The organism is Candidatus Margulisiibacteriota bacterium, assembly GCA_003242895.1.
Taxonomy (GTDB): Bacteria; Margulisbacteria; Riflemargulisbacteria; order GWF2-39-127; family GWF2-39-127; genus GWF2-39-127.
This window is the reverse complement of the sequence record QKMY01000003.1, coordinates 1-44,692: the sequence shown is the minus strand read 5'-3', so window position 1 is coordinate 44,692 and position 44,692 is coordinate 1. Positions and strand designations below refer to the sequence as shown.

Annotated in this window: 38 protein-coding genes, 1 tRNA gene and 1 pseudogene; 6 read left to right on the top strand and 34 right to left on the bottom strand. The window is 38.1% G+C overall.

The window, feature by feature from the left end:
- Positions 1-788 precede the first annotated feature (788 nt).
- The 3 genes from cas6 to DKM50_00270 form a co-directional block, all read right to left on the bottom strand.
- Positions 789-1,553, bottom strand: a complete 765-nt coding sequence (gene cas6 / locus DKM50_00280; GenBank protein ID PZM84971.1) for a CRISPR-associated endoribonuclease Cas6 — start codon at positions 1,551-1,553, stop codon at positions 789-791.
- A gap of 204 nt (positions 1,554-1,757) precedes the next feature.
- Positions 1,758-2,681 carry a thioredoxin-disulfide reductase gene (locus tag DKM50_00275; protein PZM84970.1) on the bottom strand — a complete coding sequence of 308 codons (924 nt, stop codon included), beginning with the start codon at positions 2,679-2,681 and terminating at the stop codon, positions 1,758-1,760.
- The gene (locus DKM50_00270) at positions 2,674-2,913 is read right to left on the bottom strand and encodes an NrdH-redoxin (GenBank protein ID PZM84969.1); all 240 of its coding nucleotides are present in this window, start codon (positions 2,911-2,913) and stop codon (positions 2,674-2,676) included. Before DKM50_00270 ends, DKM50_00275 begins: the two co-directional genes overlap by 8 nt.
- Before the next feature lie 322 nt (positions 2,914-3,235).
- Between DKM50_00270 and DKM50_00265 the strand changes: the two genes are divergently transcribed.
- Complete coding sequence (locus tag DKM50_00265) at positions 3,236-3,811, top strand: rubrerythrin family protein (protein ID PZM84968.1); 576 nt, start codon at positions 3,236-3,238, stop codon at positions 3,809-3,811.
- A 29-nt stretch (positions 3,812-3,840) separates the two neighbouring features.
- Positions 3,841-3,978, top strand: coding sequence for a rubredoxin (locus DKM50_00260; protein PZM84967.1), 138 nt, complete (start codon positions 3,841-3,843; stop codon positions 3,976-3,978).
- Between the two features lie 41 nt (positions 3,979-4,019).
- On the opposite strand, the gene DKM50_00255 is transcribed toward DKM50_00260, so the two are convergent.
- The 3 genes from DKM50_00255 to DKM50_00245 form a co-directional block, all read right to left on the bottom strand.
- On the bottom strand, positions 4,020-4,946 hold the full coding sequence (locus DKM50_00255) for an inorganic phosphate transporter (protein PZM84966.1): 927 nt from the start codon (positions 4,944-4,946) through the stop codon (positions 4,020-4,022).
- Positions 4,947-5,594, bottom strand: a complete 648-nt coding sequence (locus tag DKM50_00250; GenBank protein ID PZM84965.1) for a hypothetical protein — start codon at positions 5,592-5,594, stop codon at positions 4,947-4,949.
- A gap of 201 nt (positions 5,595-5,795) precedes the next feature.
- Positions 5,796-7,397 (bottom strand): glucose-6-phosphate isomerase, encoded by a 1,602-nt coding sequence (locus tag DKM50_00245; protein PZM84964.1) that lies wholly within the window; start codon positions 7,395-7,397, stop codon positions 5,796-5,798.
- A gap of 272 nt (positions 7,398-7,669) precedes the next feature.
- Here DKM50_00245 and DKM50_00240 point away from each other — a divergent pair, with 272 nt between their 5' ends.
- A complete protein-coding gene (locus DKM50_00240) occupies positions 7,670-8,524 on the top strand; it encodes a hypothetical protein (GenBank protein ID PZM84963.1) in 855 nt (284 codons plus the stop codon).
- Positions 8,525-8,697: 173 nt separating this feature from the next.
- On the opposite strand, the gene DKM50_00235 is transcribed toward DKM50_00240, so the two are convergent.
- From DKM50_00235 to DKM50_00225, 3 genes are all read right to left on the bottom strand, one after another.
- On the bottom strand, positions 8,698-10,185 hold the full coding sequence (locus tag DKM50_00235; protein ID PZM84962.1) for a hypothetical protein: 1,488 nt from the start codon (positions 10,183-10,185) through the stop codon (positions 8,698-8,700).
- A gap of 165 nt (positions 10,186-10,350) precedes the next feature.
- A complete protein-coding gene (locus tag DKM50_00230) occupies positions 10,351-11,856 on the bottom strand; it encodes a hypothetical protein (GenBank protein ID PZM84961.1) in 1,506 nt (501 codons plus the stop codon).
- Between the two features lie 108 nt (positions 11,857-11,964).
- Entirely contained in the window at positions 11,965-13,416 is a 1,452-nt protein-coding gene (locus tag DKM50_00225) for a hypothetical protein (protein PZM84960.1), read from the bottom strand.
- Between the two features lie 590 nt (positions 13,417-14,006).
- Here DKM50_00225 and DKM50_00220 point away from each other — a divergent pair.
- Positions 14,007-14,678 (top strand): hypothetical protein, encoded by a 672-nt coding sequence (locus tag DKM50_00220; GenBank protein PZM84959.1) that lies wholly within the window; start codon positions 14,007-14,009, stop codon positions 14,676-14,678.
- Positions 14,679-14,746: 68 nt separating this feature from the next.
- On the opposite strand, the gene DKM50_00215 is transcribed toward DKM50_00220, so the two are convergent.
- Both DKM50_00215 and DKM50_00210 read right to left on the bottom strand, forming a co-directional pair.
- Positions 14,747-17,902 (bottom strand): hypothetical protein, encoded by a 3,156-nt coding sequence (locus tag DKM50_00215; GenBank protein ID PZM84958.1) that lies wholly within the window; start codon positions 17,900-17,902, stop codon positions 14,747-14,749.
- A complete protein-coding gene (locus DKM50_00210; protein PZM84957.1) occupies positions 17,863-20,985 on the bottom strand; it encodes a hypothetical protein in 3,123 nt (1,040 codons plus the stop codon). The genes DKM50_00215 and DKM50_00210 overlap by 40 nt, the downstream gene beginning before the upstream one ends.
- A gap of 167 nt (positions 20,986-21,152) precedes the next feature.
- On the opposite strand from DKM50_00210, the pseudogene DKM50_00205 reads away from it, so the two are divergent.
- Positions 21,153-22,480: pseudogene (locus DKM50_00205) on the top strand (hypothetical protein).
- Positions 22,481-22,576: 96 nt separating this feature from the next.
- Here DKM50_00205 and DKM50_00200 read toward each other — a convergent pair.
- Positions 22,577-23,329, bottom strand: a complete 753-nt coding sequence (locus DKM50_00200; protein PZM84956.1) for a hypothetical protein — start codon at positions 23,327-23,329, stop codon at positions 22,577-22,579.
- A 163-nt stretch (positions 23,330-23,492) separates the two neighbouring features.
- Between DKM50_00200 and DKM50_00195 the strand changes: the two genes are divergently transcribed.
- The gene (locus DKM50_00195; protein ID PZM84955.1) at positions 23,493-25,109 is read left to right on the top strand and encodes a hypothetical protein; all 1,617 of its coding nucleotides are present in this window, start codon (positions 23,493-23,495) and stop codon (positions 25,107-25,109) included.
- Here DKM50_00195 and DKM50_00190 read toward each other — a convergent pair.
- From DKM50_00190 to DKM50_00085, 22 genes are all read right to left on the bottom strand, one after another.
- Positions 25,099-25,821: a 2,3-diphosphoglycerate-dependent phosphoglycerate mutase gene (locus DKM50_00190; protein PZM84954.1), complete on the bottom strand. Its 723-nt coding sequence runs from the start codon at positions 25,819-25,821 to the stop codon at positions 25,099-25,101. The two genes, DKM50_00195 and DKM50_00190, sit on opposite strands and share 11 nt — an antisense overlap.
- Positions 25,822-25,866: 45 nt before the next feature.
- The gene (locus tag DKM50_00185; GenBank protein ID PZM84953.1) at positions 25,867-26,535 is read right to left on the bottom strand and encodes an HAD family phosphatase; all 669 of its coding nucleotides are present in this window, start codon (positions 26,533-26,535) and stop codon (positions 25,867-25,869) included.
- The gene (locus tag DKM50_00180) at positions 26,532-27,305 is read right to left on the bottom strand and encodes a hypothetical protein (protein PZM84952.1); all 774 of its coding nucleotides are present in this window, start codon (positions 27,303-27,305) and stop codon (positions 26,532-26,534) included. The genes DKM50_00185 and DKM50_00180 overlap by 4 nt, the downstream gene beginning before the upstream one ends.
- Before the next feature lie 112 nt (positions 27,306-27,417).
- Positions 27,418-27,882, bottom strand: a complete 465-nt coding sequence (locus DKM50_00175) for a YbhB/YbcL family Raf kinase inhibitor-like protein (GenBank protein PZM84951.1) — start codon at positions 27,880-27,882, stop codon at positions 27,418-27,420.
- A 166-nt stretch (positions 27,883-28,048) separates the two neighbouring features.
- Positions 28,049-28,789 carry a hypothetical protein gene (locus tag DKM50_00170; GenBank protein ID PZM84950.1) on the bottom strand — a complete coding sequence of 247 codons (741 nt, stop codon included), beginning with the start codon at positions 28,787-28,789 and terminating at the stop codon, positions 28,049-28,051.
- The gene (locus tag DKM50_00165) at positions 28,789-29,262 is read right to left on the bottom strand and encodes a hypothetical protein (protein PZM84949.1); all 474 of its coding nucleotides are present in this window, start codon (positions 29,260-29,262) and stop codon (positions 28,789-28,791) included. Before DKM50_00165 ends, DKM50_00170 begins: the two co-directional genes overlap by 1 nt.
- 243 nt (positions 29,263-29,505) lie before the next feature.
- Positions 29,506-29,904, bottom strand: coding sequence for a hypothetical protein (locus tag DKM50_00160; protein ID PZM84948.1), 399 nt, complete (start codon positions 29,902-29,904; stop codon positions 29,506-29,508).
- An 18-nt stretch (positions 29,905-29,922) separates the two neighbouring features.
- The gene (locus DKM50_00155; protein PZM84947.1) at positions 29,923-30,342 is read right to left on the bottom strand and encodes an Hsp20/alpha crystallin family protein; all 420 of its coding nucleotides are present in this window, start codon (positions 30,340-30,342) and stop codon (positions 29,923-29,925) included.
- A 76-nt stretch (positions 30,343-30,418) separates the two neighbouring features.
- Positions 30,419-30,877, bottom strand: a complete 459-nt coding sequence (locus DKM50_00150; protein PZM84946.1) for a hypothetical protein — start codon at positions 30,875-30,877, stop codon at positions 30,419-30,421.
- Positions 30,878-31,086: 209 nt separating this feature from the next.
- A complete protein-coding gene (locus DKM50_00145) occupies positions 31,087-31,611 on the bottom strand; it encodes an NUDIX hydrolase (GenBank protein ID PZM84972.1) in 525 nt (174 codons plus the stop codon).
- Between the two features lie 54 nt (positions 31,612-31,665).
- Positions 31,666-32,169, bottom strand: coding sequence for a hypothetical protein (locus DKM50_00140; protein ID PZM84945.1), 504 nt, complete (start codon positions 32,167-32,169; stop codon positions 31,666-31,668).
- Between the two features lie 30 nt (positions 32,170-32,199).
- The gene (locus tag DKM50_00135) at positions 32,200-32,736 is read right to left on the bottom strand and encodes a hypothetical protein (GenBank protein PZM84944.1); all 537 of its coding nucleotides are present in this window, start codon (positions 32,734-32,736) and stop codon (positions 32,200-32,202) included.
- Positions 32,737-32,819: 83 nt separating this feature from the next.
- Complete coding sequence (locus DKM50_00130) at positions 32,820-33,437, bottom strand: hypothetical protein (protein ID PZM84943.1); 618 nt, start codon at positions 33,435-33,437, stop codon at positions 32,820-32,822.
- 15 nt (positions 33,438-33,452) lie between these two features.
- Complete coding sequence (locus tag DKM50_00125) at positions 33,453-35,192, bottom strand: YgiQ family radical SAM protein (GenBank protein ID PZM84942.1); 1,740 nt, start codon at positions 35,190-35,192, stop codon at positions 33,453-33,455.
- Between the two features lie 101 nt (positions 35,193-35,293).
- Positions 35,294-37,771, bottom strand: coding sequence for a pyridine nucleotide-disulfide oxidoreductase (locus DKM50_00120; GenBank protein ID PZM84941.1), 2,478 nt, complete (start codon positions 37,769-37,771; stop codon positions 35,294-35,296).
- A gap of 2 nt (positions 37,772-37,773) precedes the next feature.
- Positions 37,774-38,121, bottom strand: a complete 348-nt coding sequence (locus DKM50_00115; protein ID PZM84940.1) for a MarR family transcriptional regulator — start codon at positions 38,119-38,121, stop codon at positions 37,774-37,776.
- A gap of 193 nt (positions 38,122-38,314) precedes the next feature.
- Positions 38,315-39,736: a hypothetical protein gene (locus DKM50_00110; protein ID PZM84939.1), complete on the bottom strand. Its 1,422-nt coding sequence runs from the start codon at positions 39,734-39,736 to the stop codon at positions 38,315-38,317.
- An 18-nt stretch (positions 39,737-39,754) separates the two neighbouring features.
- The gene (locus DKM50_00105) at positions 39,755-40,576 is read right to left on the bottom strand and encodes a hypothetical protein (GenBank protein PZM84938.1); all 822 of its coding nucleotides are present in this window, start codon (positions 40,574-40,576) and stop codon (positions 39,755-39,757) included.
- A gap of 292 nt (positions 40,577-40,868) precedes the next feature.
- Positions 40,869-42,524 (bottom strand): hypothetical protein, encoded by a 1,656-nt coding sequence (locus DKM50_00100; GenBank protein PZM84937.1) that lies wholly within the window; start codon positions 42,522-42,524, stop codon positions 40,869-40,871.
- A 308-nt stretch (positions 42,525-42,832) separates the two neighbouring features.
- A complete protein-coding gene (locus tag DKM50_00095) occupies positions 42,833-43,699 on the bottom strand; it encodes a radical SAM protein (GenBank protein PZM84936.1) in 867 nt (288 codons plus the stop codon).
- Positions 43,700-43,852: 153 nt separating this feature from the next.
- Positions 43,853-44,275, bottom strand: a complete 423-nt coding sequence (locus DKM50_00090) for a pyridoxamine 5'-phosphate oxidase family protein (GenBank protein PZM84935.1) — start codon at positions 44,273-44,275, stop codon at positions 43,853-43,855.
- A gap of 95 nt (positions 44,276-44,370) precedes the next feature.
- Positions 44,371-44,448 (bottom strand) — tRNA-Met (locus DKM50_00085).
- Positions 44,449-44,692: the final 244 nt, after the last annotated feature.

Sequence of the window (44,692 nt, the reverse complement as noted above, 5' to 3'; positions counted from 1 at the left end):
CAGAAGTACATTAATTCTTGTTGAACCGCCGTATACGGAACCGTACGTACGGTGGTGTGAGAGGTCGGTAGGTGAATTAATCACCTACCTCCTACTCGATTATAACTTAAACCTGGATAACTCTTTTCAAATTTTTCATTAAAAAAGTTAGTTTTAAGGCTAGTGATTGGTTTAGAATAAGGGCTTACTAATTGAAAACAATTTCAATATCAATATCAAATAAATCTCCTGCCATCTTAGCAACTAATTTCAGCGTAAAAGAAGGAACTTTTTCAATGCCGGTATAATTTCCTTTTTCAATAGCATTGAGAGCATATACAAGAGATTTATCATATATTGGCATCATTACTATTCATCCCTTCGATTTAATTTTTCTATCTCTTTTCTTGCCATTTCATCTCATTGATTGTATCAGCATGCCCCTTAACCCATATCCAGTTATAGTGTGTTTCTGATTGAGTACATCAAGCTGTTCCAATAGTTCTTTGTTTTACTGCTTCCCTGTACTTTAATATTGCACACCACCCGCCGGAACAAGCGTCATCAGTATATATTTAAACTTTTTTAGATCAGGCATCATGATATTTTCATTAATTATTAATTTAATAATATCATTATTGAGAAAGATAATAAACACAGACAATTCTTTTCAAATTTTCACTGAGAATATTTTTATGACTATTACTACATTTTTTTTTGGACAGAAAGTTTAAGAACTAGCAGGGACAGTTCGCGAACTGCTCCTGCTTATCGCCAAAATAATAACTCATTAAAAAATTCAAAAGAATTTATGAATTAAAATTTGATACTATATCGACAATTCCCAGACCATATTGGGTCATGTCTCCGAAGCCAGTGTAATATCCTAATCGAATAAGGTCTAAATGACCTTCAATCTCGAATGGAGCAAATATGCCTTTTACCTTTCTGGCGAATCCATCACTTTCAACAACACTCAAGAGCTTCATCACTCTTCCATTTCGCTTATTGATGTAGTTATGATCAAATTTAATTTTCAAGTCGGACTTAGGCGGATCTTGAAAAAACACCTTTCGGTATTTATTTTCAAGAGAATTCTTTATGATTGGAGAAACATTTTCATTGTAATCATAGTAAACATAATTTTTTCGGGCATTAATTATTTTCTTAACTATTGAAATAGGAGATAAACAAATAAATTTCATTTTATCTTCAAATACAGGTTCATTAATTTTAAGTATTCCTGTTACATTTAGCTTATTTCCACATATCTCGATTTTCTTGTCCATGAATAAGTTCTTGGCACAACAGTGTACATGCTCAGCGACAGGCGAAGACAAAATCCAATACATCCTCTTCGAAAGCAATTTAATTCTATTATTGTCACCATCTATTATTTTTTCTTTTACGAGAAATGGAGAATAAGAGAATAAGTCCATTAATAGTGTTTTATCATATTTACTGCTGCTGAAATAGGGTTCGGAATATTTCTCAATTATACTATTTAGAATATAAGGATAGTCTATAGGAAAGATATTTTCTTGTTCATTTTCTAATACTAATTTATATCTCACGTATGTTTTCTCCTACATACAAGACCAAGGATATGAAACAACACATTTGATTTTTCTTATTTATCTTATTCTGATTTATTAATTTAACAAATTTTATTATTAATATTTACAATTGTCAATCAAGTTTTTGATTTATTATATATCTTATTCATATTTAGTAAAATATTTAATTACACTTTCAATATTATTATAAATATAGAATGTCTAATTAAACTTATTATTATTCTCTAAAATATACCTATAAGCAGTCAGACTAGCTATACAGCCATGCCCAGCAGCTACAATAATCTGTTTTTCCGGAATATTCGTGACATCGCCAGCAGCAAATACTCCTTCGACATTTGTCTCACAAAGATTATTTATAATTATTTCTTTTTTTTCATTTAGTGCTAACCCAAGTCCTCCAAGAAATGACACGGCAGGAATAGAACCTATTTCTACAAAAATACCGTTTACAGGAAATACTTGTTCATCTTTATTATTAACACTGACCATTATTCCTTCTACAAAATCATGACCAAGAATCATTTTTACTGAAGAATTATTATATACAAAAACCTTATCCGAACTTGTTACCCGTTTGACAAGCAGATCGTCTGCAGTAAACTGCTCCGCAACATTTATAACATAGATTTTCGCTGCAATTGATATTAGCTGATAAACCGCGTCAAGTGCAGCATTGCCTCCTCCGACGACAGCGACGGTTTTCCCTTTAAACAATGGTGCGTCGCATGTTGAACAATACGATATTCCTTTGTTTTTGAAATCTATTTCACCGGGAACTCCCAGCAATCGAGGATTCCTTCCTGAGGTAATAATTATGCATCGGCACTTATAACTCTTTTCATCAGTAAAAACTTCAAAGTAATTATCCTTTTTTTTAACCGACAATACTTCATCGAACTCATCCATCTCTAGATTAAACCGACGAAGATGCTCTTCGAATTTTATAGACAGATCAGCTCCGCTTATTAATTGGTATCCCGGATAATTCTCTATCCCAGCAGCCCAAGCTGCTTGCCCGCCGACATCTCGAGTGATTAGAATGACGTTCATATTTTTCCTGGCTGCATAAATTGCTGCCGTTACTCCTGCTGGTCCCGCGCCGATTATAATAAGATCATGCACTCTTTAACTCCTCATCAATTGTTTCACGGTCAAAACCTACGATCACTTTACCTCCGATATCAATCTGCGGTACTCCAAGTTGCCCCGATTTTTTTACCATCTCGATGAGGGCTTGCTGGTCTTTAGAAACATCGAACTCAGTATAGTCCACCTGCTGCTCGTCTAAATATTTCTTTAACCTTCGGCACCAGGGACAAGTGGGCGTACTATACATTTTTATAATTTTTGACATATATTCACCCTCCCTAACTTGAGGTCTGATAGCTATTAATTAACATATTTCTTACCATTCCCGATATAGTATGTACAGCTATTATATTATCAGCCAGTATCAATATTTAGATATAAGCCAGCACCATTTGATCCAAAAACTAAACACAAAAAGTTTAATTATTAATTAAAAAAGTTTTTAACCAAACCTCTATAAATAATTATTTCGATATTTCCATGACAATATTGACTTTTGAATTTATGTAATCTAATATAAATCTAATTAAATAGCGTTCGGCACGTTGTTGTTCTTGTCAGGAAAAGATTATGAAGGAGAAAAAGAAATGAAGAGCGTAAAAGGAACACAAACAGAAAAAAATCTTCTAGCAGCTTTTGCCGGCGAATCGCAAGCTAGAAACAGGTATACTTATTACGCAAGTATAGCAAAGAAAGAAGGCTATGAGCAGATATCTTCGCTATTTCTTGAAACTGCAGACAATGAAAAAGAACACGCAAAGAGATTCTTCCAGCTTCTTGAGGGAGGTATGGTCGAAATTACGAACACATATCCTGCTGGCATTATTACATCTACTATAGATAACTTAAAAGCGGCTGCGACCGGCGAACACGAAGAATGGACACACCTCTATGTAGCAGCAGCAAAGACAGCCAAAGAAGAAGGGTTCCCGGAAATTGCACTGCAATTCGAGCATATCGCACTAGTAGAGAAAGAACACGAAAAACGTTATCTCAAATTAGTGAATAATATCGAATCAGGTACCATATTCTCAAAAGTTATATCTATCGAGTGGAAATGTCGAAATTGTGGATATCACGCAATAGGAAATTCAGCACCTGTTCTTTGTCCAGGCTGCGCGCATCCACAATCATACTTTGAAGCATTTTCTGAAAACTATTAGTACAAAAAAACAAGAGGAGGACAAAAATTATGGATAAATATGAATGTCTCGTTTGTGGGTATGTATATGATCCGGCAGAAAATGATAACGTTCCTTTCGAATCACTTTCTGATGACTGGGTATGCCCGGTATGTGGAGTTACGAAAGATCAATTTCAAAAACTTTAAAATTAATCATGACCACCTATTTCTGTAAGTTACTTAGTAACTTACAGAAATAGGTAATTTATTATATAAGATATGGTTGCTGCTAATAATGGCGTTATTAGCCAAGCTAACACAATGTTCATAAGCAACGTCCATTTAAGGGTAGCCATTTTTTTTATCATGCCCATTCCGAGCACAGCTCCAATGATGGCTTGAGAAGAAGAAACAGGAACCCCAATAATAGCATAAAAATGCACGGTTAAGGCACAGGTTAAAACTGCTACTAAAGAGGTTATCGAATTCATTTCAACCAAGTTTTTTCCTACGGTTAACATTACCGGCTTTGAAAAAGTAAGGATACCAAGCGCTATACTTATCCCCCCGATAAGTGCCAGGCTATAATCATTCAATTGCGGTATCAAGCCTTTGTATATGCCGACAGCATTTGCCACATTGTTAGCACCTAAGGCATAAGAACCATAACACCCGATAATAATAAATCCAAAACGGATCCAGCCGTCAAGATAAATAAAATTGTAGTTATACTTCTCAACAAAGTATCTAATTATATAATATAAAGCTATCGCTAAAAAAAATGCACCAATCGGAGTACCAATCCACCCCAAAACCACTTTGGTAAGTACCTGGGTATTGAGATCGCCAGTTATTAACGAATGCCCAATAATAGCCCCGACAACAGATTGAGAAGTAGAAATAGGCATTTTAATAATGCTCATTAAGGTCACGGTTATTGCAGCCGAGATACTAACCAGCGCAGCAGTTTTAATTGTCTGGGAGGATAGAGAAGAAAGCGTTTCAATTCCATTATCTCCTCTCAAAACAGCACCAAGGATAACAAAAACAGCCGCTAAGATTGTTGCCCGTCGAAAGGTTAACATCCGTGAAGACACGGCGTTACCAAAAACATTAGCAGCATCGTTTGTACCCATAGCCCACCCTAAAAATAGTGCGCTTATTAACCAATACATTTACATAATCCTCTTAACTGCAGCAATTGACAATCTATTGCCAACATTTTCAGCCTGATCGGAAATATCTGCAATTAGCTCTACAATTCGGGATAATCGTTCTTTGCTGAGATCATCTATATCCATATCGAATATCTTTTTTAATAGATGGTGTTCCAACCTATCGCATTTACTTTCTAAGGTATCAACAGTTCTAACATGTTCAGGAACAACTTTCGGTTTTGTGAACATCTGTTCGGTCCCTTTAATGATCTCTCTCGATGTTGCCAATGCTGTTTCCAGTAACAACAAAATATTCACTTTGATCTCTTGAGGTATTATCAACTTTCTGATTAAAAGGTATTCTATAGTTTTTTCGTAAATTCCAGGAATCCTGTCTAATTCTTCGATTATAACAAAGATATCACTTCTCGAATCTGGAAGAAGCGAATGTTGGTACATATCTTTTTCTATGAGATAGCGAATATCGTCGGCTTTTGATTCGGATTTATGCACTAGTTTTGCTTGATCATGAAATTCATCAGTGAAGCCGTTATCAACATAGGACCCCATTAATGTGGCAAAAAGATCTGTACTATTCAGAACTTCTGCTAAATATTTCAATATATTGTCATGCAAGTTTTTTTGTTTTGTAAAAAAAGGAAACAACTATGAACACCTCTCCTATTTCATATAAAGAGCCGTTCGAGAACTGCCCTACAAATTATAAAAATTAATTCTCGACCAAATCAATAGAATTATCTGGAATTATATCATAAATGACATTGAAAAACCTAACATCACTAGCAACGGCGCGGGTTTAAAAAAAACCCGCGCAACTAAAATTAATTTAAATAATAACGAGAAATGCTAGAGTCCCATCATCTGAGCGAAACACGCAAGAGCAGGATCCAAATCGCTGCCACCTCTAAGAACCTGACCTGTTAACACTTTTCCTAATTGCACGCCTTCCTGGTCAAATGAGTTAACATTCCAAATAAACCCTTGAAACATAACTTTGTTTTCAAAGTGGGCCAAGATAGCTCCAAGAACTTCAGGCGTCAACTTATCAGCAAATAACAAGCTTGAAGGACGATTTCCACTAAATGTTTTATTCGGATCACTGGCTGATTTGCCTTTTGCAAATGCAACGATTTGAGCCACCATATTTGCATTTAGTTTCATTTGGCTGGTAGAGTTGTCGAACTCAAAATCAGCACTGATTTGAGGGTGCTTAAAACCGATAAACTGTAAAGGGATGACATCAGTCCCCTGATGAAGTAATTGATAAAAGGAATGCTGACCATTAGTCCCAGGCTCGCCAAATATTATTGGGCCGGTCTTATAATCTATCGGTTTTGCATTCCTATTTACGGATTTACCATTGCTCTCCATATCGAGTTGCTGAAGATGTGCCGGGAACCTGCTTAAGGCCTGGCTATAAGGAAGGATTGCCGTTGTCTGATAATCAAGAATATTCCGTTCACAAACACCTATTAATGCATCAAGTAGTGAGGCATTCTTAAGGATATCGGGATTAAGGGCATTTTTATCAGAGGCATGAGCTCCCTTTAACAGTCGGCCAAAAATATCCTGGCCGAAGGCTAAGGTCAATATAGCCCCTCCCACGGCACTTGTACTTGAAAACCTTCCCCCGATGAAATCATTGATAAAAAATGACGTCAGAAAATCGGAAGATTTTGCCAGAGGACTTGTCTCACTTGTTATTGCTACAAAATGCTTACGAACATCCATTCCAGGAATGTTTGCTTTTGTAACTTTTTCCCGAACAAGGACTTCATTTGTTAATGTCTCCTGGGTTGTCCCGCTTTTGGAAACAAGAATGAATAAGGTCGTTTCAAAATTAAGTACACGTAATACTTCATTAGCGTCATCCGGATCGACATTGGAAACAAAATAAGATTTCATTGGCTGTTTCCCTTTTGTATCCTCGACGTAATTTTTTAATGCCATGTAAAGGGCTCGAGGTCCAAGATCCGATCCGCCGATTCCAATCTGCACTACCGTGTCAAAAGGTTTTCCAGTCGAGCCTTTGATCTCTCCTGAATGTACCTTGCGAGCAAACTCATAAATCTTATTCTGTTGCTCAACGTAGAAGTCCCTCAAATTTGCAGCACCTTCAAAAACATCGTTACCAAGCTGCCCCCTGGTCAATTGGTGCAATACTTTTCTTTTTTCTCCGGTGTTAATAACTTCACCGTTCAATAATACTTTATACTTGTCGATAACCTGCTGCTCATCCGCTAGCTTCTGCATTGCACTAAGTATCTTAGTATTTACTGCCTTCGCTGCATAATTATACGTCATTAAATCCCCGATATTAACAACACTTTTCGATATCTTTTCTGCAGTCAATTCATCTTTTAATTCAATCCTTGCAGATAACACAACGTCTTTAAGCCTTCCAAAGGATTCTGCCTCATTTAAATTATTATATTTAATGTCTGTCATTAATTGCCTCCTCATTTAATGTTTCAGCTATAATTGCTTCATTATTTATCATGGAATTATACCGTTAAATGTTAATTAAAAAAAGATTAAATTACTTACGGTTCCAGACATTAAAGAAGGATGAAATATTCTTTGAAAATGGAGAGGATATTAATTCCAGCCCAGGAAAAACGGCTGAAGCAACGATCACAGACCTTAAGTTTTTAAAATACAAAGAGTCATAATTCCTGCTTTGTTAGACTTTTCTTTAAATTTTTTATAGAATAAATGTTATGGCAACAGAACTTGATAAAGTAAAAGAGTATTTATACAACGAAAACTCACTTGCTTTCCTTGTTGCCTACATTTCTCTTAACGATAGCGGATATAATGTTCCGATACCTTCGTCTTTAGACCTAAACGGTATTAAGCAGGGCTGGGAACAAATAATATCACAATCTTTTAACCTAGCATGTGATCCTGATTTTCTTGAAGAATTATGCGCAATCTGGTTCGATGCTATCAAGAAACAAGGAGGAAAAGTTACCGAACATTTCTCCTCTGATATGATAAATATTTTAACCAACAAACCTGTACTCACCACACAGGCAAGCATTTCGAGGAATCAACCTCCTCAGCCTAAAAAGCCGATTACACCGATTAATGATGGTGAAGGTCAATATGTGCAGAACCATACGGTAAGCAGTGTCATCAGCGACGACTACCGAACAGTCCAGGCAATATCAAACAGCTCAATAATACCAAAAAATGAACTACTAAAAAAGATAGCCTCAGCACTGAAAAGCCACAATGAATTTGAGTTCCTGCTTTATTATCTAAGCTTCGTTAAACACGGCGGACAACCGGAAATACCATTAGAGCTGAATCATTCATCAATACAATCTAAATGGGAAAGAATCATCCATAGCTTATATAATACCAGTTGTCCTCCCCTTTTCTACCGAAGATTAACTGACTTATGGCTTAATCTTATACACTCTACCGGTCCGATCATCTCTCAAGAAGCACTTTTCAAAATCCTTGAAAAGCTACAAATCCAGGCAACCCAGAAAAGTGGAGCTGTAAAAAATAGTAGTCAAAAAACAAAACCATCGTTCTGGAATAACCTAAAAAAAATCTTCAAATAAAAGATTCGCTAATGATTATCAGGAGGTAGTAACCCTTTATTTGCATTCTTGTAGTCTTTTTGAAATTTAATGTACCTCCGCACCAAGCGTGGTCCAGTATCACTGCATCACGCTGCCAGCTCCCCGGTGAGGGAAGCTGGCATGCCGACACAGCTACAGTAGCAAACTACTAGCTATTTGATACATAAATACCAGGTTTCAGTTCCAAGATTGGGTTGTTTTATAATCCATAATTTGTTATCAAATATAATTGAAAACAGATGTCCCGGTGTATCCCAGTCATGTGAAGCTGAATATAACACCCATGTCTTGCCGTCGGTTGAATAGTACAACTTCTCATCCTGATCAATAATCCATAATTTATTGTTGTAGACTAATAAATCCCCGGCAGGGAATTTTGGAGCTTGATTCCAGTTTATCCCATTCAATGAGAACCAGGCATTCCCAGCACTATCTGTAACCCAAAGCTTGTTGTCAAAGACAACGCAGTTAACCAAATCTGTCCAAGGTGCCGAACTAGTTTCTCTCGTCCAATGTATCCCGTCAGTAGAACTCAAAGCAGCCCCCTTATCAAAAACCCATAATTTATTATTAAATGCAGTAAATTGGGCCTGGGGTGTTACATTAAGTGTTGGAGTAAACGTTTTGCTCCAGTTCAGTCCGTCGCAGGAATATCTAATATGAAAATAGTATTCGGGATCTGTGGGATCATCTGAAAGGGTGCTTCCAATATTTACAAGCCACAACTTGTTATTTAATTCCGCAGTCCGTATTTTTTCCTGATAGTCTCCCCCATTATCTAGCTGAGGTCCTGAATTCCATACCTTGCCATCGTTTGAATATTGAAAGGCAAGGTCAAATCCTTCAATATCGTCAACAAGCCAAACTTTATTCTTGAATACAAACCCAAAACTATGCTCGAAGGTCAAATTCGCGAATGGCCAGGCTTTTTCTGCCTTAGTCCATTTAACAGCGCACTCAGGTTTCTTCTCCTTCACCAGTTTCAATAATATCGTCCCTTTATACTGTTGTTTGAGGGCATGGGTGAAATCGCCTTTGAGCTTGAGAGTGAGCACTTTGTTGATGCCTTGCGTGAACGGAGCATTCCAGTTTTTGAGCTCGGCACAATTAGTGTTCAGGTCTTGATATGGTTTCTCATCCACAACTTTGACTTCCAGTGGAATTATACTCTGAGGTTCTTTCTGTCCGATGAGCCCATTAGCATCAACCATACAAGCTTTGACTTTTATTGATTCGATATCCTTATAGAGCAGATCATTGTAGATAACTTTGAGCTTGATCGAGCCATCGGCTTCTATCTTGCCAAGCTGCGTGACATTAAAATAAATATCGCTGCAGGCCTGGAAGGTTAAGAAGCTTGGTACATCAGCTACAATATTGACGGACTGGGAAGCTATCAGGCACTTGGCGGTTATTGCCTTAGGAGATAGGCAGGCCTTGGGGTCTCCGATAGTCAGGGTGATCTTGTTGGTTGCCAGTACCTCATCATTATCACCGGTATTGGTATTGTTCCCGTTTTGATTCGAAATCTGATCACCGAGTGCTGATACTCGTTCGGTATGTTGGTCCGTTAATTGCCCGCAGCCGATAAGGGTAAGACAGAGTATGCCCAAACTAAACCAGAGTACTTTCTTGTTCATTAACTTCCCTCCCTTATTTATTCTTTCTATACTTAATCCATATTAATAATCTCCTTTCATATCGAAGAACGGTAATGGATAAAAAAGTTATGTAGAAATATTGGTTGTGATATAGTTGAGGCAGGCACCTCTCGCTAAAGAGATGCCTGTTCTCAGATTACACAGTTATTTGCATACTTTTCTCATAGACCAGACATCAGCAAGTGTTGTTGTAGTCCCAAGACCACCAGTGATCCATATTTTATCCATAAATACAGAACCGGCTTGCCCCCATCTAACCTGCCATGGTGCGTTAGCAATTTGATTCCAATTTGCACCATCAGTTGAATACCACACATCATTTTGAGGAATACCCTGTTGATTGACGCCTCCCATTACCCAGATCTTATTATCAAAGGTCACACTAGTAATTGCACTAATACCTTGCCAGGGGGCAGTATCAGTTGCTTTATTCCAAATTATTCCGTTAGTGGAATACCAGGCATCCCGGAAGAAAGTTCCTCCCAGAATCCACATTTTGTTATTAAATATTACACTCTGCGAATAATTCCTTGGTTGCCAATTTGCAGAAGGTGTAGCCTGTGTCCAGTTTCTTCCGTCTAGGGAATGCCATACGTCGTTAACTGTAAGACCTGGCAAATTAACGGTCCCGCCCATTATCCATAATGCGTTGTTAAAAACTGTGGCCGCGTGAAATCCTCGTGCCTGCCAGGGTGCTGAAGCAACCGCCTGTGTCCAATTTTTTCCATCAGAAGAATACCAGACATCATTATCAAATTTAGTTCCGACTTCGAATCCTCCGAGCAACCATATTTTGTTATCAAAGACGACGCATTTATGACCTCTTCTTGGTGACCAGTTTGCGGAAGGAGTTGCTTGAATCCAGTTCTTTCCGTCCGAAGAATACCAGACATCATTCAATAACGGACCTCCAATCTTCGACTCACCTCCGATAATCCATAATTTATTATCGAATACCACCGAAGCATGATCTCGTCTCGTCGAGAAGGCTGCATTTTCTGTCTCTTCATTCCATATATATTCGCAAGTTACAGGTTTTTTTTGAGCTATGAGTTTTAGTATAATAGCCCCCTTATAGCACTGTTTCAGTGCGTAGGAAAAATCTCCTGCCAACTTGAGCGTTACAGATTCTGTCGTCGGGTTGCTGAAGGGGCCTGGCCATTCCTTGAGTGTAATTGGCTGCTGATCCAGTCGCTTAAATTGAGTCCCGTTGGTCACTGATACTTCCAGCGGAATGATACTTTGGGATTCTTTCTGTCCGATGAGTCCGCTGCCTTCCGCCAGATAAGCCTCTACACTGAGATTGGAGATCGACGAGTCATTGAACACGCTTTTAGCCACCGTCAGCTTAATTGTCCCATTAGCTACTATACTTTCCGGGGACTGAATATCAAAGGATATTGTACTATAGGCATCGAATAATCCATTCGAACTGCCTGTGCAATTGGTACGTAACTTGTTTCCTGTGGATTTATCAACAGAAATACTGACAGTACTGAGAGCCAATACCGAACGGGCCTCGCTGGCATCATCAGTTTTGTTGTTAATCAAAGCATTGTGGTCGAGGACCTGATCGGTTAACTTACTGCATCCGGCAAACATAAATCCTATGATGCATATACTTATTAGCAGCAATAGTCTGATTTTCATTAGATACAACCTCCTATTTATTTATTTATTTATTTATTTATTTATCCAGGGGATTTTTTAACAGGACAGGTGTCTTCTGGATTAAAGCAAACCTGTCCTGATGGACTATTATTTGTTATTGAAATACCACAAGTTGCCATTTCCAAATCCCCACAATAAATTGTTATAAGAAAGAAGTGTATCGATAAAAACAGGATTGCTAGCCTCTCGATTCCACCTCAAACCGTTTTCGGAAGAATACAAAACATTACTGATAGTCGCCCAGAGTTTGTTGTTTGAAACTGAATAATCCTCTGTGGTTCGTGGTTCAGGCAATCCGGTGAACGTGGTCCTGGACCAGTTTATCCCGTCTTCGGACGTCCAGGCATAATTAGCATCTCCCAGCACCCATAATTTATCTTTAAAAACCAGAGCTTTTCTGGGATAGAAATCACCCCAGTCAGGCCGGGATATCGGTGTCCAATTAACACCATCGCCGGAAGATTGAATGTATGGACCAAAATCACTATCGGATATAGCGAACTCTATAACCCATAGTTTGTTTCTGAAAACTGCTAAACCCTGTATATCAATATAACTTGGGAGGAAAAAAGAATTGATCAGTTGCCAACTGCTTCCATCTGAAGTATTCCATAGATTGGTGTTTCCTTGATACCCAAAAACCCATAGTTTATCTTTGAAGGCAATTGCATTTGGTTTCTCTGTCCAGGGGGTATTAGCGGAAGTCTCGGTCCACTCTTTGCCGTTAATGGACTTCAATACTTTATTAAAGTCGAATCCCCCGACAACCCACATATAACCGTTGTATGTTGTGGCACTATTATCGAAAAAGAAATTCCACGGCAATGTACTAGTGACATGTTTCCATGTATTATCTGCTGTTGATTTTTCCTTGACCAACTTGAGCAATATCGTCCCTTTATACTGTTGCTTGAGTGCATTGGTAAAATCGCCTTTGAGCTTGAGCGTGAGTACCTTATTGATCCCTTGAGTGAACGGAGCTTTCCAGTTCTTGAGCTCGGCACAATTAGTATTCAGGTCTTGATATGGTTTCTCATCAACGACTTTAACTTCCAGTGGAATGATGCTCTGGGGTTCTTTCTGACCGATCAACCCATTAGCATCGAGCATACAGGCTTTGACCTTGATTGATTCGATGTCCTTACTGAGCAGATCATTATAGATAATTTTGAGCTTGATCGAGCCATCAGCTTCTATCTTCGAGAGCTGAGTAACATTGAAGAAAATATCGCTGCATGCCTGGAAGGTTAAGAAACCCGGGACATCAGCTACAATATTGACTGATTGAGAGGCTATCAGGCATTTGGCGGTTATCGCTTGTGGAGATAAACTGGCTTTTGGGTCCCCGATAGTCAGGGTGATCTTGTTAGTAGCAAGTACCTCATCATTATCACCGGTATTGGTATTGTTCCCGTTTTGATTCAAAATCTGATCACCGAGTGCTGATACTCGTTCGGTATGTTGGTCCGTTAATTGCCCGCAGCCGATAAGGGTAAGACAGAGTATGCCCAAACTAAACCAGAGTACTTTCTTGTTCATTAACTTCCCTCCCTTTTTGTTCTTCCCCGATACTTAATGCTTGGTTAATCAATCTCCTTTCGTAACAAAACAACGCATATCAGCGTATTAATTTCACCCAAATCCGGCTGAAGTTATTTCTTATACAGATCATAACTTACCCAGCCTCAGATTAGTTGCAGGCATATATAGCACTAATTACAGAGGAAATATATACATAAAAATTCAATATTATAATATATAAAACAATGGAAAAAAAAAGGATTTTGCAGGTATTTTGAAAACGATCAGGAATAAATAGATAATTATTCAATTGATAACGTACATGTTGTATTTCTTGTTTGAAAACTAGAAAGTTTTGCAGACTGATGAAGCTGCTAATTTTGATTGCACAAATATACCCGTTTATCTGTTAACTCATATGTGATATTACTACCGGCATGAAATATATATTATTTTTAATAACTATGTTTATTCTGCTGTTCCTCAATCCTGTGCTATTTTTGTTAGCGATTACGGGCTTAGCAGCCGGGATGATAATTGTTTTTTTCTTTCGAGCTTTTCCTTTTGTTCCAACAGCTTTGATCATGGCACTAATAGGAGTTGTTCTTTTGTCTCTATACTTTCAGTTGAACAGTCCTAAGAGCTTGAGGCAATACGATTTAGAGCCGCTTGAATATCGAGAAGTCCCTTATAAATGTCACATAAAGTATAAGGATAATGCCTTTTATATCATTGATGAGTTCAGGGTAAATTCGGAAGAAAAGAAAATCGTCAATAAACTTACCCGCAATAGCAAATGGAATATAGCAGGCTTAATTGGACAAAAAATTATAGTACAGCAGCATCGCATAATCCCAGTTAGGCTAGCATTATACTCTTCAAGTAGAATTATTGCGGTCCAAGTGCCTTCAATGAAAATTGGTAAGATTAACTATATACCGGATATCAATTCCTCGGCGATGATAAATGTCCCAAAAAAAATGGTGGTAAAGACATTCCCTCCATATTTGAAAAAAACAGACAATCTTGCAGGAAACAGCGAAATATTGATAATGAGCATCAAAGAATTACCTGAAGGAGAAAATACCATCAGGCTAAAAGTAGTAGGTAATTTATATAGAAATGACCTCGGTAATCTAATTGTCCAATTTAGTTTTTGGACCCCGTTCAGGTGGTTGGTTTTTACTATGTTCTTCATCTTATCTGAACAAATAAAAAAAGACGTTCTCACTCCAATTGCAGATAAACTGCTACAGATAATTAAACTGAAGTCGGTATAAAAGGAAACCTTATTAGATATCACATTTTTTTAATAATGATATCCAGGTGCTTAAAGAAATTGACGGAATCAAAAAAGCTGCATTTGATTGTGCGTTACCCGATCATGTCTGGTGATTGAGTCGGGGCAGAACATTGAGAATTCGCAGACCTTGCAGTAGGCCTTTGGACTCTTCGAAAATTTGTTCTGGTAAATATTACTGGCTGTCGACAGGATTTCCCGTTTTACAGCATCTAGTTCATTATCAGAGTAGTTCAAGTCGATTTCTTTGCTGCTGCGAAGGAAGTATAAACTAGTTTTTATAATTTTTTCTGGCGCGTAAAGTTCTTGTAAAGCGATTTTATAGATTGCCAGTTGTTTGCGGAATTTATCCTTTTCAATTCTTACATTAGTTTTGTAATCGATTATTTGAATATGGTCGTCGAGGGTATCGATCCGATCTATCTTGCCTTTGAGCATGACATCGAACTCTTTGTTTGCAAACCAGATTGTAAACGGTTTTTCTTCTTCCATTGTATTTCTGGCGGCAAGGGGAGATCGCAAGTAGTTGTCGAGTATTTCTTTGCCTTTTAAGATTAAGCTGTCGGGCTTCTTTTTGTGTAAAATGGCTTTTTTTAACTTATCTGCAAGAAATATTTCATCAACATGGAGGTCCTTGCGTTTACGATAATGGTAGAGCTGAATAAGCTTATGAAGAATATCTCCCAGGTACATAGCATCAAGCCCCAGTTCATCACCCTGGAAATGCATCGAGTAATTGTCGAACTCATCAAACACCGGGATCTTATCAATATAGCGGTATTTGTATTTCAACGGACAGGTATCGTAAATTGAAATTTGGGAAAATGAGAGTGACAGCAATTTCTTTTGACCAGCAGTAGCTGTAATTAGTTTTTGGTGTTGAAGGTAGTTCCTGATAATATCTTCATTAAGCGATTGAAGGTTCAAATCCTGGTTTGTATATAATGACAGAGGTTCTTCCATAAGCTGATCTATCATAATGTTCTTAAGCCCGGTTTCTTTTAACTCTGCTACTTCATCATAGAAGCTTTTCCCCCGTCCGCCTTCTGATGAAGTCAGGTAAAGTCCTCGTTTTGCTCTGGTAATTGCGACATAAAGTACTCTCTTTTCTTCGTTCAGCCGTTTCAGAGATTCGTCATCTTTCACCATTTCAGAAAACTTGACGTTCTTTCTCTCTTTTTCTTCTGTATTGAGAGCGTTTTTTACAATAACGCCGTAATCCCGGGAAAAAGAGTAAGGATGAGAACTCGCAGTGATCGGGAAGCTCTGAGGACGGACATTACATACGAAAACTATTGGGAATTCGAGACCTTTAGATTGGTGAACGCTCATAATCCTGATCATGCTCGATTGAGACACTATGGAAATATTCTGATCACTTTTTTTAATGATTTCGATGTATTCGAGAAACTCATCGATGGTCGAAGAAATATTTTTCGAAAAGTAGTCGTTCATAACACTGAGAAACTCGTTAATAGCGTTTATTTCATCGATTTTGTTAAATACAGCCAGCTTTCTCACATAATGAGATTGTTCGAGCAGCCAGATGAATACATGGAGTAAGGAATAGCGCTTCATTCTTTCTCCTGCTTCAGTAAGTATTGCCATAAAATTCTGTAATATTTTAATTTCTTCGATTCCTAGCAGACCGAATTTCCCTTGTTTAATAATCTCGGCGATCGGCAGTTTCTCTTGCTTCCCTTCTTGGATGAGCTGGCTTAGATCATAATCCGTGAAGTGGTAAAGAGGACTGGCTAAAACCCTTATCCACGAGAACTCATTATACGGGTTATTGATAAGCCGAATAAAAGCCGTGATATCCTTAATAATGTTCTGTTCAAAAAATCCAGAAGAACCCATGATCACACAAGGTATTCCGAGTTCTTTAATTTTATCGGAATAAAGATGGGCACTGTTAACGCTACGCATAAGGATGACAATATCCCCTGGGTTGCTACCTTCAGTCAGAAGCTGGTTGATCTTACGGGCAATATATAACGCTTCAGCTTCCCGATTCGTTCCTTTAAAAAGATGGACGATAGTATTCTCGTTGCTGTTTGATGCCTGGATCAACTTTTTTTCATCCGGCATGTCTTCTTTCAATATAGTGTAAGCCAGGTCTAAAATAGGTGCAGTTGATCTGTAATTAAGCACAAGATTGATCTCTTCTCCAGGAAAAATCGTTACATTTCCCGGTCGCGCTTCCCGCCACTCGTAGATTGACTGCTTGATGTCCCCGACAATAGTCACATTCTCGAACCCTGGTCGGGAGAGCAGCTTAATCAACTCATATTGAGCGTTATTCGTATCCTGGAATTCGTCGATTAGTAAATATGCGAATTTATTTGCTATATCAGGTTTTCTTTTGAGAAGTTCAAATGTATAGTAAATCAGATCGCCAAAGTCGATTTTGTTCTTTTCTCTGAGCTTTTCTTCATAGCGCTGATAGATCACATAGATCATTTCCATGACGGTTCTCTCATCAGCAAAATCCTGGTTAACGTATTCGATTAGCCGGCTATATTTTTTTCTGGTACTTGCATGGACTTCTTTGCTATTGGCTTTTTCGTAGAGGTCATTGGCTAGCAACCCCTTGTTATTTTCCAGCATTTTCAGACTGTATTTTTTATAATTCTCGGGAGACAACAGGCAGTCTTTTATCTTATTGATTACATTAATCATGTTGTCCACAAATAAACCGAAATTTTTGATAGGCATTGCGGTAAAGAGGTCCCGGAATTCTTCGGGAACAGGAAGTTTCAGATCAAGGAATTCTTTGCAAATATCCCTCATTAGGACAATCTGATCAGGTTCACTGATAATTTCGGCACTCGGATCAATCGGCACAATAAAGGGATTTTCTTCTAGTAACCGGCGGCAGAAAGAATGGAAATTAGAAATATAGCTTAATGCCATATCGCTTTTATTCCTGATGATTTTCTTATTGAGCAGCTCGTTGATAATTCGTGTTTTCATCTCGTCAGCAGCTTTAACCGTGAAAGTTAAGCAGACTATGTCCTGCGGCTTATACCGAAGCTGCTCGACCAGGTGAAGAAACCGGTTGGTCAGCACGAAGGTTTTCCCAGTCCCCGCTCCCGCGAGGATCTTGAGCGGTTTTGTGTCAGGATAAGTTATGGCTTGCAGTTGTTGTTCGTTTGTATTCATTATAATTGGCTTTCCCGGCATATTTCGGAGTAGTCGCATTGCTGGCAGGTTCGTTGGGTGTCGGGCTTCGAAGGAAAAGCACCCGCCTTTATTCGATCAATGGTCGTCGTCAAATTAACGATTATCTCATTTATTTCATCTTCACTTATGACAGCAGTGTTCTTCTCTTCCGTGCCTGAGAATAATATCTTCATCCGTTTGAATTGCTCGTTACTGTCAGTCTGGTTGAGATAATAGTATTCTATTGATTCAGGTTGAAGCTTGAGTGCGTTACAGCTTGCCAGATAATAGAGCGGCATCTGGAAATCTTGAGGAATATAATCAATGTCCTTATCAATATTGATGTATTTCAATTTTTCACTTCGCGCTGTGAAGGCTGCATTAGCTCCCGAAGTTTTGTAATCGACAATATGGTACCGCCCGTCCCTGTCTTTGTCCACTCTGTCGATTACACCATAAAGGCCTATACCGTTGAGGGAGAACGCTACTTTTTTTTCCAGGAAATATGCGGTCCGGCCTTCCATGATAGTTCGAGTTTGGGCCACGTAGCGAACACATATCGTAACAAACATTTTATAATAATACGAGGCAATAATTTCTGTACTGAATAAAGCCCTCGCTCCTTTTTTGGAGCGTTTTAATTTTACATTTTCCGGTAAGTCGCGAGCTTGTTCGTAGCCAAGCCAGACACGATCTAACAATCGGGCAAGTATAGCCTGCATTGTCGAATGTTCAATGCCGTGAAGAGAAGGAAATATTCTATGAAAAACCTGGAGAACTCGATGAACTTCCGTGCCAATATGCAATCGTTCCTTCCCAAGTGTCTCAAGCCCAAGTACCTTGGAATAATAGAACTTTTTGGGACAGCTAAGAAACGTTTTTATAGCTGACGCTGAGTACTTTCTTTTATCGCTAAAAGGAATATTGAGTTCTTCTTTTTTCTGAGAGAAAATAGCTGTGTCGATATAAATGCCGTTCATCACCAGGAATTGTTTTAGTTCTGCCGAGACCGATGAATAATTCTTAAGGAGTGTTATCTCAACCTCTGAGCTATTGAGAAAGGTTGTAATTCGGGAGCCGTCGTAAGTATGCATATTATCAGGATGAATGACATCTGACAGGTAGGAAGACGCATGCTGTTCTTTATTATCAACGGTTGCCGGATAGGAAATGAATACCCGGCTTTTTGCCCTTGTGAGAGAAATATAAAGCAGCCTTTTTTCCTGTTCAAGTATTTCTTCAAGAGTTACTATCGGCGAGATATAGAACGGTTGATGAAGTTCGTCATGCAGGTTCTGTGATAAGGCTAATAGGTTACCGTCGATAATAGTTATCCTGCTATTAACTTTGGGGAACTCTTCCTCAGTAAAATGGACCAGGAAGACAGAGTCAAACTCTTCACCTTTAAGCTGGTGCATAGAGAGTATTTTTACTCCGACGTCGTAATCTGCTGTGTTTTTCAATTCCATTTCATCACAGTATTGCAGTGTGACTGCTTCTATGGTTCGTAAAAATTCGTACATGTCGATTTTCCTGTCAAAGTTCGTTGTTATGGTTTCATACTCTTTGACCATTGAAAAAAGTGAGGTGAGCGAATCCAATCCTTCAAGATTACCGCTACGATATATGAATCCCAGAACATACTCGCGGTACAGTTTATAGATACATTCCGTAATGCTTGTACAGGAACCAATCCACCTTTTAGTTTTGTTGAGTGCACTGTAGAATTCTCGCAACTCGATTGCAATTGCCAGTTCCTCCGGCGACAATTGCCCCTTTGTTTTAGTATCGGATTTAATGCAGATTTCTGTTAGCAACTCCCCGTTAACCTTTTGCTCCAGGGAAAAGAGTTTTGTCATCGGGATATCATTGCTATGAAGCGGGATGATCTGCTTGAATCGAGTGTTGCTCTCGTCAGTCAAAAAAGCGATGAGAGCGAAAAGTAATACAACCGGCTTCTGGTTGTAGAAATCAATATCAGTCCCGAAAATACAAGGGATACCGGCAAGACGTGATTGTTCGCGAATACGGTATGCATGTCGTTTGAGGTTACGAGTCACGATGGCAAAATCATTATAGGTAAGATGCTTGTTAGTAATAATCGATTCTTTTATTGAACGGAATACGAATTCGAATTCATTGTTTTCATCACAGCACTTATAAAGCTCAATCTCCGGTCTAGGCTCAGGGAAAAGAAGTTTTTTCGATACAATACTTTCAGCAACAGTAGTGAGAGACGAATTCCGATGTATCGACGAAAGAACAATTTCCTCCGGTTTGAAATGCCTTTTTATATGATCTAATAACGTCCCGGTATAGTTCTCTTCTGCCAGCGTTTGATGGATATCATAAAAAAAGTTAGCGGTCGTGGCTTGCGGAGCACATATTTCTTTTAATAGCCGTAATTGAAGATAATTCATATCTTCCGTATGATCGACCATAATTAACTTGAATTGATCTTGGATTTTTTGCTTAACACCCGGGTTTGTTGTTACGATTGAGTAGGCATTATTGACAATATCCAAGTGATCGCAAAGCAGATAGTCACCAAGAAACTCCTGATACTTACGATAAATGAAAAGTATAGAGGCAAGGTAGTTGTTCTGTGGGAAATGGGTATTCACGATTCCGGCTAGCTGATCGATGGTTATCAGATTCGTTTTGAACCATTGGATGGTATCCAGAACTTTTTTCAGAAAGCTTTTTTTGCCAAGATACCAGGTGAATTCTTCGGATAAACGGCATTGATTGTCCTGAATCAAGTGCTCGATGATGAGCAATGATTTGTACCGATTAACATCTTCATAGTCATATTCCGCACCACCCTCAAATGCATAATCACGAAGGATTCTGGCAGGAAAAGAATAAAAGGTATTAATCCATGTCTCATCAAAACTTCGAGCCAGCTTCTTTATAATACTTGTCTTAATGAATTCCGCATTCTTTGAGTTGTTTGTGAGTACAAGGATATTCGAAGCCTGTAGCCGGCTATTGGTAACAAGGTATACATACTTGTCGATGATAAAAGAAGTTTTCCCGGTGCCTGACAAGCCCTGAACGAGGATCGTTGTCTTGCTATCCGCTATTATTTCTCTGTTGGTATTAGTTATTGCCGTATCCATATTAATCAATTATATGGGACAAATAAGAGAAATGGAAAGGTCAAAAAATACGTTTTTATTTTTTGTCGAGAATGCTAAATATATCCTTTTAGGAAGGGTATGAAATTTGACTTTAAATTTGATTGCTCAGTAAAATATATAGTAGAAGAGAGGAGTGATTAAATAAAATGGCTGGAAAAATTAAAATGATAATTGATAGGATTGTTGAGGTGAAAACGAACGGGGTTACATCATTGGTCCCTATGACAAAAGCAAAACTTATATTAATAGGAATAAATCCGCTAAAGTATGATGAGACAACTGCCGATGACCCTGACATAATCGATAAACTAATTAAGTATGCAAAAGAATCAGGCATTGAAATTGCTTCAAAATAAGGAGGATCATAATGAATATTAAGACCGTAATAACGCATGAACAAAATATTGAAAAAGCGATGGAAGATTTAAAGAAGCAGCTAGAGACATTTAATCCAAAATTGGTAATATATTTCGCATCTTCAATTTACTCACCGCAAGAGCTATCGGATAAAATGCAGTCTGGATTTACTCAGGCACAGACTTTCGGATGTTCAACCTCAGGAGAGCTAATCAGCGGAACAATAACAAAAAACTCGATAGTCTTAATGGCTCTTAACGATAAGATTATAAGTGATGCCAAGATAGAGGTTATAGAAAATCTATCAGAGCTAGATCAAGTAAAAAGTGCCTTTGTTTCTTTCGAAAATTATTATAAAGCAAAATTGAACGAACTTGATTTAGATAAGTATGTAGGGCTTATTTTAATTGATGGGTTACGAGGGAAAGAAGAGCGAATAATGGAAAAGATCGGCGCATTGACCAATCTTACATTTGTTGGCGGATCTGCTGGTGACGACCTTAAATTTTCTCAAACGTACGTTTTTGCAAATGGCAAATCTTATACTAATGCCGCAATCCTTATCCTGCTAAAGACAAATAACGGATTTGACATTCTCAAGACCCAAAGCTTTAACCCGCTCAATAAAATATTAAAGGTAACAAAAGCAAATGAGGCAAAAAGAGAAGTAATGGAATTTAACAACAATCCGGCAATCGTAGAATATGCTATCGCGTTAGGCAAAAGTACAGAGGAAGCTAAGAATTCATTTATGCATAACCCTATAGGATTAATGATAGACGGGCAGCCTTATGTAAGAAGTCCACAGCAAGCTAAAGATAATAGCATGGTGTTTTACTGCAATATGAGTGAGGGAATGGAACTCTCGTTATTAGAAGGAACAGACATAGTAAACGACACAAAAAAAGCGATAGCAGCGAAAGAATTAGAATTGGGAAAAATAACCGGCATTATCAATTTTCACTGCATACTTCGAACATTAGGCCTTGAGGATTCAAACAAGTCAGATGAGTATGGTAAAATATTCACGGCTATCCCGACTGTCGGGTTCAGCACTTACGGGGAGCAATATATCGGACATATGAATCAAACCTCGACGATGTTATTGTTCAAATAGAATCAATCGCTAAAAAGAATAGTTTTTTCGATTGCTACGTTCCTTAACCCTGCACTTTATGCAGGGTTAAGGCTCTAGGTACTCAGAATATAAATCTCAAAAATTATAGTAATCTATTTGATCCCATTTTTTGAACAGTTCCTTGATTTTTCCCGAACTAATAAGTTTCTGGATCTCTTTATCCCATAGCTTTACAAGCTGCGCCCCCTTCTCTGATTTCACAAAACATGTATACATATTTAACGCTTTAACTTTTTTGACTTCAAAATCAGAAGGTGTGAAAACTAATTTAGGAGATTTGCTGCTACTGCTGCTTTTTATGAAGTCCAGGGTATCATCCGGTGAATCAAGAAAATAATCGATTCTCTTCGATTTAAGTAATTGTAAGGCTATTGCCCGATCATCAACCTCACTAAACTTCATGGGAGTACTAATATAGCTGTCATAAGAATACCCTCTCATCCAAACTACTTTTTTATTGTTAAGGCTTTTTTCTCCTTCCCAGCTGGAGCCTTTCAGAAAAAAAGCACTAATCAAATCTGAAGAAAAATGCCATTTAGGAAATAGCACGCCATCGAGCTCGCCTGCATAGACACCGATCACGATATCGGCATCGCCCTTCTTTACCAGGTTTGTCGATCTATTGTAGGGCATTATTTTGTACTTTACAGTATATCCTTTTGGTTCGTAGATAGCGCGTATGATGTCAAAATATAGACCAGTACCGTCAACGTTTGTGCCATTCTGCCAGCTTTCAGTCACAACAAGTATTGTTTTTGAGTAATCGGCCTGAACACCGGTGAGTAAAAGTGACATTATTATTATTGCAAGTGCTAAATATTTTAACATATTTAATATTTCCTTCGTACTAAATCGACTACTTTTGAAAAAAAATACCTCTTAACATTTTAACAAGAAATTAGAAATTTAGATACTTATATGATAATATAGTTCATAGGTTTCATTTATAACATAATGAATAAAAAATTATATACAACAACCTAAAATTATCATGAACATAAAAAATTCAACATATGCCAAAGTAATAACAATCCTAATATTAACTACCGTTTCTGCATTGGTATTATTTGACTGTATTTCTTTTGTTTTAGAAAGAAATACAGCTTATTATAAGATCAAGCGTGAGGTTAATCAGATTACGGACCGGATTTCCAATACACTTGCTGTTCCACTATGGGTTTTTGACGATAAAAGTGTAGAAAAAATGATTATGCTGGAAATGACTAATCCTGATGTTATTGCCATAGTGGTTTATAACGCAGGCATTCCGTATAAAGGCAAAGTGAAGTCTAGTTCATATCAAATAACTGACTATGATCCTACAAAAAAATATGATCAACTAAAACATGCTTTTTTTCGGAAAAAAGAAAATATTATAAAAGGGGAAGAAGTTGTTGGAACCGTCGAATTATACTTCACTGACAATTTTCTCAGACAATATTTAAAAAAACATTTGCTGCTCTCTTTTGCTAAGTCGCTCATCCTTTCACTTATTATCCTTGTTAGCGCATTTGTTTGTTTAAAGAAATTTATATTCACTTCACTTAATAAAATTGTACTCAAAGTTCATGAACTTTCTGAGGGCGAGGGAGATCTTACCAGATCCTTTTGTATAAATGCTTATGATGAAATGGGGACATTGTGTGGAAGTTTTAATAAGTTCCTTGGAAAACAGCGGGAAATGATCGGAAATATTCTTGCTCACTCTAAAGAAACCACTTCTATTGCGAAAGAGCTTAACTTTATGAGCGAAGAGCTTTCGGGCACAATAAATAATATTACTGTATCCTTAGAAGACAACATTCAGAATAACCGTGATTTTTTTTCTATGATCACCACTACAAAGAAAGAAATTGAGCTCCTTGTTCGCCACATTCACACTATCCTGGAAGGGAATACACAAACAGTTACCGGTTTCAGTCAAATACTAGAAATGACGGAAGTTGGAAAGGTATCGGCAAATACCGCCGGAAGCAAATTAGAGTTAATAAAAGAAAATGCAGCCGATACCAGGAGAAATGTCCAGGAATTAAAAACTAAAACTGAACAGATCCATCAAATTGTCGAGGTTATTAATAAAATTTTAAAACAGACAAATATGCTGGCACTAAATGCCGCAATTGAAGCGTCAAGAGCCGGAGAAGCCGGGAAAGGATTTGCGGTTGTGGCTAATGAGGTAAAGAATCTGGCAGCCAGAACAACAGAAGCAACGAATGAGATTAAGTCGGTTATTAATGAGATTATTGAAAGTACTGATAATGTCGTATTCGGAATAAGCAATAATGTAGAGGCAATCAATGACGGTGGAGAAATAATCAAAAAAGCTTTGTCCGAAATGGAGTCTATTGGGAAAGAAATCGAAGTTATTACGGGATATTTTCAAAAAGTTCAGACAGCATCAAATGAACAACTCTACATCTCTTCCAATGTTCATGAAAAGATAGTGGAAGTTGATAAATATTCAAATCAGAGCACTGAAACTTTTAAGCAACTATCAGCTAACATTGATTACATAAATTCGATCAGTGAAAAGATAACCGGGACTTCGAGTACCCTGGCAAATGCCTCATCCAAATTATTAAACTTAGTGCAAAAGTTTAAAATTTAAAATTAAATATCGTTTTCCCTTCATCGCTTAAATAATATCGTTCCGTTGGATGCAATGAACTATCAAGTTCATATATCAGGGGGATTCCCGTTGGTATTTCCAGGTTTGGTATCGCTTCATCTGCAATATTATCAATATACTTGATGAGTGCCCTTAAGCTGTTGCCATGAGCCACGATAATTACTTGTTTCCCTTCGTTGATGGTTGGAGCAATTGTGTTGTGCCAGTAGGGAAGAAATCGCTGAACTGTATCGTTGAGGCTCTCTGTCAGAGGAATCTGATTATCGCTCAATTCTTTGTATCGGGTGTCGCTGCCTGGATAACGTTGATCATCTTTTGTTAATGCCGGCGGCTGAATATCGTAACTTCTGCGCCATATATGAACTTGACCTGCACCATATTTCTGCCTGGTTTCTTCTTTGTTCAAGCCTTGCAGTGCACCGTAGTGACGCTCATTCAATCTCCAGCTCCTATGAACAGGCACCCACATCAGGTCCATTACATCCTGGATGATCCACAATGTTCTAATCGCTCGCTTGAGATAGGAAGTGTATGCAATATCAAAGGTATACCCTTCCCTTCTCAGTATTTCCGCGCCCTTCCGGGCTTCATTAATTCCGTTTTCTGATAGATCGACATCAGTCCATCCGGTAAAAATATTTAGTTTATTCCATAAGCTTTCTCCATGCCGAACCATTATGAGCCTTACCATGAATACCCTCCTTTTTTACAAAAAAAAGAAATATTATTGATAAAATCAAGTCGAAAATAAACCATTAAGCCTTTCAATTGTTACTTCATCGAGCCTGTCCACTACGATATCAGACTTATCTTGCAGTACGGACCTCGGATTGGTTGTCGTTACCGCAACAACCTTCATGTTCGCAGCTCTGGCAGCTTCAATTCCAACTAGTGCGTCCTCGAAAACGACGCATTTGGGGGCAGGGTTTCCTAGCAACTGTGCAGATTTAATAAATACTTGAGGATCTGGTTTGCCTGCAGTAACATCTTCAGCCGATACTATTTTATCAAAGTATCCATTGAAGTGAAGGAGATCAAGGACTGTATCGATATTGACCCTTTGGGTCGACGAACCTATGACAAAAGGTATATTTGCAATACGGAGACGCTTAATAAATATCTCAACACCGGGGAGGAACGAAATCCCCTTTTCCTGGATGATCTGACGGTAATGTATTTCTTTTCGCAGACCGAGTTCGTGTGCTTCACTAATATCATCGGCCCAAAAAAGGATTTCCATTATTATTTTTTCATTTTTCATACCAAAGCTTTTATTGAAAAAACCTGGAGGAAGCTGCTTGTTGATTTCCCTTGCAAGTCGGCTCCAGCTTTCTTTATGCTGCCGGGAAGAGTCAATGAGAACCCCATCCCAGTCAAAAATTATTCTAAAATCGTCCCGGCTCATAGTGTAAATTTAATCCCTTCCTTTTTGAGTACCAGTCTTCGTTCTCTGTAATCAGGCAATATTGAAGCGACAAGATCCCAAAAGTTTGATGAATGATTCCTGATCTTAATATGACACAGTTCATGGACAACAACATAATCTACCACAGAGATCGGCGCCATTACAATTTTCCAGTTGATACGAATAATACCTTTGAAACTACAGCTTCCCCATATCTTTTTCTGTTCCCTTATGGCGATGCGGTAAAAAGAAATGCCAAGTAACCCTGCATATTTCTCAGTACGCGAAGTTACTATTTCCTCAGCACATTTCCGGTACCAGGATATCAACGCTTTTCGGGTATGCTCCCGTTTGATCGGTTCCGCTACGTTGGGCATTACGATGGTTAAAATGTCTTTTTCTATTGAGCTTCGTACCCGCTTACAATAAGGGTCGTCAATCACCTTTAGCGTAATAGAACTCCCTAGATAGAGAAAGCTCTCGGCATTGACGAAATTATGTGTCGGAAGCATTTTTTTTAATTCTTCATGGGACTGAAGATGCCGGATAATCCATTTTATTTTCTTTCTTATAATGTCTTCTACAGTTTTGGTGGTAGCCTTATGTGGGGCATTTATCTTGAGACCGTTATGAAGATCTATACCGAGCGCAATACTTCGTCTTTTCGAACTCCGTTGAATCGAATATTTTATTATCCGCTCATTATGCATAATCATCCCTGATTCTTGCTTTGGCGGTTTCGCTGAAAATAAAAAATTGAATGTGCTCATTATAGCCTCTATGAATTAAATTCAGTTAACAATTATACGGATATCTATGATTCTTTACAACCTTAGCATAAAAAAAGATTTTGTTACCGGTTTACTACTTCTCAAAATATTTCTATTTAACTTTTTTATACTTTCCCATTAATTGGCCTTCTGCCAGAATGTGGCCCTTCATGGCCTTTACTACGTCTCCCTTTGTACTACCGCTTTTTAAGGGAAGTTTTTCATCAAGTGCGTAGATTTTAAAGTAGTATCTATGTACTCCGCTTGGAGGACAAGGGCCACCATATCCGATATTTTTCGAATCGTTTATTCCCTGCTCTGCCCCGTTTTTCAAGGTGTCTTGTGTAGGAACTTCTTCAGGTAAGCCTTTTATATCTGCTGGCAAATTATAAACAACCCAATGTGTCCACACTCCACGAGGCGCATCCGGATCTTCGGTAATTATTGCAATGCTTTTGGCGCTCGCCGGAACTCCTGACCATTCAAGCGGAGGCGATACATTTTTGTCGTAGCAAGTATACTGCTTAGGGATCATTTCTTCATTTTTGAATGCCGGGCTTTTGAGATTAATAGTCATTTTCTTTACCTCCTTCGCCATACCTAAACTCTGGAATGTACACAAACATAACGTGATAATAATTATTGGAATGATTTTTTTCAAAATTTTACCTCATTGATTCGATTTTTACGATCATTTTACCTATGCCGCGATCTTAAATCAAATTCATTATTATTTCAAATGATTAATATTTCTTTTTCTTCCCTTGTTCTTCTAAATGCTCAAAATATCCGTCAATCGCTCTATACATATTCCGCCACATACGAAGCTTGTCTTCTTCCGTTTCATTTCTTAACGTACCAATATAATCCAAAATACAGAGTGCGAACATGACTTTGATTTCGCTCAGGTCCATGCGCTCCTGTTCTATGAATTTTCTGATCAGCCGAACATTACTCCGGTTAAAAAATCCATTGTAAATGGTCATATGATATTTAACAGATTTATAGAGAAGCGAATCCTGTTGGATGCTGATACTGTTAAGGATTCTTAATGATTCCTCTGTATGCCCATAGTTGATAACAGAGTTATTCTTATAACCCATGGTTTTCTTTTTTCCTATATCATGAAAAATTATAAAATCTTTGATTATCTGTTCATTGGTTTTATCTTTATATATATTTATAAGTTCCTGGATTTGAATATCTACCGGTGTTCTTTTAGTCAGCCATGATTGATCATGGAGAATGAGCTCATATATTTTTAGCATATAGGCTATATGATAGAGGACTGTGGGACCTTCGGCATGTTTGTCCGGCGACTGCTGCGTTTTGAAATAGCTAATAATATTGAGTTTATATCGATAACTGCGGATTAGATCGGTAATGCTTCGCAGGTCTTCTTCGGTGACAACCTGCGAGCTGGGATAATCTTTTGGAACAGAGAAGAAATTGTTAACTATTCTCAATATTTTCCGGAAAACCATTATTCGTTTTTATTTGTTAATAAGCGGGTTATAAATACGATTAAGATAGCTATTACGGATATTCCAACGAAGGTCCATATCCCATAATTTTTCCATTCCGAATATTTTTCTTTTTTGATTTCAGCAAGAATATTTGCAATTATTTTTATCCGGTCGGATATAAATGCTACGTCACTTTCCTGGAGGTTTTTTTTGAGGCTAATTTTTTTTATCGGTCTTACCATATTCTCTAATAACTCATAAACTCGAATATCTTTTTTATTATTCTTTTTCCCTTCTTCTATAATCATATCCATAGCCTCAGCAATTCTACCCGCAAGGTTAGGTATTTTTTCGGCAACTTCTTTATATAAAAACTGCTCAACATACAGGCTCATCAGAATAAATCCGGTAATCTCTCTCGTGCTTAAATTATCCCAGGTACTAATCCCGAGTTTTTTCATTAGATCGAGTTCGTTGATTATTTCTGCCATTTGTATTCACCCTTTCACTTGTAATCACGCCAGGTATCTTTTAGCTACGAAATTATATTGGTTCGGAATATAAAGAAAACAAATACAATCACAATAAAACTTTATGCCCTATCAGAATATTATGGACCTCAATTATATTAAGTTTGTCGTAAATAGCAAGAACGAATTATTAATAAAGGAGCTGTCCGATCTCCTCCATTAGTCAGAAAGCTTAAGAATCCTGACAGCCCTTCAAATCCAGACTTAAACACTGATTTCGATTACTCTTGGTTTTGCTTCTTCTCTACGTGGAATTGATATTTCAAGAACACCGTTTTCCAAGGCAGCTGAGACTTTATCTTTATTAAATTCATTACTCAAGGAAAAGGCTCTGTAATAATTACCGATATTGGATTCCCTCATCAGTACCCTTCCTGGCTCTTCTATGGATGTCGTTGCCCGTACCGACATGATATTATTCTCATCGATACCAACTTTTACGTCCCCTTTTGATACGCCAGGGAGGTCGATAACAAATAACAGGGAGTCTTTTGTATCATAAATGTCCACATCAGGCGAAAAAGAATTAACTGCATCGGTTATCTGCTCTGCACTTGTATTTTTTACCTTATTTTTGGTTCTTTTTTCGAGTTCATTTGCCATATTTTCACCTCCGGTTTGTCATCCTTGAATTTCAATCGACTTGGCTTTAACCTTTTCTGCTTTTGGCAGTGTAATCATTAATACTCCATCTTTGAGCGACGCTGTTATCTGGTCTTCTTTTACTTTTACCGGTAACTCTAATAATTTTTCAAAACTACCCCTGCAACGCTCTGTTCTTATAAGTATTGAATTTTCTCCATAACTTTTTGCTTCGCATTGTCCTGATATCCTCAAGACATCTTCACGTACAGAAATGTGGAGGCCTTCCCTTAGTATTCCCGGGGTTTCTGCCAGCACAATAATATTGTTTTCGTCATCATAAATATTAAGGAGTGGAAACGCTTCCCGGGTCGGAGTATAGCCAAAAGTATCAAATAACCGTTCCATCTCTCGTTGCATTTTATCTAACTCTCGTAGCGGATTAGAAATCCATGCCATAATTTATCCCCCCTTTTATTTATATGCAATTTGAAAAATCCATGAAATATTGAATGTCACCCCCTCTCATATAGTTTCAAAAGAAAACTCTAGTACCCAAGCCAATATTAATATCAGCTTCCGTAGCCGGTATCAGGTTCAGTGCAGGGACAACTTCGATAAACACATCGAATGGTAATCGTGAGGCAAAGTTAAAAGCGATACCAAAGGGAATGCGTATTCCGATTTTCGTATCCTCTTCTTCGAAATTGATTCTTGCACCGATGCCCATATAGACAGGAATGTTTCCAAGTTCCTTAACTCTTACCAGGTTAAGTTTATGAAATAAATAGTCAGTGTGTATAGTTAATCTTCCATCTTTTCTAAAGTCCCATGCAATCGCGCCATCTATAGCTTCAGTTGAATTAACCCAGTTCTTGAAGCTTAAACCGGTCGGCTCTCCAACTATTATTCCTATGCCGAATTTATTCTGAGCATGAACAGGAACGCCAACATAACTTATGATTAACAGAATTAATACAAAGGTAATTTTCATTTTATTCCTCCCGGTTATGATGACATCGTTAATGATGCAAAACCAGATAGAAACGACGATAGATGATTAGATTAATGTCATCGCTCGACCTGTTTTAATTTTAGTGAGATGTTAGCATTGAAGCTGGATAAGTCAAGCTGGAATAGGATGTAATTGTATGAAGCTTTACAGCATTGAATGTGACTCGCTTATAAGGCAGGGTTCATTGGTTATTTTAGATAGTTTCTTATTAACAACGCATTAAGCGTGAGTCCATCTTTTATCTCTTTTTTTTGGATCATCTGCCGTATAACGTCTTCTGAAAACCAGCCATACTCTTTTACCTCGTTTTTATCAAACACACCGGTTGTTTTTCCTGATTTGCATTTCACAACATGAAATACTTTATTTGCAAGGCCACTCATAGGGTAAAAGGTATATATATGATGATGAGAAAGTGTTTTATACCCGCTCTCTTCCATAACCTCTCTCTGGGCAGCATTAATAATAGATTCTCCCTTCTCTATTAATCCTGCCGGAACCTCCCAGTCAATACAACCTATGACGTAACGATAAGCTTTTACCATGAGTATTTCGTTCTTTTCATTTTCTACAATAGCTGCAACAGCTTCTTTTTCGAAATCAAGAAAATGATGCTCATTAACGATGCGCCCATCCGGGAACTCCACTTTGTCGACGTAGAGATTCACCCAAGGGTTTTCGTAAATAACCGTGCGATCAAGTTTTCGGGGCATCTTATCCATTGATGTTCCTTTTTTTTGAAATAAAATTAATGTAGTCAACGCTAACTATACTAAGAATTTTACAATATTTTCTTTATTTCGCCGAGGGGGGATCTCTGGTATTTCAGCAGGATATCCTAGTGGAGTTATTGAAGAAATATAATGTTCTTTTGGGATTTTTAGCTTTTCTTTAACATCATCCCTATCCATACCTCCAATCCAGCAGGTACCAACCCTGCACATCCAGGCACTCAATATAAAATGATAGGCAGCAATACATCCATCCTCGATAACTCTTCTAGTTTTCATGGGGTCTGTACAGATTGCTACTGCCATAGGCGCATTTGCAAGCGGCTCGCTATGCTCTGCTCTTAAATTTGATAGGAATTTGCAGATATCTCTATTTTTGATAACGACAAAATAATATGATTCGGAATTATTGGATGTAGGCGCATAGCGGCAAAAATCTAAAATCCTCCATAGGACTTCTTCTGGTACTTCTTTATTTGCATAGTCACGGATGCTTCTCCTTGTCATTAATAATTCCGGCCCATCCATAACTCTGCCCATACTAACCCTCCCTGAATTTGAGGTAATAACTTAAAGACATTTGTCGCTTAAGTCAATCAGATTATATTTTTTTATAATTCTCCATTCGGAGGGTTCACCGAATGTCGATACAACAGTCAAATGCTTTGCCATGAAACAATGTTCTAATTCAGTTCCGATATCATCAATTATCTGTTTTTTCAATTCCTCAGAAATATAGCCGTAAAGCAAACTCAGATGAGGCACATACGGTTCAGAAATGTCCCGGGAAAATAGCTGACTGGCTTTATTATGTGCATCAATAAGTGCTTCGTTTTTTTCAACCAGAACAATGATACTTCGGTAGTATTCTTCGAAGTATTCAATTCGATCTAGTCGAATCGTAGTAGATTTTATAATCTCCGCGAGCTGCTGTGCATTGAAAAGCACCTCCGGTTCCGGTTCCATGACATTTCCGAATAATGTAACGTGCGGTTCAAAGTGAGGAACATTGTATTTCAGGCTCAAATGATTAATAAGATTTGAGAATTTGGTATACCTATAACCTTCCGGTTGAAGCCATAACGAATAGCCTGCAAGCTTTACCATGGGGGGATTGTAACAGGTCTCGACTGTTTATCAAGTATTTTTTTTTAGGAAAATTGATTATCTGTTCACACACAAGTATTGGTTTATTTAAAAGAATGTATTACCGGTTTACATTTTCCTGCTTTTAATTCTCTTACAAGATCATCTTCGTTGTTAATATAATTTTCAAATTCCGTAACATATTTCCCAACCATTTGCGCCGAGTGGGAATCGCTTCCCCCAATACCTACAATATTGAGTGACTCCCAAACTTCGTAACCGAACTGGTTCTCTATCTCAACTTGATTGCCATTGTAAACTTCTATTCCATCTACAATAGCGAACCGTTTGCTCAGTTTTTGCAGGTTTGCTCCGAGATCTTTTCCCCCGCGGAAAGGATGTGCCATAATTACGACGCCGCCGTTTCCATGCACTCGCCTTATGACTTCCATCGCACTAAGTTTCCTGGGAAGGTTCTCATAATATCCGATACAAAGGAGGTCACCGATCGATGTAGCTACTTCCTGGGCCCGAAGTATAACGAGATGACTATCTGCCATAGCTTTTAGCTGTCTAATCTCCTTTTCAGTCCACACATAATAGTGTTCGGTTATAATAATGCCGTCCAGTTTCTTCTCTTCTGCTTTTTCGACGAGAACAAGTGAGTCGAGTATGCTGCACGACGAGTATTTGTCAGTATGGTTATGCATGTCGATGATCATTTCATTACCTCTTTACTATCGAGTTAAATAAGCATAATCTTTTTCTTTGCCCAGCATTTTAAGCGCTTTTCTAACGAGAACCCTGTTGTCTTCGAACTGTGGCTGCAAGAGGGCCCTTTGTAGCAACCTCTCTTCACTTTTTGGAACATAGACAGGCTTTCCGGTCATCGGATTAATGCCGGTATAGTACATGCAGGATGAGAGTGTCATAGGTATCGGAGTATAGTTCTGTACTTGCTCCACTCTCATTTTATTTTTTTTCAGGTACATTGCCAGCATATACATATCAGTTAATGATGATCCTGGGTGGGAGGCAATAAAATATGGAATAATATATTGTTTTTTTCCTACGTCGGAACTAATCTTGTCGAACAGAGAAAAGAATTTTTCGTAGATTGAAAATTCAGGTTTATTCATTGCGTTAAGCACACTGGGAGACATATGTTCCGGTGCAATACTGAGCTGACCGGATACATGGTTCGCAACGAGCTCGTGCATGTATTCAGGACACTTAAGGGCCAGATCAACGCGAACACCTGAGTTAACGAATACTTTTTTTATCCCTTTAATTGAACTGGCTTGACGTAATAACTGCAATTGCTTTTGGAAATCTACTTTTAGATTATTACACTTATTAGGAACAAGGCAGCTTACTCTCATACAACCTTCATCTTTTTCGCATTTGCTAGCGTACATGTTCGCTGACGGTCCGCCAATATCAAGGATATATCCTTTAAAATCCTTCTGTGGAATAATAATATCTTTTATCTCTTTAAGCATTGACTCAATTGAACGGCTGTTAATGTATTTCCCTTGATGCAAATTGAGAGTACAGAACGAACATCCGCCATAACAACCCCGGTGAGAGACGACCGAATGTTTAACGAAGCTAAAAGCCGGGATGGGCTTCTGGTACTTTGGGTGGGCTTCCCGGGTGAAGGGCAGCATATAGACTGAGTTGAGTTCATCATTATTGATAACACCCGGAGTTTCAGTAATAACATATTTTTTCTGGCAAGCCTGAACAATAGTCCTTGGCTTTTTTTTGACTGATTCCGTATAATATTCTTTCACTGATTGGGAGTACTTAACTTTGTCCTCGGATACTTCTTCAAATGATGGCAGGATAATATGATCGTCCGCTGGGAGAGAATCGGAAATGTATGCGGTATTTTTTATTCCTTTAAGTGAATCTCCATTTTGAATATTTTTTGCTATCTGGGCAATCGCCTTTTCTCCCATGCCATAGACCAGAACTTCTGCCCGGGTATCGAAGAGGATTGATCTTCTAATTTTGTTATCCCAGTAATCATAGTATGCAAGCCTTCGCAGACTTGCTTCGATACCACCGATAACGATAGGCGTATCTGAAAACAACTTTCTCACGATATTGGAATAGACGATGACAGCTCTATCCGGGCGATTTCCAGATATACCGCCTTCAGAATATTCATCTTTTCTGCGGTGTTTTTTCTCCGGGCTATAATTAGCTATCATGGAGTCAAGATTACCCGCGGTTATGCCAAAAAAAAGGTTCGGCGTTCCCATAGACAGGAAATCTTCATCCCGTTTCCAATCCGGCTGGGCAATTATTCCAACCGTGAACCCCTGGCTTTCAAGATATCTTCCGATGATAGCCGCGCCAAATGACGGATGATCAACATAAGCATCTCCTGTAATGATGACAACATCGATGCTCGACCAGCCTTTTTGCTTCATTTCGGTTTTGTTTGTAGGGAGAAAGTTGAATGACATAGAATACCTTGATCTGACGTTGAATTTAAACAGACATAATTATACTCATTTATCTCATCGAATCAAGCATGGGTTTAAGTTTTACCTATTGGTTAATTAAGTTACACAAACAAGTTCAGGTTTGACTTTTCTGCTGCTTCCAAATACATTGCAACTCCACCAATTTGAACACCATCAAGCAGTTCTTCCTTATTGACACCCATAACATCTAAGGACATCTGGCACGCAACAAGGTCTACTCCACTTTTGATTGCGGTATCGATCATCTGTTCAATAGAATCAACTTTTTTGAAGTTCATTCTTAAACGCATCATAAATGTTCCCAGCCCGAGCATATTCATTTTTGATAATTTTAATCCAAGACTGCTGGTCGGCATCATCATCCCGAATAATTTTCCCATAAGATCTTTGTTCGTCTTTGGCTTTTGGAGTTTTTTTATTACATTAAGTCCCCAGAAAGTAAAGAACATTGTGACTTTTTTTCCCATTGATGCAGCTCCATTGGCAATAACAAATGCTGCCAGAGCTTTGTCGAGATCGTCACTAAAGACAATTATTGTCTTTCTGTCTTTTTTTACATCTATGTCGGTCATAGAATGGGTTACTCCTTGTGTCGACTTTTCGATTATTGCAATGATTTTGGTTGACTGCTGTTCGAGCGAGATTAGTTTATTTCCTGTCACATTACACCAGGATGCAACATCATTTGCAAAGCCTTTATCGCTGACAATAATCTTTAGTTGTTCATTCTCCTTTATTCGGTCCATCTCGCTTTTTAGCCTGATGATCGGACCGGGACATTGGATTCCGGTTGCATCTACGATTGTAATCGTACCATTAGCTATTTGCATTTTCTCATTCGGGTCCGTTTGATAAATAGTATCATCCTTTCCAATATATACCTTCGAAGTATCTTCATTGCTATGCTTTTTGGTAGCCGCACTATAGGTCTTGTATCCGCCTGAAAGATTGTATGCTTCCTTGAACCCGTTTTGGTCGAGAATCCGGGAAGCCAGGTAGCCTCGCAGTCCTACAGCGCAGTAAATTACGATTTTTTTTGTTTTTGAGATTTTATCAAGATTATTTCTTATTGTATCGAGAGGTATGTTAACAGATCCATCGATATTTCCAATAGAGTATTCCTCTGGAGTCCTGACATCAAGGAGAAAAATGTCATCGGATTTTAGTGAAATAAGTTCTTCCCAATGAATAACTTTTGTAGCAGAAGTCAGTATATTTTCTGCTACGAACCCGGCAATATTAACCGGATCTTTTGCCGATGAATAAGGAGGCGCGTAAGCATGTTCTATTTCCTCAAGGTCATAGATCGTTCCCTTATTCTTTATGATCGTCGAAAGAAGATCTATTCGTTTATCAACCCCTTCTTGTCCGATAACTTGTGCTCCTAATAATTGCCCGTCATTTTTTGCAAAGATAATTTTAATTGTCAGAGGTGTTGAATCAGGATAATAGCCAGCATGGGAAGCTCCGTGAGTAATTGATGCGTAATATTGGACTCCGTATTTCTTTGCGATTTTTTCCGATATTCCTGCTGTTGCAACACTGAGATCAAATACTTTGGCAATTGCAGTTGAAATCGACCCGGCATATTTCTTTTTATTGCCTCCTACTATATTGTCAGCAGCAATCCTACCCTGTTTATTAGCAGGTCCTGCAAGGTACGTTGGCATTTTTATATTTATTATAGGATTAAGGAATTCAATAGCATCGCCTACTGCATAGATATCAGGATCAGAAGTCTGTAGAAATTCATTTACTTCTATGCCGCCAAAAGCCCCGACTTTTAGCCCGGCTTTCGATGCCAATGCGCTGTCAGGTTTAATTCCTAATGATAGAATAACCATATCACAACGAATCTCTTTGCCGCTGCTGAGTTGAATAACAATAGTATTTCCTTCTCTCGCAAATGATCTAAGACTATCCTTGAGATGAAGTGTGATGTTTTTTGAACGTAGATGTTGGTGTACTTGTGCGGCCATTTCGAAGTCAAGCATGTTCATGACCTGTTCGGCCATTTCTACGATCGTCACCTCGATACCTTTGTGGCGAAGATTCTCTGCCATCTCAAGCCCTATGAATCCGGCACCGACAATAACCGCTTTAGTGGGGTGACCTTGGGCCATATATTGCTTGATCCGGTCAGTGTCTTCTACACTTCGCAACGTAAAAACACCCTGTTCATCTATCCCTGGAATAGGCGGTTTGATTGCCGTTGCTCCCGGAGAAAATACTAGTTTATCGTAGCTTTCTTCATAGACTTCGCCGGAATCTGCTTTTTTAATCTTGATCGTTTTATTACTCCGTACTATATCTATTGCCTCCGATTTGACTCGAACATCAATATTGAAACGCTGATTGAAACTTGCAGGAGTTTGGACAAACAGCTTGTCCCTTTCTGCTATTACGCCACCAACATAGTAGGGAAAACCGCAATTAGCATAGGAGATATTTTCGCCTCTTTCTATCAGGAGAATCTCTGCTTTTTCGTCGAGTCTTCTTAGTCGTGCCGCCGTCGTAGCACCGCCGGCAACGCCGCCGATAATTATATATTTTGACATAGCTATACCTCGCTTATAAAATTTAATTCGGAAAAATCCATATTAACGTTTTTTATCATATCCATTTTTGTTTTGCCCGACAGGCTTAATTCAAAGATCATTTTTCGCTTATCATTTTCATCAACCAACCTGATAATAAGCTCTTTTTTTTCAAGAGAGCCAAGTATTCGTGAAATCCTGGATGGAGAAATTCCTATTTCGCCGGCTATCTCTCCGGCATTTCTTTCGCCATTAAATACGCAGCATAAAGCTAAACATTCGTTTATCGTAAGGTGGACTTCTTGTTTGAGTTTTTGTTCACAGGAATATATCGCTTTAAAAACACTTTTTAGTTTACAGAGAGGTTTCATGATTCCTCCAGGGATAGTTTGCTATTATATATAATTGCTAATAGCATCTATTTTACAAGAGTACTCTTTTTCTGTCAAATCCGGCAGTTTAGACTTTTACATAACAGACAGATTACATGCTGGGCGCACAAAAAAAGACTGCCGCAATTTGTACGGCAGTCTTCTAAGATAGTATCGATATTATATTTCAGAATTAATTAGCTGTAATCGAAAACCCGGTATGAGAAGCTCCATCATCAGCATTAACGTCATCTATGAAATCAATGTCTGAATCCCATTTACCATTGTTATTAACATCAACAATTATCGAGTAATGACCTAATCGCAAATATGCTTTAGGATACACGATGAATTGGGAAGCTCCGTTATAACAGGATGCAGCTAACGGTACCATTTCGACTTGAGGATTACCGTATTGTCCGGAAACGTCGACAAGTGCCGGACGATCTGCTGCTATATCCAAGTGGTTGTCCACATAAACAACCGCATTGGAAGTTACAACATAGATATTAACCCACTTACCAGAATATGGAGCCATAAATCCGGCATCTTCATCGCTGCCATAATCATTCCAATGATAGCTTTTTTTAACATATGGATTAAAAATAGCTTTTATTCCTTTGTACCAGTCAGCCCAATCGCCGTCAGCCCAGTATGGACCAACAAGGTCACTGCCATCTTGCCTGAACGTATCAACATATCCATAGTAACCGTTATTGTCATAAAAGCCTTTTGAGGCGACCTGAATACGTACGATGGTTGTTTCTTCCACTAATTGTTGAATAGTAAACCCGACATTGGACTTGCCATCGAGTATGTCTATCGTATCATCATAAACACCATTTTTATTGACATCCACAAAAACATCAAAATTATTGCCATAACTTGCTATTGCTGCAGCAAACTCGGTTTTATTTAATATTTTTGTAAATATGCTTCCTGTCACAGAAACGCTTACCGTGTTATGAGAAACGACTTCAAATGATCCTGTATTATCCGCATCTTTGATGTCTTTATCTTTTATAATATATATATTCACGGTACCATTATAGAGACCATTTGGAAGATTTTCTGACCAAAGATACACATCATTGCTTAAGTTAGGATGTGACGGATCGTAATCAAATGAATCTGAAATGCAATAGTCATTATTTCCTGTAGAAATAGCTGCAGCTGCTATTGGCAACTTACCCTCGCCTTCTTTTGTATCAAAAATTGTAAATGGTATCGTCACATCGGTTTCAGGCCCGAGAATAGTTGCGGTATATGACCTGAGAAGTGCATTAACGTTGATTTTTCCTTGTTCGGCTCCACGGTTGTTTAAACCGGCTTGGTACCAAATTGGCACAGGAGCGATATTTCCATGCTCATCAGTGCTGTATCTCACTTTGCTGATAATACTGTTTGCAGAATCCTTGATAGTAACGGTGTAAAGTTGATTTGACTTCAAGTTACTCATTTTGATCATAACCGTATCAAGTACTTTGACTTTATCAGTCGGTATTCGGTCTGAGTTCAGAATTTGAATTGCTGTTTTGTCAATCGCTCTTTCGGTACAACCAAAAAGAGAAAGGCATATAGCTAATAGCGATATAATTACGATGAATTTTTTCATTGAATGAGTTCTCCTTTATTAGTGAAATTTTATGGATAGCACTGCTTGCGCTGATGTTTTCGGATCTTTTTTATTGTTCTCATTATTAAGATCAAGCTGATTGACATTGATGGATAAAATGTCAAAGAGCTTAACACCAGCTGAAGCATTAACCATTCCATCTTCGCCTTCTTGGTTTGCTCCTACATATTCTCCGCAGAGGTTAATAAAATCAAATAATGTAATGGTAGCTCCTCCAAAAAAGAAAGGATCACCTTGGTTATCTCCCATAAATCCGTTCTCTAAACCTGCATGGAGACCAATCCTGGCTGCAAACAGATCAAACATTATACTGGTTACGGCAAAAGCATTCATGAATGTATTGTACTTATCAAGATCGCTTTCATTAGTTAACGACGTTGCCGTTAATCCAACAGCTATCCTAGGAACCACATCTCCCCAATCCAGCAGCTTTATTTTTAGGTAAAGATTGGCACCCTCTATGTCTGTTCGTGAATAATCATCACTAAATACAAGCGCTTTTTTGGAATACCCGATCTCAACATCATCTGAGGTGCCAAGTAAAATTCCTGCGTTTGTATAGTATACTTTTGTATCTGAAATTTTCCCTGCTTCCAGACTACTTAGTCCTGCGGCTATTTTTCCTTTTCCTATAGTAGTTGCAATAGGTACCGTTAATAGCCCATTCTGGTTCGGAATAAAAATCATGCTATTGTATTTTTTGAATAGATTCCAATCCAGGCTCGATGTTGTACTATAACCACCATTTTCTGCAAATGATATACTTATCCAGGTACTGATTAATATTAAAACTAATAATATTCCCTTAGTTTTTTTCATATATTCCTCCTTGCTATTGCGTTAATATAAATCTGAGGTAAGACACACAGACATGAGATTAATGACATTTTATCGTATTTATATAAAAAAGTAAATTAATATTGTAAATACAAGAAATCCTGAGCTGGGCTTATCCCAGATGAATACCCATTAAACTTTGTAAGGTCAGGAACAGAAGCCAATCTACTTATGGCTTTAGAACTCAGATTCTCTACAAGAATCTTTGCAGACATCAAAAGCCCCGGAAAAATCCAGGGCTTTCAATCAAATAAAAGAATACTTTAGTCGTTTATTAAAAAAACTTCATTACTTCCAGCTTCCCGGAATTATCATTATTTATATATGATACATAGGGAACCCCCCTATATATATATAGGGAGGGAGCGCCGCCGAACCCACTTGAAAAACCTGGATTTCCTATTGTATTCCAATGATTACCATCGTATTTTGCTAAGGTTATTTTACTTCCGAAAACTTCATCTTGATATGCAACATAAGGAATTCCGTTATAAACAGACAATGAAGTATTGGAGGCATGCGCAAGCGAAAATCCTGGCGTACCGACATTAACCCAATTTATACCATCATACTTCATGACAGTAGCTTTGCCGGTATTGCCAAAATCCTGATACGCGACGTAGGGTACTCCATCATCAACGCAAAGAGACGTATAAAACGCTGCTCCCGAAGAAAATCCTTTTGCACCGATAGCCACCCAATTATTACCATCGTATTTCATCACAGTAGCTTTTTGGCTGCCACCCCAATCTGAGTAAACAACGTACGGACAGCCCTTATCAAGACACATCGAGAGATATGATACAGCGCCATCCGAAAATCCTGCATTACCGACACTTAACCATTTTTCTCCATCATATTTCATTACAGTTGCTTTACCGCCGCTACCGATATCCCGAAAAGAAATATAGGGAATTCCATTATTAACTACGATCGTCGTATCAAAAACCTCACCGGATGAAAAGCCAGGATTCCCAACCGTTACCCAGTTACTCCTGTCATATTTCATTACTGTTGCTTTATTAAAATTAGCTGAGTCTTTAAACGCTACAAAGGGAGTTCCATTATATACGCTAAGCGAAGTATAATTAACTGAACTTTGAGTAAACCCTGGTTCACCGATAGGCTCCCAGGCAGTCCCGTCATATTTCGTTACCGTAGCCTTGCCTCCTTCAGAATAATCCTTGTACACCATATAAAGCATTCCATTATCTATACGCAAATTATTGTAATCGGCCTTTCCGGCTGAGAGCCCTCGCTCTCCGACGTTGAACCATCCCAACTTTTCATCTCTGACGAAATCAAAAACTATCGTCCCAGTATATTGCTGTTTAAACGCATTCGAGAAATCTCCTCTCAACTTTATTACGTATACTTGGCTTATCCCCTGCATAAATGTAGCATCCCATACTTTGATGCTCATGTTAGAGCTAGAAAGTGACTTGAATGGCTGATCATCGGCGATCTTCATCTCAATAGGTATTACATTCTGGGTAATCTTTTGACCTGCTAGCCCATCGCTACCTAGCATATATGCCCTCAATTTTAACAAGTTAGGCTTAGCAGTGTCCTTGTAAACAATGTTTAGAGTAATACAACCATCTGCTTCTACTTTTCCCAAACGATTTACCTGAAAAAATATATTACTGGTGACATCGAATGTCATATATTCTGAGACAGCTGATTCAATTTTAACTGATTGCGCTGACATCAGAATTTTTTCTGCCGGTAGCGAGCTTAGTTCTGTATTCATTTGTCCTAAAGAAATAGATATTTTACTTGTAGCTGCAACTGTCTCGTTAGTATAAGATTGGGTTTGCGCCGATAAAGGTGTCGTATTTATATCCATATGCTGTTTGGTTAACTGTCCACACCCGATAAGCGCTACAATTATTATACATAAAACCAACACTATTATTTTTCTATACATTAAATATTCCCCCCTGTTCCTAGTATTTCCTCAAAGCACTTTATTATCACATTATATTATAATTTTCAAATGTTATTTTAAATAAACCTAAAAGTATAAATAATAGATTTGCCGAGGTTAATAGATTATTATCACTGCAAGGAAATATTTGGTTATAATTAGATGAATTCGATGATTAACAGTGTTACTAATAGTTAACAGTGAGGGTTTGGCGTTAAAAATTACTTCTTGTCATAAAGGTTAGCTGGATTTTGAGATCCGTATACCAGCAATGATCCATACAGAGACCAAATCAAAGAAAAGAGCTCTCAACGATTAAAACGAGTCCTAAATCCACATTTTTGACATAATGGCTCAACAGCTTGCCTTTTTGAAAAACCCTCGTATAGTTTTTGAGCCCGTTGCCCGGCAATAATTTCATCGAATTCCTGTTCTAAAATGTTACCAAGCTTTATTGTGCCTTCCCCATCGAGACAGCAGGGAACAACAGTGCCGTCTACCAAAAAGCCAACCTGATCTCTAAGTCCATAACAAAAACCTTTATCGCTGATGTCCTCAAGGTTAATATCCGGCCAATCAAATTGGAAAGATTGACTGAGAAAAACATTTTCAGCTAACGGCAAGCTTCTAAAAGGTGTCAGCTTGTCTTCAATTACATAATCAATGCCAAACTCGTATTGCAATCTATTTAGAATATGTCGATTGTTTTCGTTTTTCCCCGCATCTGAAAGATTCCATAACTTCAAACAGATAGATATTTTATTATCTTTTCGCGCTAGAGTAATAAACTCAAATATTTTGCTAAGGTAGGGGTCTATTGAATACTGATTATTATTTGCCTCGAAACTGTGCAATGAAAAATTAACCTGTCTCAAAGCAGGTTCAAAGACGATTGATTCAGCAATAGAATCTATCAAAATCCCGTTAGTGTTCAAATTAACCGGATATCCATATTTATGAGCTAAATTAAGAAAAGTGCTAAGCTCCGGGTGTAAAAGAGGCTCTCCCATTACATGAAAATAGAGATGAGTAGGCCTTCCTTTTATCTGATACAAAATTCTTTCAAATAAATCTCGGTCCATAAATTTAGGTTTACGATTGGTTTTAGGACAAAAATCACAAGACAGATTGCAAACATTGGTTATTTCAATATAAATCTTCTTAAATTTTTTCATGTTTTTTTTCTTCCATTGCTTCTTCCTGTGATTTCCTTCAAACTATCTGTGAGCTTTCACCGGCTAGAAAGCGCCCATGCTGGGCGCACAAGAAAAGGGATTCAACAAATATTGAATCCCTTTTCCTGTTGATATAAGGCTGCTTAAAATTCATTAAAACTTAATATACTCTTTAGTCGCAAAATTAGCAGCCATGGTCCAAGGCGTTGCAACGCAGTTTTTTATATAGAATACCGCCAAGGTTTCATAGCTGGCTGCATTTGATTCGATCATCTTCTGCAGAAACTCCCTTTTGCTGACAATCTCTTTCTTAAAATCCATATCTTTGATTTCCTGAGCAACACCACTTACGCGTATCTGAATACCCTGCTGAAAATCGTTGAAGCACGTTTCCACGTTTGGATTTGCCATTACCTGGCGATAAAGATCCTTCATCGTTCCGGTGTGAAAAACTATCCCATCATCATCCGCTTTGTAGAAAAAAATCCCTCGAACATGTGGTTTCCCATCCTCAACCGTGGCTAAATGACCACCTAAATGCGCATTTATAAAATCAATGACTTCTGCCTTATTCATAAGTCTCTCCTTTATATATAATTTATACTCAAATAAACAATAATTGTTTAAAAACAAAAGGATTCAAATTTCTTTGAATCCTTTTAAATTATTATTGGTGGGCCCAGTAGGACTTGAACCTACGACCCTTCGATTATGAGTCGAATGCTACTAACCAACTGAGCTATGGGCCCGATCAAATTGTTTATGTATTATAATATACTTTCAGACTCTTTTCAATATACTTATTGCTCATTTTATTAATAAACATAAGACAAATATTCAAACAAATAGGATAATTGGAAAAATTATAATAAAAGAGTTTACCATATCCACGTTATCGAGTAGGAGGTAGGTGATTAATTCACCTACCGACCTCTCACACCACCGTACGTACGGTTCCGTATACGGCGGTTCAACAAGAATTAATGTCCTTCT

Excerpts from the sequence above, each read along its gene's own strand:
- DKM50_00190 (PZM84954.1), bottom strand. The coding sequence starts at position 25,821 with ATGGTAAGGCTCATAATGGTTCGGCATGGAGAAAGCTTATGGAATAAA.
- DKM50_00125 (PZM84942.1), bottom strand. The coding sequence starts at position 35,192 with ATGTCATTCAACTTTCTCCCTACAAACAAAACCGAAATGAAGCAAAAA.
- DKM50_00240 (PZM84963.1), top strand. The coding sequence starts at position 7,670 with ATGGCAACAGAACTTGATAAAGTAAAAGAGTATTTATACAACGAAAAC.
- DKM50_00265 (PZM84968.1), top strand. The coding sequence starts at position 3,236 with ATGAAGAGCGTAAAAGGAACACAAACAGAAAAAAATCTTCTAGCAGCT.
- DKM50_00235 (PZM84962.1), bottom strand. The coding sequence starts at position 10,185 with ATGAACAAGAAAGTACTCTGGTTTAGTTTGGGCATACTCTGTCTTACC.
- DKM50_00155 (PZM84947.1), bottom strand. The coding sequence starts at position 30,342 with ATGGCATGGATTTCTAATCCGCTACGAGAGTTAGATAAAATGCAACGA.
- DKM50_00115 (PZM84940.1), bottom strand. The coding sequence starts at position 38,121 with ATGAAACCTCTCTGTAAACTAAAAAGTGTTTTTAAAGCGATATATTCC.
- DKM50_00210 (PZM84957.1), bottom strand. The coding sequence starts at position 20,985 with ATGGATACGGCAATAACTAATACCAACAGAGAAATAATAGCGGATAGC.
- DKM50_00175 (PZM84951.1), bottom strand. The coding sequence starts at position 27,882 with ATGACTATTAATCTCAAAAGCCCGGCATTCAAAAATGAAGAAATGATC.
- DKM50_00150 (PZM84946.1), bottom strand. The coding sequence starts at position 30,877 with ATGAAAATTACCTTTGTATTAATTCTGTTAATCATAAGTTATGTTGGC.
- DKM50_00200 (PZM84956.1), bottom strand. The coding sequence starts at position 23,329 with ATGTTAAAATATTTAGCACTTGCAATAATAATAATGTCACTTTTACTC.
- DKM50_00180 (PZM84952.1), bottom strand. The coding sequence starts at position 27,305 with ATGAGCACATTCAATTTTTTATTTTCAGCGAAACCGCCAAAGCAAGAA.
- DKM50_00245 (PZM84964.1), bottom strand. The coding sequence starts at position 7,397 with ATGACAGACATTAAATATAATAATTTAAATGAGGCAGAATCCTTTGGA.
- DKM50_00270 (PZM84969.1), bottom strand. The coding sequence starts at position 2,913 with ATGTCAAAAATTATAAAAATGTATAGTACGCCCACTTGTCCCTGGTGC.
- DKM50_00165 (PZM84949.1), bottom strand. The coding sequence starts at position 29,262 with ATGGCAGAAATAATCAACGAACTCGATCTAATGAAAAAACTCGGGATT.
- DKM50_00185 (PZM84953.1), bottom strand. The coding sequence starts at position 26,535 with ATGAGCCGGGACGATTTTAGAATAATTTTTGACTGGGATGGGGTTCTC.
- DKM50_00095 (PZM84936.1), bottom strand. The coding sequence starts at position 43,699 with ATGAAAAAATTTAAGAAGATTTATATTGAAATAACCAATGTTTGCAAT.
- DKM50_00140 (PZM84945.1), bottom strand. The coding sequence starts at position 32,169 with ATGGGCAGAGTTATGGATGGGCCGGAATTATTAATGACAAGGAGAAGC.
- DKM50_00195 (PZM84955.1), top strand. The coding sequence starts at position 23,493 with ATGAACATAAAAAATTCAACATATGCCAAAGTAATAACAATCCTAATA.
- DKM50_00260 (PZM84967.1), top strand. The coding sequence starts at position 3,841 with ATGGATAAATATGAATGTCTCGTTTGTGGGTATGTATATGATCCGGCA.
- DKM50_00225 (PZM84960.1), bottom strand. The coding sequence starts at position 13,416 with ATGAACAAGAAAGTACTCTGGTTTAGTTTGGGCATACTCTGTCTTACC.
- DKM50_00135 (PZM84944.1), bottom strand. The coding sequence starts at position 32,736 with ATGGTAAAGCTTGCAGGCTATTCGTTATGGCTTCAACCGGAAGGTTAT.
- DKM50_00090 (PZM84935.1), bottom strand. The coding sequence starts at position 44,275 with ATGAATAAGGCAGAAGTCATTGATTTTATAAATGCGCATTTAGGTGGT.
- DKM50_00105 (PZM84938.1), bottom strand. The coding sequence starts at position 40,576 with ATGAAAAAAACTAAGGGAATATTATTAGTTTTAATATTAATCAGTACC.
- DKM50_00100 (PZM84937.1), bottom strand. The coding sequence starts at position 42,524 with ATGTATAGAAAAATAATAGTGTTGGTTTTATGTATAATAATTGTAGCG.
- DKM50_00130 (PZM84943.1), bottom strand. The coding sequence starts at position 33,437 with ATGATCATCGACATGCATAACCATACTGACAAATACTCGTCGTGCAGC.
- DKM50_00145 (PZM84972.1), bottom strand. The coding sequence starts at position 31,611 with ATGCCCCGAAAACTTGATCGCACGGTTATTTACGAAAACCCTTGGGTG.
- DKM50_00230 (PZM84961.1), bottom strand. The coding sequence starts at position 11,856 with ATGAAAATCAGACTATTGCTGCTAATAAGTATATGCATCATAGGATTT.
- DKM50_00160 (PZM84948.1), bottom strand. The coding sequence starts at position 29,904 with ATGGCAAATGAACTCGAAAAAAGAACCAAAAATAAGGTAAAAAATACA.
- DKM50_00110 (PZM84939.1), bottom strand. The coding sequence starts at position 39,736 with ATGAAAAAATTCATCGTAATTATATCGCTATTAGCTATATGCCTTTCT.
- DKM50_00120 (PZM84941.1), bottom strand. The coding sequence starts at position 37,771 with ATGTCAAAATATATAATTATCGGCGGCGTTGCCGGCGGTGCTACGACG.
- DKM50_00170 (PZM84950.1), bottom strand. The coding sequence starts at position 28,789 with ATGGTTTTCCGGAAAATATTGAGAATAGTTAACAATTTCTTCTCTGTT.
- DKM50_00255 (PZM84966.1), bottom strand. The coding sequence starts at position 4,946 with ATGTATTGGTTAATAAGCGCACTATTTTTAGGGTGGGCTATGGGTACA.
- DKM50_00215 (PZM84958.1), bottom strand. The coding sequence starts at position 17,902 with ATGCGACTACTCCGAAATATGCCGGGAAAGCCAATTATAATGAATACA.